Origin of the sequence: Enterobacter cloacae complex sp. 2022EL-00788, from assembly GCF_026627565.1 — a bacterium.
Taxonomy (GTDB): Bacteria; Pseudomonadota; Gammaproteobacteria; order Enterobacterales; family Enterobacteriaceae; genus Enterobacter; species Enterobacter pasteurii.
The window spans coordinates 1-56431 of the sequence record NZ_JAPNMC010000008.1; the positions used below are offsets into that span (position 1 = coordinate 1).

At 59.5% G+C, this 56431-nt stretch carries 54 protein-coding genes and 5 tRNA genes (1 of these 59 cut by a window edge); 28 read left to right on the forward strand and 31 right to left on the reverse strand.

Annotated features, from left to right (window positions below):
- Window positions 1-256 precede the first annotated feature (256 nt).
- From OWK27_RS13805 to leuA, 5 genes are all read left to right on the forward strand, one after another.
- Complete coding sequence (locus OWK27_RS13805; RefSeq protein WP_267590606.1) at window positions 257-1441, forward strand: MFS transporter; 1185 nt, start codon at window positions 257-259, stop codon at window positions 1439-1441.
- Window positions 1442-1755: 314 nt separating this feature from the next.
- Complete coding sequence (emrR, locus tag OWK27_RS13810; RefSeq protein WP_176609651.1) at window positions 1756-2286, forward strand: multidrug efflux transporter EmrAB transcriptional repressor EmrR; 531 nt, start codon at window positions 1756-1758, stop codon at window positions 2284-2286.
- 129 nt (window positions 2287-2415) lie between these two features.
- The gene (gene emrA / locus OWK27_RS13815) at window positions 2416-3588 is read left to right on the forward strand and encodes a multidrug efflux MFS transporter periplasmic adaptor subunit EmrA (protein WP_176609650.1); all 1173 of its coding nucleotides are present in this window, start codon (window positions 2416-2418) and stop codon (window positions 3586-3588) included.
- A gap of 16 nt (window positions 3589-3604) precedes the next feature.
- Complete coding sequence (gene emrB / locus OWK27_RS13820; protein WP_006811709.1) at window positions 3605-5152, forward strand: multidrug efflux MFS transporter permease subunit EmrB; 1548 nt, start codon at window positions 3605-3607, stop codon at window positions 5150-5152.
- Window positions 5153-5248: 96 nt separating this feature from the next.
- The gene (leuA, locus tag OWK27_RS13825) at window positions 5249-6904 is read left to right on the forward strand and encodes a 2-isopropylmalate synthase (protein WP_252004302.1); all 1656 of its coding nucleotides are present in this window, start codon (window positions 5249-5251) and stop codon (window positions 6902-6904) included.
- Here leuA and OWK27_RS13830 read toward each other — a convergent pair.
- From OWK27_RS13830 to mltB, 16 genes are all read right to left on the reverse strand, one after another.
- The gene (locus OWK27_RS13830; RefSeq protein ID WP_148421357.1) at window positions 6891-7655 is read right to left on the reverse strand and encodes an AraC family transcriptional regulator; all 765 of its coding nucleotides are present in this window, start codon (window positions 7653-7655) and stop codon (window positions 6891-6893) included. The genes leuA and OWK27_RS13830 overlap by 14 nt on opposite strands.
- A gap of 53 nt (window positions 7656-7708) precedes the next feature.
- On the reverse strand, window positions 7709-8224 hold the full coding sequence (gene luxS / locus OWK27_RS13835; RefSeq protein WP_003862180.1) for an S-ribosylhomocysteine lyase: 516 nt from the start codon (window positions 8222-8224) through the stop codon (window positions 7709-7711).
- A gap of 152 nt (window positions 8225-8376) precedes the next feature.
- On the reverse strand, window positions 8377-9921 hold the full coding sequence (gene gshA / locus OWK27_RS13840; RefSeq protein WP_193356688.1) for a glutamate--cysteine ligase: 1545 nt from the start codon (window positions 9919-9921) through the stop codon (window positions 8377-8379).
- 83 nt (window positions 9922-10004) lie between these two features.
- Window positions 10005-10433: a YqaA family protein gene (locus tag OWK27_RS13845; RefSeq protein ID WP_017692791.1), complete on the reverse strand. Its 429-nt coding sequence runs from the start codon at window positions 10431-10433 to the stop codon at window positions 10005-10007.
- Window positions 10430-10996, reverse strand: a complete 567-nt coding sequence (gene yqaB, locus OWK27_RS13850; RefSeq protein ID WP_193356689.1) for a fructose-1-phosphate/6-phosphogluconate phosphatase — start codon at window positions 10994-10996, stop codon at window positions 10430-10432. The genes OWK27_RS13845 and yqaB overlap by 4 nt, the downstream gene beginning before the upstream one ends.
- Before the next feature lie 250 nt (window positions 10997-11246).
- Window positions 11247-11323 (reverse strand) — tRNA-Arg (locus tag OWK27_RS13855).
- Between the two features lie 161 nt (window positions 11324-11484).
- Window positions 11485-11561: transfer RNA gene (locus OWK27_RS13860), tRNA-Arg, on the reverse strand.
- A 29-nt stretch (window positions 11562-11590) separates the two neighbouring features.
- Window positions 11591-11667, reverse strand: a tRNA-Arg gene (locus OWK27_RS13865).
- 64 nt (window positions 11668-11731) lie between these two features.
- Window positions 11732-11808 (reverse strand) — tRNA-Arg (locus OWK27_RS13870).
- 4 nt (window positions 11809-11812) lie between these two features.
- Window positions 11813-11905: transfer RNA gene (locus OWK27_RS13875), tRNA-Ser, on the reverse strand.
- Between the two features lie 342 nt (window positions 11906-12247).
- The gene (gene csrA, locus OWK27_RS13880) at window positions 12248-12433 is read right to left on the reverse strand and encodes a carbon storage regulator CsrA (RefSeq protein WP_000906486.1); all 186 of its coding nucleotides are present in this window, start codon (window positions 12431-12433) and stop codon (window positions 12248-12250) included.
- A gap of 241 nt (window positions 12434-12674) precedes the next feature.
- Window positions 12675-15302 (reverse strand): alanine--tRNA ligase, encoded by a 2628-nt coding sequence (alaS, locus tag OWK27_RS13885; RefSeq protein WP_193356058.1) that lies wholly within the window; start codon window positions 15300-15302, stop codon window positions 12675-12677.
- A gap of 131 nt (window positions 15303-15433) precedes the next feature.
- Window positions 15434-15934 carry a recombination regulator RecX gene (gene recX / locus OWK27_RS13890; protein WP_148421349.1) on the reverse strand — a complete coding sequence of 167 codons (501 nt, stop codon included), beginning with the start codon at window positions 15932-15934 and terminating at the stop codon, window positions 15434-15436.
- 68 nt (window positions 15935-16002) lie between these two features.
- Window positions 16003-17061: a recombinase RecA gene (gene recA, locus OWK27_RS13895; protein ID WP_176609645.1), complete on the reverse strand. Its 1059-nt coding sequence runs from the start codon at window positions 17059-17061 to the stop codon at window positions 16003-16005.
- An 89-nt stretch (window positions 17062-17150) separates the two neighbouring features.
- Window positions 17151-17648, reverse strand: coding sequence for a nicotinamide-nucleotide amidase (gene pncC, locus OWK27_RS13900; protein ID WP_148421345.1), 498 nt, complete (start codon window positions 17646-17648; stop codon window positions 17151-17153).
- Window positions 17649-17780: 132 nt separating this feature from the next.
- Window positions 17781-18881, reverse strand: coding sequence for a lytic murein transglycosylase B (mltB, locus tag OWK27_RS13905; RefSeq protein ID WP_176609643.1), 1101 nt, complete (start codon window positions 18879-18881; stop codon window positions 17781-17783).
- Between the two features lie 252 nt (window positions 18882-19133).
- On the opposite strand from mltB, the gene srlA reads away from it, so the two are divergent.
- The 7 genes from srlA to gutQ all read left to right on the forward strand — a co-directional run bounded on the left by srlA (window position 19134) and on the right by gutQ (window position 24098).
- Window positions 19134-19697 carry a PTS glucitol/sorbitol transporter subunit IIC gene (gene srlA / locus OWK27_RS13910; protein WP_148421340.1) on the forward strand — a complete coding sequence of 188 codons (564 nt, stop codon included), beginning with the start codon at window positions 19134-19136 and terminating at the stop codon, window positions 19695-19697.
- Window positions 19694-20653, forward strand: a complete 960-nt coding sequence (gene srlE / locus OWK27_RS13915) for a PTS glucitol/sorbitol transporter subunit IIB (RefSeq protein ID WP_252004299.1) — start codon at window positions 19694-19696, stop codon at window positions 20651-20653. Before srlA ends, srlE begins: the two co-directional genes overlap by 4 nt.
- A gap of 12 nt (window positions 20654-20665) precedes the next feature.
- Window positions 20666-21028: a PTS glucitol/sorbitol transporter subunit IIA gene (gene srlB, locus OWK27_RS13920; protein WP_148421336.1), complete on the forward strand. Its 363-nt coding sequence runs from the start codon at window positions 20666-20668 to the stop codon at window positions 21026-21028.
- Window positions 21029-21042: 14 nt separating this feature from the next.
- Window positions 21043-21822 (forward strand): sorbitol-6-phosphate dehydrogenase, encoded by a 780-nt coding sequence (gene srlD, locus OWK27_RS13925; RefSeq protein ID WP_148421334.1) that lies wholly within the window; start codon window positions 21043-21045, stop codon window positions 21820-21822.
- 121 nt (window positions 21823-21943) lie between these two features.
- Window positions 21944-22303, forward strand: coding sequence for a transcriptional regulator GutM (gene gutM, locus OWK27_RS13930; RefSeq protein WP_148421322.1), 360 nt, complete (start codon window positions 21944-21946; stop codon window positions 22301-22303).
- A 63-nt stretch (window positions 22304-22366) separates the two neighbouring features.
- Entirely contained in the window at window positions 22367-23140 is a 774-nt protein-coding gene (gene srlR, locus OWK27_RS13935; protein WP_148421320.1) for a glucitol operon DNA-binding transcriptional repressor SrlR, read from the forward strand.
- A complete protein-coding gene (gutQ, locus tag OWK27_RS13940) occupies window positions 23133-24098 on the forward strand; it encodes an arabinose-5-phosphate isomerase GutQ (protein ID WP_267590607.1) in 966 nt (321 codons plus the stop codon). Before srlR ends, gutQ begins: the two co-directional genes overlap by 8 nt.
- Here the strand turns inward: gutQ and norR are convergent.
- Window positions 24095-25609 carry a nitric oxide reductase transcriptional regulator NorR gene (norR, locus tag OWK27_RS13945; protein ID WP_267590608.1) on the reverse strand — a complete coding sequence of 505 codons (1515 nt, stop codon included), beginning with the start codon at window positions 25607-25609 and terminating at the stop codon, window positions 24095-24097. The genes gutQ and norR overlap by 4 nt on opposite strands.
- A gap of 187 nt (window positions 25610-25796) precedes the next feature.
- Here norR and norV point away from each other — a divergent pair, with 187 nt between their 5' ends.
- Together norV and norW are read left to right on the forward strand one after the other, a co-directional pair.
- Complete coding sequence (gene norV / locus OWK27_RS13950) at window positions 25797-27239, forward strand: anaerobic nitric oxide reductase flavorubredoxin (protein WP_267590609.1); 1443 nt, start codon at window positions 25797-25799, stop codon at window positions 27237-27239.
- Window positions 27236-28369, forward strand: coding sequence for an NADH:flavorubredoxin reductase NorW (norW, locus tag OWK27_RS13955; RefSeq protein ID WP_148421312.1), 1134 nt, complete (start codon window positions 27236-27238; stop codon window positions 28367-28369). Before norV ends, norW begins: the two co-directional genes overlap by 4 nt.
- 86 nt (window positions 28370-28455) lie before the next feature.
- Here the strand turns inward: norW and OWK27_RS13960 are convergent, their stop codons facing one another.
- The 4 genes from OWK27_RS13960 to OWK27_RS13975 form a co-directional block, all read right to left on the reverse strand.
- Window positions 28456-29478: a HoxN/HupN/NixA family nickel/cobalt transporter gene (locus tag OWK27_RS13960; protein WP_267590610.1), complete on the reverse strand. Its 1023-nt coding sequence runs from the start codon at window positions 29476-29478 to the stop codon at window positions 28456-28458.
- Window position 29479: 1 nt separating this feature from the next.
- Complete coding sequence (gene hypF / locus OWK27_RS13965) at window positions 29480-31696, reverse strand: carbamoyltransferase HypF (RefSeq protein WP_267590611.1); 2217 nt, start codon at window positions 31694-31696, stop codon at window positions 29480-29482.
- A gap of 6 nt (window positions 31697-31702) precedes the next feature.
- Window positions 31703-32248 carry an electron transport protein HydN gene (gene hydN, locus OWK27_RS13970; RefSeq protein ID WP_063869411.1) on the reverse strand — a complete coding sequence of 182 codons (546 nt, stop codon included), beginning with the start codon at window positions 32246-32248 and terminating at the stop codon, window positions 31703-31705.
- 132 nt (window positions 32249-32380) lie between these two features.
- Window positions 32381-33394, reverse strand: coding sequence for a LacI family DNA-binding transcriptional regulator (locus OWK27_RS13975; protein ID WP_193356066.1), 1014 nt, complete (start codon window positions 33392-33394; stop codon window positions 32381-32383).
- Window positions 33395-33608: 214 nt separating this feature from the next.
- On the opposite strand from OWK27_RS13975, the gene ascF reads away from it, so the two are divergent.
- Window positions 33609-35060, forward strand: a complete 1452-nt coding sequence (gene ascF / locus OWK27_RS13980) for a PTS cellobiose/arbutin/salicin transporter subunit IIBC (protein ID WP_193356067.1) — start codon at window positions 33609-33611, stop codon at window positions 35058-35060.
- A gap of 18 nt (window positions 35061-35078) precedes the next feature.
- Window positions 35079-36503, forward strand: a complete 1425-nt coding sequence (locus OWK27_RS13985) for a 6-phospho-beta-glucosidase (protein WP_267590612.1) — start codon at window positions 35079-35081, stop codon at window positions 36501-36503.
- Window positions 36504-36568: 65 nt separating this feature from the next.
- On the opposite strand, the gene hycI is transcribed toward OWK27_RS13985, so the two are convergent.
- The 9 genes from hycI to hycA all read right to left on the reverse strand — a co-directional run bounded on the left by hycI (window position 36569) and on the right by hycA (window position 44490).
- Window positions 36569-37042: a hydrogenase maturation peptidase HycI gene (hycI, locus tag OWK27_RS13990; RefSeq protein ID WP_252004290.1), complete on the reverse strand. Its 474-nt coding sequence runs from the start codon at window positions 37040-37042 to the stop codon at window positions 36569-36571.
- Window positions 37035-37445: a formate hydrogenlyase maturation HycH family protein gene (locus tag OWK27_RS13995; RefSeq protein WP_267590613.1), complete on the reverse strand. Its 411-nt coding sequence runs from the start codon at window positions 37443-37445 to the stop codon at window positions 37035-37037. Before OWK27_RS13995 ends, hycI begins: the two co-directional genes overlap by 8 nt.
- Window positions 37442-38209 (reverse strand): NADH-quinone oxidoreductase subunit B family protein, encoded by a 768-nt coding sequence (locus OWK27_RS14000; RefSeq protein ID WP_148421297.1) that lies wholly within the window; start codon window positions 38207-38209, stop codon window positions 37442-37444. Before OWK27_RS14000 ends, OWK27_RS13995 begins: the two co-directional genes overlap by 4 nt.
- Entirely contained in the window at window positions 38209-38751 is a 543-nt protein-coding gene (locus OWK27_RS14005) for a formate hydrogenlyase complex iron-sulfur subunit (RefSeq protein WP_267590614.1), read from the reverse strand. The genes OWK27_RS14000 and OWK27_RS14005 overlap by 1 nt, the downstream gene beginning before the upstream one ends.
- Window positions 38752-38884: 133 nt before the next feature.
- Window positions 38885-40594, reverse strand: coding sequence for a formate hydrogenlyase subunit HycE (gene hycE, locus OWK27_RS14010; protein WP_176609630.1), 1710 nt, complete (start codon window positions 40592-40594; stop codon window positions 38885-38887).
- A 15-nt stretch (window positions 40595-40609) separates the two neighbouring features.
- Window positions 40610-41533 (reverse strand): respiratory chain complex I subunit 1 family protein, encoded by a 924-nt coding sequence (locus tag OWK27_RS14015; protein WP_176609629.1) that lies wholly within the window; start codon window positions 41531-41533, stop codon window positions 40610-40612.
- Between the two features lies 1 nt (window position 41534).
- Window positions 41535-43349, reverse strand: a complete 1815-nt coding sequence (hycC, locus tag OWK27_RS14020; protein ID WP_267590615.1) for a formate hydrogenlyase subunit 3 — start codon at window positions 43347-43349, stop codon at window positions 41535-41537.
- A complete protein-coding gene (locus OWK27_RS14025; protein ID WP_267590616.1) occupies window positions 43346-43954 on the reverse strand; it encodes a 4Fe-4S dicluster domain-containing protein in 609 nt (202 codons plus the stop codon). The genes hycC and OWK27_RS14025 overlap by 4 nt, the downstream gene beginning before the upstream one ends.
- Window positions 43955-44025: 71 nt before the next feature.
- Window positions 44026-44490 (reverse strand): formate hydrogenlyase regulator HycA, encoded by a 465-nt coding sequence (hycA, locus tag OWK27_RS14030; RefSeq protein WP_148421286.1) that lies wholly within the window; start codon window positions 44488-44490, stop codon window positions 44026-44028.
- A gap of 210 nt (window positions 44491-44700) precedes the next feature.
- Here hycA and hypA point away from each other — a divergent pair, with 210 nt between their 5' ends.
- From hypA to OWK27_RS14080, 10 genes are all read left to right on the forward strand, one after another.
- Window positions 44701-45051, forward strand: a complete 351-nt coding sequence (gene hypA / locus OWK27_RS14035) for a hydrogenase maturation nickel metallochaperone HypA (RefSeq protein WP_148421284.1) — start codon at window positions 44701-44703, stop codon at window positions 45049-45051.
- Window positions 45052-45054: 3 nt separating this feature from the next.
- On the forward strand, window positions 45055-45918 hold the full coding sequence (gene hypB, locus OWK27_RS14040) for a hydrogenase nickel incorporation protein HypB (RefSeq protein ID WP_267590617.1): 864 nt from the start codon (window positions 45055-45057) through the stop codon (window positions 45916-45918).
- On the forward strand, window positions 45909-46181 hold the full coding sequence (locus OWK27_RS14045) for a HypC/HybG/HupF family hydrogenase formation chaperone (protein ID WP_148421280.1): 273 nt from the start codon (window positions 45909-45911) through the stop codon (window positions 46179-46181). The genes hypB and OWK27_RS14045 overlap by 10 nt, the downstream gene beginning before the upstream one ends.
- 3 nt (window positions 46182-46184) lie before the next feature.
- Window positions 46185-47306, forward strand: a complete 1122-nt coding sequence (gene hypD, locus OWK27_RS14050; RefSeq protein ID WP_267590618.1) for a hydrogenase formation protein HypD — start codon at window positions 46185-46187, stop codon at window positions 47304-47306.
- A complete protein-coding gene (gene hypE, locus OWK27_RS14055) occupies window positions 47303-48313 on the forward strand; it encodes a hydrogenase expression/formation protein HypE (protein WP_242171156.1) in 1011 nt (336 codons plus the stop codon). The genes hypD and hypE overlap by 4 nt, the downstream gene beginning before the upstream one ends.
- A 62-nt stretch (window positions 48314-48375) precedes the next feature.
- Window positions 48376-50448: a formate hydrogenlyase transcriptional activator FlhA gene (gene flhA, locus OWK27_RS14060; protein WP_176609624.1), complete on the forward strand. Its 2073-nt coding sequence runs from the start codon at window positions 48376-48378 to the stop codon at window positions 50446-50448.
- Between the two features lie 149 nt (window positions 50449-50597).
- Window positions 50598-51596, forward strand: coding sequence for an ABC transporter substrate-binding protein (locus OWK27_RS14065; protein WP_242171152.1), 999 nt, complete (start codon window positions 50598-50600; stop codon window positions 51594-51596).
- Entirely contained in the window at window positions 51596-52633 is a 1038-nt protein-coding gene (locus OWK27_RS14070; RefSeq protein ID WP_148421270.1) for a FecCD family ABC transporter permease, read from the forward strand. The genes OWK27_RS14065 and OWK27_RS14070 overlap by 1 nt, the downstream gene beginning before the upstream one ends.
- Window positions 52633-53394 carry an ABC transporter ATP-binding protein gene (locus OWK27_RS14075; RefSeq protein WP_267590619.1) on the forward strand — a complete coding sequence of 254 codons (762 nt, stop codon included), beginning with the start codon at window positions 52633-52635 and terminating at the stop codon, window positions 53392-53394. Before OWK27_RS14070 ends, OWK27_RS14075 begins: the two co-directional genes overlap by 1 nt.
- Window positions 53395-53408: 14 nt before the next feature.
- The gene (locus OWK27_RS14080) at window positions 53409-54629 is read left to right on the forward strand and encodes an MDR family MFS transporter (protein WP_420712970.1); all 1221 of its coding nucleotides are present in this window, start codon (window positions 53409-53411) and stop codon (window positions 54627-54629) included.
- 5 nt (window positions 54630-54634) lie between these two features.
- Here OWK27_RS14080 and OWK27_RS14085 read toward each other — a convergent pair whose 3' ends face one another.
- Window positions 54635-54979: a nitrous oxide-stimulated promoter family protein gene (locus tag OWK27_RS14085; protein WP_023314731.1), complete on the reverse strand. Its 345-nt coding sequence runs from the start codon at window positions 54977-54979 to the stop codon at window positions 54635-54637.
- A 175-nt stretch (window positions 54980-55154) separates the two neighbouring features.
- Between OWK27_RS14085 and OWK27_RS14090 the strand changes: the two genes are divergently transcribed.
- Complete coding sequence (locus OWK27_RS14090; RefSeq protein WP_242171143.1) at window positions 55155-55385, forward strand: SymE family type I addiction module toxin; 231 nt, start codon at window positions 55155-55157, stop codon at window positions 55383-55385.
- Between the two features lie 112 nt (window positions 55386-55497).
- Window positions 55498-56431, forward strand: partial view of a DNA mismatch repair protein MutS gene (gene mutS, locus OWK27_RS14095; protein ID WP_267590620.1) — the beginning only. It continues 1628 nt past the right edge of the window; only the first 934 of its 2562 coding nucleotides appear in the window; the start codon lies at window positions 55498-55500; its stop codon lies off the right edge, out of view.

The following is a 56431-nucleotide window of genomic DNA, read 5'->3' on the forward strand; positions in this document are numbered from 1 at the left end:
TAAAGACGCGGAGAAAAATTTCTGGCAGACTGTCTGTAAAGGCACGATGAGGTCTCTTCTGATTTGTTAGCGCAACCAGTAGATCACACTTCATCGTGCTTTTCATTTTTCTGGGGAACCCTCAGCCTTTGGGGAGAGGGTTAGGGTGAGGGGCATAAACCGCACAATCCATCACGTAACAATCCCCCAACATTCACAATCATTAGTTATTATGTTTCCGGAAAAATAATCACCTAACTAACGATTCCTGAAACTAATGACAAAAACAACTCAGGGGCTTAGCCCCGCGCTTATCCTTTTAATGTCCGTGGCAACGGGCCTGGCTGTCGCCAGCAACTATTACGCGCAGCCTCTGCTTGATACCATCGCGCGCGCTTTCGATCTTTCTGCCAGCTCCGCCGGCTTTATCGTCACCGCCGCGCAGCTCGGCTATGCGGCAGGGCTGCTGTTCCTGGTGCCGCTTGGCGATATGTTTGAGCGCCGGATGCTTATTGTCTCCATGACGCTTCTGGCGGCAGGCGGCATGCTGATCACCGCAAGCAGCCAGTCGTTAACGATGATGATTATCGGCACCGCGCTGACGGGGCTGTTCTCCGTGGTGGCGCAAATTCTGGTTCCCCTCGCCGCAACGCTGGCCTCGCCGGAAAAACGCGGCAAAGTGGTCGGCACCATCATGAGCGGCCTGCTGCTGGGCATCCTGCTGGCGCGAACCGTTGCGGGTCTGCTGGCGAGCCTCGGCGGCTGGCGCACCGTTTACTGGGTGGCGAGCGTGCTGATGGTTGTCATGGCGCTGGCGCTGTGGCGCGGCCTGCCGAAAGTGAAGCAGGATAATCACCTGAACTATGCGCAGCTCCTCGCTTCCGTTTTCAGCCTCTTCACCAGAGATAAGCTCCTGCGCACGCGCGCTATTCTGGGGTGCCTGACCTTCGCCAACTTCAGCATTTTGTGGACGTCGATGGCGTTTCTGCTCGCGGCCCCGCCGTTTAACTATTCGGAAGGGGTCATTGGCCTGTTCGGGCTGGCGGGCGCGGCGGGCGCACTGGGCGCGCGTCCGGCTGGGGGGCTGGCCGACAAGGGCAAATCTCACATGACCACCTCCGCAGGGCTGGTGCTGCTCCTGCTCTCCTGGGCTGCGATCTGGTACGGGCATACCTCGGTGCTGGCGCTGATTGTCGGTATTCTGGTCCTCGACCTCACCGTGCAGGGCGTGCATATCACCAATCAGACCGTGATTTATCGCGTGAAGCCGGACGCGCGTAACCGCCTCACCGCCGGGTACATGACCAGCTACTTTATCGGCGGCGCGGCGGGCTCGCTGATTTCAGCCTCCGCGTGGCAGCATGCGGGCTGGACGGGCGTATGCGCTATCGGCGCTATCGTGGCGGCAGTGAACCTGCTGGTATGGTGGCGCGGGTATCACCGTCAGGACGCAATTCACTAAGATTTACATTGCTTTGGGCCTCCTGGGGTGTAAAGGGGGCCTGCATCTGTTAATGTAACGGTAATCATTTATCCCAGAAATTTTACTGTGGGTGACATATTTACTACCGGCATGAATAGCTCAGACCCCTGTCCTCACGTCCTCTCTTTCGCGGGTACCCACCCCACCCTTTCTGTGCTCACCGGGTCACGGATTTACCCGGCGCTTTCTGACGGTGACATACTTTTGGCGGATATAACCGCACAAATAATTCATTTACATTATTTGTCACCGTCGTTACTATATCGGCTGTAATTAATGAGGTTATGCCCAAAATGGATAGTTCGTTTACGCCCATTGAACAAATGCTTAAGTTCCGCGCCAGTCGTCATGAGGACTTCCCGTATCAGGAAATCCTGCTGACGCGCCTGTGCATGCACATGCAGGGTAAGCTGCTGGAAAACCGTAATAAAATGCTGAAAGCTCAAGGGATTAACGAGACGTTGTTTATGGCGTTGATTACGCTGGAGTCTCAGGAAAATCATAGCATTCAGCCGTCGGAACTGAGCTGCGCGCTGGGTTCATCCCGTACTAACGCAACCCGTATTGCTGACGAGCTGGAAAAGCGCGGCTGGATCGAACGCCGTGAAAGCGATAACGATCGCCGCTGCCTGCATCTGCAGCTGACCGAAAAAGGTCACGAATTCCTGCGCGAAGTGCTGCCGCCGCAGCACAACTGCCTGCACCAGCTCTGGTCTGCCCTCAGCACCGCCGAGCGCGACCAGCTTGAGCACATTACTCGCAAGCTGCTCACCCGTCTGGACCAGATGGATGAAGATGGCACCATTCTCGAGGCGCTGCGCTAACGCGACAATCCGCTCAACATTCCAGATTTCGAAAAGAAAAACTGACAGGCCAGCACGTCAAACTGCTGGCCTTTCTGACAACAGGTCGGCTCAGCCGATGTGAAAATAAAAAGATCGTGGAGAACAACAATGAGCGCAAATGCGGAGAACACTCCCCCGCAGCAACCGGTCAACAAGAAGGGCAAACGTAAGAGCGCCCTTCTTCTGCTGACCTTGCTCTTTATTATTATTGCCGTGGCATATGGGATCTATTGGTTTTTAGTATTGCGTCATGTTGAAGAGACAGACGATGCATACGTGGCAGGGAACCAGGTTCAAATCATGGCGCAGGTGTCGGGCAGCGTGACGAAAGTCTGGGCCGACAACACCGACTTTGTGAAAAAAGGCGATGTGCTGGTCACGCTCGATCCGACCGACGCCCAGCAGGCGTTTGAAAAAGCACAGACGCAGCTGGCCTCCAGCGTTCGTCAGACCCGACAGCTGATGATCAACAGCAAGCAGCTTCAGGCCAACATCGACGTGCAGAAAACCGCACTGGCGCAGGCGCAGAGCGACCTTAAGCGTCGCGTTCCTCTCGGCACCGCCAACCTGATTGGCCGCGAAGAGCTGCAGCACGCCCGCGATGCGGTTGCCAGCGCTCAGGCGCAGCTGGACGTGGCGATTCAGCAGTACAACGCCAACCAGGCGATGGTGCTGGGCACCTCTCTGGAAAACCAGCCAGCGGTGCAACAGGCAGCGACCGAGGTGCGCAACGCATGGCTTGCCCTGCAGCGTACGAAAATCGTCAGCCCGATGACCGGCTACGTCTCTCGCCGCTCGGTGCAGCCTGGCGCGCAAATTGGCACCACCACCCCGCTGATGGCCGTCGTTCCGGCGAACAATCTGTGGGTGGACGCGAACTTCAAAGAGACCCAGCTTGCGCATATGCGTATCGGCCAGACCGCGACCGTGGTCAGCGACATCTACGGTGATGACGTGAAGTACACCGGGAAAGTGGTCGGTCTGGACATGGGCACCGGCAGCGCATTCAGCCTGCTGCCCGCGCAGAACGCCACCGGGAACTGGATAAAAGTGGTACAGCGCTTGCCGGTGCGTATCGAGCTGGATCCTAAACAGCTGGCAGACCATCCGCTGCGAATTGGCCTTTCCACGCTGGTGACGGTGGATACCGCCAACCGCGACGGCCAGATCCTCGCAAGCCAGGTGCGCAGCACGCCGGCTTATGAAAGTAACGCCCGTGAAATTAGCCTCGATCCGGTCAATAAGCTGATCGATGACATCGTGAAGGCAAACGCCGGTTAATCCGAAGGTGAGCGTTATGCAACAGCAAAAGCCGCAAAAACCGCTGGAGGGGGCGCAGCTGGTCATTATGACCATTGCGCTGTCGCTGGCGACATTCATGCAGGTGCTGGACTCCACCATCGCAAACGTGGCGATCCCAACCATCGCCGGTAACCTTGGCTCATCCCTGAGCCAGGGGACCTGGGTTATTACCTCGTTCGGGGTGGCGAACGCCATCTCCATTCCGATTACCGGCTGGCTGGCGAAGCGCGTCGGCGAAGTGAAGCTGTTCCTCTGGTCGACGATCCTGTTCGTGCTTGCCTCCTGGGCGTGCGGCATGTCCAGCAGCCTGACGATGCTGATCTTCTTCCGCGTTATTCAGGGGATTGTCGCCGGTCCGTTGATTCCGCTATCGCAAAGCTTACTGCTGAATAACTATCCGCCCGCCAAACGCTCCATCGCGCTCGCGCTGTGGTCGATGACGGTGATTGTCGCGCCAATTTGCGGGCCAATCCTCGGCGGCTATATCAGCGATAACTACCACTGGGGCTGGATCTTCTTCATCAACGTGCCTATCGGTGCGCTGGTGGTGCTGATGACGCTTCAGTCTCTGCGCGGCCGCGAAACGCGGACCGAACAGCGGCGGATCGACGGCATCGGGCTGGCGCTGCTGGTTGTCGGCATCGGCAGCCTGCAAATCATGCTCGACCGCGGTAAGGAGCTGGACTGGTTTGCCTCGACGGAAATCATCGTGCTGACGGTGGTCGCCGTGGTTGCCATCAGCTTCCTGATTGTCTGGGAGCTGACGGACGATAACCCGATTGTCGATCTCTCGCTGTTTAAGTCGCGAAACTTCACCATCGGCTGCCTCTGTATCAGCCTCGCCTATATGCTCTACTTCGGCGCGATCGTTCTGCTGCCGCAGCTGCTGCAGGAGGTTTACGGCTATACCGCAACCTGGGCGGGGCTGGCGTCCGCGCCGGTAGGGCTAATACCGGTGCTGCTGTCGCCGATTATTGGCCGCTTCGCCCATAAGCTCGATATGCGCAGGCTGGTGACCTTCAGCTTCATCATGTACGCCGTGTGCTTCTACTGGCGCGCGTACACGTTCGAGCCGGGAATGGACTTTGGCGCTTCCGCGTGGCCGCAGTTTATTCAGGGCTTTGCCGTGGCGTGCTTCTTTATGCCGCTGACCACCATTACGCTTTCCGGGCTGCCGCCCGAGCGCATGGCGGCGGCATCGAGCCTGTCGAACTTTACCCGCACGCTGGCGGGCTCCATCGGGACCTCGATCACCACTACCCTGTGGACCAACCGGGAATCGATGCACCATGCCCAGCTGACCGAAGCGGTAAACCCGTTCAACCCGAACGCGCAGCAGATGTATAGCCAGCTTGAGGGGATGGGCATGACGGAGCAGCAGGCGTCCGGCTGGCTTGCCCAGCAGATCACCAACCAGGGGTTAATTATCTCGGCGAACGAAATTTTCTGGATTTCGGCCGGGATCTTTATCGTCCTGCTGGGGCTGGTGTGGTTTGCCAAACCGCCGTTTGGAGCCGGTAGCGGCGGCGGCGGCGCGCATTAATTCGCGTTGTCCAAAACGCGACAGCGATTGTCAGTTCCGATAAAGCAGCGCTCCTGAAATCGATTCACGATAGTGAAAAGACAACAGGAGCGCATCATGCTGAACACCCCCGCCGACAAATACCGGCCTTATCCCCCGCTTTCCCTGCCCGACCGCCGCTGGCCGGAGCAACGCATTACGCGCGCGCCGCGCTGGCTCTCCACCGACCTGCGCGACGGTAACCAGGCTCTGGCCGAGCCGATGGACGGCGCGCGCAAGCTGCTGTTCTGGGAGCTGCTGCTGGACTGCGGCTTTAAGGAGATCGAGGTTGCTTTTCCGTCCGCCTCGCAGACGGACTTCAATTTTGTGCGCCAGCTGATTGAAGAAAACCGCATTCCGGATGACGTCACCATTCAGGCGTTAACCCAGGCGCGGGAAGATCTCATCATCCGCACCTTTGCGTCCCTGCGCGGCGCTAAGCAGGCCACCGTACACCTCTATAATGCGACAGCCCCGCTGTTCCGCCGTCTGGTGTTCGGCATGGAGAAGACGCAGGTAGTCGAACTGGCGACGCGCTCCACGCGCCTTATCCGGCAATTATGCGAAGAAAACCCCGACACCCGCTGGCAGTATGAGTATTCGCCGGAAACCTTCTGCTTTACCGAGCCGGAGTTTGCGCTGGAGATTTGTGAAGCCGTGGCGGATATCTGGCAGCCGTGCGGGGCGCGTCCGATGATCGTCAACTTACCGGCCACCGTGGAAGTGAGTACGCCGAACGTCTATGCCGACCAGATCGAGTATTTCTGCCGCCACTTCAGCCGCCGCAGCGACGTCTGCATCAGCGTGCATCCGCATAACGATCGCGGGACAGGCGTCGCCAGCGCGGAGCTGGCGGTGATGGCCGGAGCCGATCGCGTGGAGGGATGCCTGTTTGGCAACGGCGAGCGCACGGGCAACGTCTGCCTGGTGACGCTGGCGATGAATCTCTACAGCCAGGGCGTTAGCCCGAATCTTGACTTCAGCGATATGCACCGGGTGGTAGAAACGGTTGAAACCTGCAACCAGCTTCCCGTCCATCCGCGTCATCCGTGGGCGGGTCGGCTGGCCTATACCGCCTTCTCCGGCTCGCATCAGGATGCCATCAAGAAAGGCTTCGATGCCCGCCGGCCTGGCGAGCGCTGGGAGATGCCGTACCTGCCCGTCGATCCGCAGGATATCGGCTGTACCTATGAAGCGGTCATCCGCGTGAACAGCCAGTCAGGAAAAAGCGGCAGCGCATGGCTTATCGAGCAAAACCACGGCCTGAAGTTGCCCCGCGCGCTGCAGCAGGATTTTAGCCAGCACGTGCAGCAGGAAACGGATCGCCACGGAAAAGAGATGACGCAGAATGCGCTGTGGCAGCTGTTTCGTACCCGCTACGGGCTGGTAGCGGCCCCGCAGTTTGCCCTGCAGTCCTACAGCAGCGACGGCCAGAAGGACGGCCTGCTGCGGCTGACGGCGATCGTTGCAACGCAGGGAGGAACGCGCCAGCTGGAGGGCCAGGGGAACGGGCTGCTCTCCGCCGCCGCTCACGGCTTAAGCCGCTGGGTCGACGCGCCGTTTGTGATTAAGGATTATCACGAACATACCCTGGGTGAACGCAGCGACAGCCGCTCGGTGGCCTATATCCGCTGCCTGTTCCAGGACGGTACCAGCAGCTGGGGCGTGGGCATTGACGGCGACGTGGCGCGCGCATCGCTTCAGGCGCTGCTTAACGCGGTCAGTCGTTCTTAAAGTAATCGCTGGGTGAGATACCCATCACCCGGCGAAACATTGCCGTGAACGCGCTGTGGCTGCCGTACCCCAGATCCAGCGCCACGCGCAACACCGGCTGGCCCTGCGCCAGCCGCACTAGTGCTTCCAGCAGCCGCGCCCGTCTCACCCATTCGCTGTAGCTTAACCCGGTCTGCTGCTGAAAATGGCGGTTCAGCGTGCGTTCGCTCATGCTCAACAGCTTCGCCGCCTGTGCGCTGCTCCAGCTCTCGCCTGAGGCCTGTCGAATCTGCTGGCAAAGGTGACGTAGCGCCTCGCTTTGCGGTTCAGGCAGGTGAAACGGCAGTATCGGCATGATGCGAATTTCGTCGAGGATCAGCTCATAGACGCGTTCATCGCGGCTTCCGGGGGCGTAAGATTCAGGAAGCGTAAGTGAGGTAAGGATCAGCTCGCGCAACAGCGGGGAGATCTGCACGATCTGACAGGTCGCCGGGAGATCGGCGCGCGCCAGCGGATCGATAAACAGCGTGCGGGCCGCAACGTTGCCGGTGATGCGCAGGGCGTGCTGCGTACCCGCAGGTAGCCACACGCCGCGGCCAGGCGGCACCACCCAGCAGCCGGAGACGGTATCGACGCGCACGACGCCCGTCAGGCTATGCAGGAGCTGCGCGCAGTCGTGCCGATGCCACGGCTCGCTGGCACCGTGAGCATAATCATGTGCGAACGGAACAAGCGGGCGGTGGGTAAAGGAGAAGGTTGTGGTTGTGGTCATGGGCTAAACAACCCTCACCCTACCCTCTCCCTGAAGGAGAGGGAAAAGGTGCACTAGATGTGCAGTTCCTGGAGCTTCTCTTTTGGCAGGGCCAGCTCATCGTTGCTGTTTACGCGAACGTCGCGTTCGATGATATGGCGGGCAATCTCCTGCGCTTCTTCCAGAGAGTGCATCTGGTAGGTGCCGCACTGATACACGTTCAGCTCGGGGATCTGGTTCTGCTCTTTTACCTTCAGCACGTCTTCCATCGCCGCTTTCCACGCATCCGCAACGCGCTTCTCTTCTGGCTGACCAATCAGGCTCATGTAAAAACCGGTGCGGCAGCCCATCGGAGAGATATCGATGATCTCAACGCCGTTGCCGTTCAGGTGGTCGCGCATAAAGCCGGCGAACAGGTGCTCCAGGGTGTGAATGCCTTTCTCCGGCATCACTTCCTTATTTGGCACGCAGAAGCGCAGATCGAAAACGGTGATCGTGTCGCCGTGCGGGGTGTTCATGGTCTTCGCCACGCGGACTGCAGGTGCTTCCATACGGGTATGGTCGACAGTAAAGCTATCTAATAACGGCATACGTCACCTCCGATAGTGATTTTTTTTAAAATAAACTGAACTCTTCTACACAATGCGCGTCTGAGTATATGAAAGACGCGCATTTGTTATCATCATCCCTGAATTCAGAGATGGATATTTTGGCCACAGCGATGTGGCCTTTTTCTTTTGGTTCAGGCCTGTTTCGCCAGAAACGCCTCAAACGACTCCGTATCCGCCGCTTCGACCTCTTTCTGACGCACAATAGATGCATCGCGCTCCGCCGCAAAATCTGCTTCGCTCAGGATCTCTAACGGTTCCTGCATCAGCATCTCGCGGTACTCCGCTGAGAGTGAACGCCCCGTGCCACCAATCCCCTGTTCAATCATAGAACGCAGAATACGCGCCGAGAACGTCAGCTCCGGGTTATCAAAGCTTTCGACCAGTTCGTCGCAGACCTTCTGGTAAGCTTCACCGCCGTACACGCTGTCCAGCGTCTGGGCCACGCGCTTCAGGTCCTGGAACAGATCTTTGCCCACCTTCGCGAGCGGGAACTGCGCCGTTTCACAGCCAATGCCTAACGTCAGGCCCGGCTTGCGCCCTTCCAGAATCACGCGATTCCAGTTGGTACGGGTACACAGCAGCTCGTCGGCGCTCATTTCCGGCGCATCCGCCAGCACGCACCAGACCATAAACAGGTCGAGGAAGCGAACCTGCTGCTCGTCAACGCCAATCGGTGAGAACGGGTTGATATCCAGCGAGCGCACTTCAATGTATTCAATACCGCCACGCTGCAGCGCATCCGACGGGGTTTCCCCGCTGCGCGTTACGCGCTTCGGACGAATTGGCGCATACAGCTCGTTTTCAATCTGCAATACGTTGCTGTTGATTTGCAGGCGCTTGCCGTCTTTTTCGAGGCCGATTTTTTCGTACTCTTCCGAGGGAGTTTTAATCGCCCGCTTCAAGCCTGCCACATAGTCGTGCAAATCGTTAAACGTAATTCCGAGATTGCTTTGCGATTTATTGGTATAGCCAAGATCGCTCAGGCGCAGGGAAGTCGCGTACGGCAGGTAATACATTCCGCACTCGGTTTTCTCGAACGGCAGCGTGGTTGGTTTACCCTGCAGGAACGAGGAGCAGATCGCCGGAGACGCGCCAAACAGATACGGAATAACCCAGCCGAAACGGTAATAGTTGCGGATCAGGCGGAAATAACCCGCAGAGATCGCTTCTTTGTCCGTTTCACCGCATTTCGCCTGCCAGAACGCCATTGGCAGAGAGAAGTTATAATGCACGCCAGAGATGGTCTGCATCAGTGCGCCGTAGCGATTTTTCAGGCCCTCACGGTACAGCGTTTTCAGCCGACCAATATTCGAGGTGCCGTACTGCGCCAGCTCGATATCCTGGCCCTGTTCGATATAGCACGGCATGCTGAGCGGCCACATGCGCTCGTCGCCGAGGTTGCGGGCGGTGAAGCGATGCACATCGCGCATGATCGTCAGCATATGATCGATATCGCCGTCTACCGGCGTAATGAACTCCAGCAGCGCTTCGGCGAAATCGGTTGTGATCCATTTATGTGTCAGCGCCGAGCCTAACGCCTTCGGGTGTCCCGTTGTCGCTAAGCTACCATCCGCATTTACGCGCAGCGTTTCGCGCTCAAGCCCACGCTGAATCCCCTTCAGTGCCTGAGGGTGATTTTCCAGCCAGGCCAGCGCCTGTGATACGTCCGGGATCAATTTGACCTCCCGCCTGTCAAAAAATTGTCACTCAGCATAATTGTAATGGTTGACGATTGAAGGTCGCGAATTCATTCCACCAATTAGTGCCACCACGTCATACCCTGTAGTGTTACCCATGCCAGTAAAACATAGCGTAACGCCTTGCCAAGGCACAAAAAAAAGAGCACCGGTCCCCAGGAGATGCGCATCCATCCCGCCAGCAGACACAGTAAATCGCCTATTACAGGCATCCAGCTTAATAACAGCGTGGCAGCGCCATAGCGTTTTAGCCAGCCCACCGCCTTTTCCTGCCAGCGAGATTTTTCGCGTAGCGGAAAGAAACGTCCAAGAATAACGTTAGTCAGCCCTCCAAGGCTATTACCCATTGTTGCTATTAAGACCAGCAACCAGGGCTGACTCACGCCGGACAACAGCATCGCCACCAGTACCACTTCCGAATTCCCCGGCAAGAGGGTGGAGCTTAAAAAACTGCTGGCGAATAATGAAGCAAGTGACAGCGCGTCACTCACAGTAAGCGAACGTCCACCGCCGCCATGCCTGCATCACGCGCGGCCTGAATACCAAAGTCGGCATCTTCAAACACAACGCATTTTGCAGGCGGGACGCCCATTAATTCTGCGCAGAGCAGAAAGGTGTCCGGTGCGGGTTTGTGATTTTTAACATGATCGGCAGCAACGACGGCAGAAAAATAGTGGCGCAGGCCAAGGTGATTGAGCAGCGCTTCAGCAATGGCGCTCTCGCTGCCCGTGCCGACGGACATAGGACGACGTCCGTGCCACGCTTTAACGACGTCAATAAGCGGTAAAGGCTGCACCGTGTCTAACAGTATGGCTTTTACCGCATCGGTTTTTTCACGCGCGAGCTGGTGCGGGTCGAGATCGGCCTGGTTTAGCTCAATCACGGCCTGTGCGATACGCCAGGTGGGAGATCCGTTGAGGGCAATCATCGCCTGTAAATCGAAGCGCATTCCGTAACGGCCAAGAACGTCAGTCCAGGCCTGGCGATGCGTGGGTTCGGTATCCAGGAGAGTGCCATCCATGTCGAAGATCAAACCGTCATACTGTGCGTACATCGTGCTCTCGCTAAACGATTAACAAAGCATTACTTTATCGTAAAAGGTGGTTTTTGTCGCTGACAGAGAGTGTGATTGCTGACGGAACGTCGAAGGAATAAACAAAAGGGGAGAAGATGGTGCATCCGGGAGGATTACTCGGCTTACGCCTCGCCCTGCGGGCCGTTGCTAAAGCAACGTTATCCTCCCTGGTGCTTGCGATTAACTCGCAGACCTTGAAACAACAGCATCGCTGTTATCTCGGAGAATATGGTGCATCCGGGAGGATTCGAACCTCCGACCGCTCGGTTCGTAGCCGAGTACTCTATCCAGCTGAGCTACGGATGCATCAGGGAAATGCTTTTAGAAACAGTAGATGGTGCATCCGGGAGGATTACTCGGCTGCGCCTCGCCCTTCGGGCCGTTGCTAAAGCAACGTTATCCTCCCTGGTGCTTGCGATTAACTCGCAGACCTTGACACAACAGCATCGCTGTTATCTTGGAGAATATGGTGCATCCGGGAGGATTCGAACCTCCGACCGCTCGGTTCGTAGCCGAGTACTCTATCCAGCTGAGCTACGGATGCATCAGGGAACTGCTTTCAGAAATAGTAAATGGTGCATCCGGGAGGATTCGAACCTCCGACCGCTCGGTTCGTAGCCGAGTACTCTATCCAGCTGAGCTACGGATGCATCGGGATTTACTACTGTACTACTCGATATTCATATCACTTCGAAAGCAATATGAAGTAATAGATGGTGCATCCGGGAGGATTCGAACCTCCGACCGCTCGGTTCGTAGCCGAGTACTCTATCCAGCTGAGCTACGGATGCAAAATGGCGGTGAGGCGGGGATTCGAACCCCGGATGCAGCTTTTGACCGCATACTCCCTTAGCAGGGGAGCGCCTTCAGCCTCTCGGCCACCTCACCACACAACGCCTCTTTCGAGTGCTTCGAGTAACTCGTTAAGAGCTTCTCGTCGCTGCGTGGCGCATATATTACTTTCTGGGACTTATAAGTCAAACAATTTTCCACATGCTTTTTTCGTTTGCACAATTCGCACGCAATTCGCATGTAAAAGCCGCAAAGAGAGTGTTTTATAAGCGGATTTTGCAGGCATCTTCACAGAAATCTCCAGAGAGAAGCGGGTGATTTAGATGAGATAAAGGTATGGGAGTGGTTAAAAACGAAGCGTTTGAAATAGAACGGTAACTTTATGCAGGAAAAATAGCAGGAGGGTTGCGTCTCGCCCGACAGCGAGACGCGACAATATCAGTAACTGGACTGCTGGGATTTTTCAGCCTGGATACGCTGGTAGATCTCTTCACGGTGGACAGATACTTCTTTAGGAGCGTTAACACCAATACGTACCTGGTTACCCTTTACCCCTAAAACTGTCACGGTGACCTCATCCCCAATCATGAGGGTCTCACCAACTCGACGAGTCAGAATCAGCATTCTTTGCTCCTTGAAAGATTAAAAGAGTCGGGTCTCTTGTATCCCGGCATTATCCATCATATAACGCCAAAAAGTAAGCGATGACAAACACGTAAAGTGTAAGCAGTCACGGCATCACATTCTGTTAAACGTAAGTTTAGCCGATATACACAAACTCAACCTGACTTTATCGTTATCGATAGCGCAGTGAGCAAGACGCCATAACGTTACCGCTATGGCGTCTGCTTGTGCTTTGTAGTTATTACAGTTTCGCGCTTACCCAGCTTTCAACGCTGGCTAATGCCGCGGGAAGTGCCGCCGCATCCGTACCACCGGCTTGTGCCATGTCCGGACGACCGCCACCTTTACCACCCACTTGCTGGGCGACCATGCCAATCAGTTCCCCTGCTTTAACGCGGTCAGTTACGTCTTTAGAGACCCCCGCAATCAGAGAAACCTTACCCTCTGCGACCGTCGCCAGCACGATAACCGTTGAACCAAGCTGGTTCTTCAGATCGTCGACCATCGTGCGCAGCATCTTAGGCTCAACGCCCGCCAGATCGCTGACCAGCAGTTTAACGCCCTTAATGTCTACCGCTTTGCTGGAGAGGTTCGCACTCTCCTGCGCCGCAGCCTGCTCTTTAAGCTGCTGAAGCTCTTTTTCCAGCTGACGGGTACGATCCAGCGCAACGCGCACTTTTTCGCTCAGGTTCTGGCTATCGCCCTTCAGCAACTGCGCGATGTCGTGCAGCTGGTCGCTCTGCGCGTGCAGGCTGGCGATTGCGCCTTCGCCGGTGACCGCTTCGATACGACGAACGCCCGCAGCAGTACCCGATTCAGAAACGATGCGGAACAGGCCGATATCGCCGGTGCGAGAAGCGTGAGTACCGCCGCACAGCTCGGTAGAGAAGTCGCCCATGCTCAGTACGCGCACGCGATCGTCATATTTCTCGCCGAACAGCGCCATCGCACCCGCTTTCTTCGCCGCCTCGAGATCCATCACATGGGTTTCGATCGGCAGGTTACGGCGGATCTGCGCGTTCACCAGGTCTTCCACCGCGCGGATTTCAGACGGCTTCATCGCTTCAAAATGCGAGAAGTCGAAGCGCAGCATTTTGTCATTAACCAGAGAACCTTTCTGTGCAACGTGGGTACCCAGCACTTCGCGCAGGGCTGCGTGCATCAGGTGGGTTGCAGAGTGGTTCAGACGAATGCGCGCGCGACGGGCTTCATCAACGTTAGCCTGAACGCCCTCACCCACCTTCAGAGAGCCGGAAACCAGTTTGCCCTGGTGACCGATCGCCTGACCGTATTTCTGAGTGTCGCTCACGCTGAAGCTGAAGCCATTGCCTTTCAGTTCACCTTTATCGCCAACCTGACCACCGGATTCCGCATAGAATGGCGTTTTATCCAGAATGACCACGGCTTCCTGGCCCGCGCTGATGCTGTCTACGGCCTTGCCGTCAACAAACAGTGCGGTCACGTTGCTGGTCAGCGCCAGCTCTTCGTAACCTTTGAATTCAGACGCGCTGTCCACGCGGATCATCGCGTTGTAGTCCGCGCCAAAACCGCTGGATTCACGCGCGCGGCGACGCTGCTCTTCCATTGCGGCTTCAAAGCCGGCTTCGTCAACCTTGATGTTACGCTCGCGGCAAACGTCAGCCGTCAGGTCAACCGGGAAGCCGTAGGTGTCGTACAGGCGGAAAGCGGTTTCGCCGTCCAGCGTGTCGCCCTTCAGTTTTGCCAGCTCGTCGTCCAGCAGCGCAAGCCCGCGCTCCAGCGTACGGGCAAACTGCTCTTCTTCGGTTTTCAGAACCTGCTCTACCTGCGCCTGCTGGCGCTTCAGCTCGTCGCCGGCAGAACCCATTACGCCAATCAGTGGCCCAACGAGCTTATAGAAGAAGGTGTCCTTAGCGCCCAGCATGTTGCCGTGACGGATCGCGCGGCGAATGATACGACGCAGCACGTAGCCGCGGTTTTCATTCGACGGGATAACGCCGTCGGCAATCAGGAACGCGCAGGAACGAATATGGTCCGCAATCACGCGCAGAGATTTGTTGTTCAGATCGGTTGCGCCCGTCACGTCGGCAACGGCTTTGATCAGGGTGCTGAACAGGTCAATCTCATAGTTGGAGTTGACGTGTTGCAGAACGGCCGCGATACGCTCCAGGCCCATGCCGGTATCAACGGACGGTTTTGGCAGCGGCTCCATGGTGCCGTCAGCCTGACGGTTGAACTGCATGAAGACGATGTTCCAGATCTCAATGTAGCGATCGCCGTCTTCTTCCGCGCTGCCCGGAGGGCCGCCCCAGATATGGTCGCCGTGATCGTAGAAGATCTCGGTGCACGGGCCGCAGGGACCGGTGTCACCCATCTGCCAGAAGTTGTCGGACGCGTAAGGCGCGCCCTTGTTGTCACCGATACGAATGATACGTTCGCGTGGGATACCAACTTCTTTTTCCCAGATCTCAAACGCTTCGTCATCGGTCTCGTAAACGGTGACCCACAGACGCTCTTTCGGCAGGTTGAACCAGTTTTCACCGGTCAGCAGTTCCCACGCGTATTGAATGGCGTCGTGTTTGAAGTAGTCGCCGAAGCTGAAGTTACCCAGCATTTCGAAGAAGGTGTGGTGGCGCGCGGTGTAACCGACGTTTTCCAGGTCGTTGTGTTTACCGCCCGCACGCACGCAACGCTGTGAGGTTGTGGCGCGGGAATAATTACGCTTGTCGAGACCAAGGAACACATCCTTGAACTGGTTCATCCCGGCGTTGGTAAACAGCAGAGTCGGGTCATTGTTCGGTACCAGGGAGCTGCTGGCAACAACCTGGTGTCCCTTACTATGGAAAAAATCGAGAAACGCCTGACGGATCTCAGCGGTGCTCTTGCTCATAATTATCCTGAAATCAAGCTAACGAAATGTCGCAGCAGATCTGTATCTGAAAACAGTTGGACGGACCAGCTACTGGAAAAAGTGGGAATAAGATAAGTTTTCTTTAGTGGGAAGTAAAATCCCGCATGCGTTCAATCGGTAAAATTACGCCAGATATCCTGAATATCTTCCATCAGAAAGCCCCGGTAGAGCAAAAAGCGCTGGATTTTAACCTTTTCCGAAAATTCACGCGGCAGCGGCTCACCGTACTTTCGTACCGCCTGCTCCCGCGCCAGTTCGCACCAGTCGATGTCACTTTCACGCATGGCTTTTTCAATGGCTTCACGGGCAACGCCTTTCTGGTTCAGCTCCTGGCGGATACGCGCCGGGCCGTAGCCTTTGCGGCCACGGCTGGCGAGAAAGCGTGAGGCAAAACGGCCATCATCAAGATATTGATGCTCGTAGCACCAGGCAATCACGCGGTCGTAATCTTCCGCGGTGGCATCAATCGCTTCCGGCCCGTTTTTGCTCATGACGGGCGCTGACAGTTTCCGCCGCAGCTCCTGCTCGCTATGGTCGCGCACGGCGAGAATACGCACAGCCCGGTCCAGCAGGCGCGAGTAGGCGGGTCGGCGCGATGTTGGTTCACTCATAAAAAACCTGTCGATTCAGAAATGCAAAAAGGGCCGCATCAGCAGCCCTTCATTTTTATCCGAGAGGATTAAAAGTCTTCGTTGGTTTCTTCAGCATCCGCGCCGTCAACCACGAAATCAGGTTTAGAGTCCTGGTTGTTCAGCAGAAGCTCACGCACCTTCTTCTCGATCTCTTTCGCCGCAGCCGGGTTCTCTTTCAGCCAGGAGATAGCATTCGCTTTACCCTGACCAATCTTGTCGCCGTTGTAGCTGTACCATGCGCCCGCTTTTTCAATCAGCTTCTCTTTCACGCCCAGGTCAACCAGCTCGCCGAGGAAGTTGATGCCTTCGCCGTAGAGGATCTGGAACTCAGCCTGTTTGAACGGTGCTGCGATTTTGTTCTTCACAACCTTCACGCGGGTTTCGCTACCCACCACGTTCTCGCCCTCTTTCACCGCACCGATACGGCGGATATCCAGACGGACAGAGGCGTAGAATTTCAGTGCGTTACCACCGGTGGTGGTTTCCGGGTTACCGAACATCACACCAATTTTCATACGGATCTGGTTGATGAAGATCAGCAGCGTATTGGACTGCTTCAGGTTACCCGCCAGCTTACGCATCGCCTGGCTCATCATACGTGCCGCGAGGCCCATGTGAGAGTCACCGATTTCACCTTCGATTTCCGCTTTTGGCGTCAGCGCAGCAACGGAGTCGACGATGATCACGTCAACCGCACCGGAGCGCGCCAGCGCGTCACAAATTTCCAGTGCCTGCTCGCCGGTGTCCGGCTGAGAACACAGCAGGTTGTCAATATCAACGCCCAGTTTACGGGCATAGACTGGGTCCAGCGCGTGCTCGGCATCGATAAACGCACAGGTTTTACCTTCACGCTGTGCCGCCGCAACGACCTGCAGCGTCAGGGTCGTTTTACCTGAGGATTCCGGACCGTAGATTTCTACGATACGGCCCATCGGCAAACCGCCAGCGCCCAGTGCGATATCAAGAGAAAGCGAACCGGTGGAGATGGTTTCCACGTCCATGGAACGGTCTTCACCCAGGCGCATGATGGAGCCTTTACCGAATTGCTTTTCGATCTGGCCCAGTGCTGCCGCCAACGCTTTCTGTTTGTTTTCGTCGATAGCCATTATTACTCCTGTCATGCCGGGAGAAGCAACTGCGCTTCACCATGGACTTCTGTTCTGTTGAGGCAATTATACTGTATAGTCATACAGTATCAAGTCTTTTGTAGAAAATGTTGCCAGAGCGTTTTTAAAGCATAAACGGTGGCCTGACGACGCACGCTTTCGCGGTCGCCGCTGAAGCATTCCCGGCGGGTGATCCCTTCACCTTGAGAGGTGGCAAAGCCAAACCAGACGGTGCCGACAGGCTTCACGTCGCTGCCGCCGTCCGGCCCCGCGATGCCGCTGATGGAAACTGCGTAATCTGCCCGCGCCGCTTTGAGCGCACCGATGGCCATCTCAATCACCACCGGCTCGCTGACCGCGCCATGCTGTTCAAGCGTGGCTTCACGCACGCCGATCATCTGCGCTTTAGCCTCGTTACTGTAGGTTACAAACCCGCGTTCAAACCAGGCGGAACTGCCGGCAATATCGGTAATCGCCTTCGCCACCCAGCCGCCGGTGCAGGATTCTGCGGTGGTGATGGTCGCGCCACGCTGCTTCAGCGCCAGCCCTACCACTTCGCTAAGCTGCATCAATTCATGGTCAGTCATTATCGCTCCAGGCCGTAGAAAACATGCAGCACAAGATAGCACTTTCTCGTCAGATATGGGGACGCGCTTCAGGTTTTACGAGGGGGCTTCAGAAAATAGCCGGTGCGGGCGCACCGGCTGCGGAGAAGGCAATTACTGACTGAACGGTGACGCCGCCGGCACACGCGCCTGCGATACCGCCAGGCCCAGCTGCCACACGGCCATCGCATAGTGCGTGCTGTGGTTGTAGCGGGTGATGGTGTAGAAGTTCGGCAGGCCGAACCAGTACTGATAACCGGTCCCCACGTCCAGACGCAGCAGGCTTACCTGGTCAACGTTACCCAGCGGCTGCGTCGGCGTTAGGCCTGCCGCTGCAAGCTGCGCAACGCTGTATTTGGTTTTGAATCCGTTTGCCAGACCAAACGCCTCGCCGTTCGCCTGCACCGCCACCTGGCCGCCCGGCGTCCAGCCGTGTGCTTTGAAGTAGTTAGCCACGCTGCCGATGGCATCCTCAGGATCCCACAGGTTAATGTGTCCATCGCCGTTAAAATCAACCGCGTACTGCTTATAGGAAGACGGCATAAACTGGCCGTAGCCCATGGCACCGGCGAACGAGCCTTTCAGATCCAGCGGATCGTCCTGTTCGTCTCGCGCCATCAGCAGGAACGTTTCCAGTTCAGACGAGAAATACTCGGCGCGGCGCGGGTAATTGAAGGAGAGCGTCGCCAGCGCATCAAGAATGCGGGTTTTGCCCATCACGCGTCCCCAGCGGGTTTCCACGCCGATGATCCCGACAATGATTTCCGGCGGCACGCCGTAGACCTGCCACGCGCGGTTGAGCGCATCTTCATACTGGTTCCAGAACGCCACGCCATTCTGCACGTTGTCCGGGGTAATAAACTGTTTACGGTAGCGCAGCCACGCGCCGTTTGGCCCGGTCGGCACCTGGGCCGTCGGTGCCTGGCGGTCCATCAGGCGCAGCACGTAGTCCAGACGCTTCGCCTGGGACAAAATGGCATGCAGCTGCTGGCGGTCAAAACCGTGCTTGCTCACCATTTTATCGATGAACTGTTCGGCCGCAGGATTATTCGCGAAGTCGCCGCCCATCTGCATCATATTGTGCTGTGGCTCCAGCAGGAACCCGCCAGAAGGCGCGCCCGCCGTTTGCTGAGCGGCTTCGGTCTTAGGTTTGCTACTACAGGCAGACAGGAGAATAAGCGCAGGCAACAGCGCTGCATAACGACGCTTGAACATGTGGCATCCATTTAACGAGTCCGGTAAGAACCCAGTATGGTAAAGCATCCCCGACTCCTCAAGGAAGCGGTACGCACCTTCCCAACGTAAATCAGCGCTTTTTTCTGCCGAAAACAATTCACCGCATCAATAAACTTTCAAAATAATCTATTTTTCTTTCATTGTGAGATCTAAATAACACTTTAAAACCTTTCAAAATGATTATTATTAGCCCCAGTTATACAAAACAAAAAAGCCTTACAGGAGAGAAGAATGATAGAAACCATCACCCACGGTGCCGAGTGGTTCATCGGGCTGTTCCAGAAAGGGGGCGAGGTGTTCACCGGCATGGTGACCGGGATCCTGCCCCTGCTGATCAGCCTGCTGGTGATCATGAACGCGCTGATTAACTTTATCGGCCAGCAGCGCATTGAACGCTTCGCCCAGCGCTGTGCCGGAAACCCGCTGTCCCGCTACCTGATACTGCCCTTCATCGGCACCTTTGTTTTCTGCAACCCGATGACCTTAAGCCTTGGCCGCTTTATGCCGGAGAAGTACAAGCCGAGCTACTACGCCGCCGCCTCCTACAGCTGCCATTCCATGAACGGCCTGTTTCCGCACATTAACCCCGGCGAGCTGTTTGTTTACCTCGGGATAGCCAGCGGCCTCACCACCCTTGGCCTGCCGCTCGGCCCGCTGGCGGTGAGCTACCTGCTGGTTGGCCTGGTGACTAACTTCTTCCGCGGCTGGGTAACGGACCTGACCACCACCCTTTTCGAGAGAAAAATGGGCATCCAGCTTGAACAAAAAGTTCACCTTTCAGGAGCGACAGCATGAACCGGATCCGCATTGAGAAAGGCACGGGCGGCTGGGGCGGCCCGCTGGAGTTCGACGCCGCCGCAGGCAAAAAGATCGTCTACATCACCGCGGGCACGCGCCCGGCGATCGTCGACAGGCTGCGCGAACTCACCGGCTGGGAAGCGGTCGACGGCTTCAGGGAGGGCGAGCCGCCGGAAGCGGAAATCGGCGTGGCGGTCATCGACTGCGGCGGCACCCTGCGCTGCGGCATCTACCCAAAGCGCCGCATTCCTACGGTGAATATTCACTCCACCGGGAAATCGGGCCCGCTGGCGCAGTACATCCTTGAAGATATTTATGTCTCGGGCGTGAAGGAGGAAAACATCACTCTGGTGAATGGCACTCCCGCGCCGCAAAAAGCGACACCGCGCGAGTACGACACCAGCAAGAAGATCACCGAGCAGAGCGACGGCCTGCTGGCGAAGGTTGGGATGGGGATGGGGTCCGCCGTGGCGGTGCTGTTCCAGTCCGGGCGCGACACCATCGACACGGTGCTGAAAACCATTCTGCCGTTTATGGCCTTCGTCTCGGCGCTGATCGGCATCATCATGGCGTCCGGCCTGGGGGACTGGATTGCCCACGGCCTTGCCCCGCTCGCCAGCCACCCGCTCGGGCTGGTGACGCTGGCGCTGATCTGCTCCTTCCCGCTGCTGTCGCCGTTTCTTGGCCCGGGCGCGGTGATTGCCCAAGTCATCGGCGTGCTGATTGGCGTGCAGATTGGCCTGGGCAACATTCCCCCGCACCTCGCCCTGCCCGCCCTGTTTGCCATTAACGCCCAGGCGGCGTGCGACTTTATCCCCGTCGGGCTGTCGCTGGCCGAAGCGCGTCAGGAGACCGTGCGCGTGGGCGTGCCGTCCGTGCTGGTCAGCCGCTTCCTGACGGGCGCGCCGACGGTGCTGATTGCCTGGTTTGTCTCCGGCTTTATTTATCAATAAGAGGTTCCTGCGATGACCGTTATTTACCAGACCACGATTACCCGCATCGGCCAGAGCGCAGCGGATGCGCTCAGCGACCAGATGCTGATCACCTTCCGCGAAGGGGCACCGGCGGATATCGAAGAGTTTTGTTTTATCCACTGCCACGGCGAGCTGAACGGCGAGCTGAAGGCAGGAAGTCAGCTTGAACTGGGCGAGGCGCGCTATGCCGTGACCGCCGTCGGCGACGTGGCCGAGCAGAACCTGCGCGAGCTGGGCCACATCACCCTGCGCTTCGACGGCCAGCCGCAGGCGGAATATCCCGGCACGGTGCACGTTGATGGCCCGGTTCCGCAGGCTGTTACCCCAGGCTGCACGTTAAAATTTGTTGCGTAATTAAGGAGAGTCACATGAGTCAGGTTGCCGTTGTCATTGGTGGGGGACAAACCTTAGGCGAGTTCCTCTGCCGTGGACTTGCCGCTGAGGGTTACCGCGTGGCGGTAGTGGATATTCAGAGTGAAAAAGCCGCCCGCGTGGCGGACGCCATCAACACCGAGTATGGCGAAGGGATGGCGTACGGGTTTGGCGCAGACGCCACCAGCGAGCAGAGCGTGATGGCCCTCGCCCGCGGCGTGGACGAGATTTTTGGCCGTACCGACCTGCTGGTCTACAGCGCGGGGATAGCGAAAGCGGCGTTCATCAGCGATTTCGAGCTGGGGGACTTTGACCGCTCGCTGCAGGTGAATCTGGTGGGCTATTTCCTCTGCGCCCGCGAGTTTTCCCGCCTGATGATCCGCGACGGCATTCAGGGGCGCATCATTCAGATCAACTCGAAATCCGGGAAAGTGGGCAGCAAGCATAACTCCGGCTACAGCGCGGCGAAGTTTGGCGGCGTGGGGCTGACGCAGTCCCTGGCGCTGGATCTGGCCGAATACGGGATTACCGTTCACTCGCTGATGCTGGGCAACCTGCTGAAGTCGCCGATGTTCCAGTCCCTGCTGCCGCAGTACGCCACCAAGCTCGGAATTAAAGCTGAGGAAGTGGAGCAGTACTACATCGATAAAGTGCCGCTGAAGCGCGGGTGCGACTATCAGGACGTGCTGAACATGCTGCTGTTTTACGCCAGCCCGAAGGCCTCGTACTGCACCGGGCAGTCGATTAACGTCACCGGCGGGCAGGTGATGTTCTGATCGAGCGGTTTGTTTTCCCCTCACCCCGGCCCTCTCCCCACAGGGGAGAGGGTGTGTTTTGTCCCCTCTCCCCTGTGGGGAGAGGGTTAGGGTGAGGGGTGAGGAAAAATAAGGAGCTAATATGGTAACCGCATTAATCACCGTCGCCGCCCTCGCCTGGCTCTGCCAGATGGCGTTTGGCGGCTGGCAAATTCATCAGTTTAACCGCGCGTTTGACGCCCTGTGCCAGAAGGGCCGCGTGGGCGTCGGGCGCTCCGGCGGCCGCTTCAAGCCGCGCGTGGTGGTTGCCGTTGCGCTGGATGAACACGATCGGGTGTGCGACTCCCTCATCATGCGCGGCATGACGGTGTTTGCCCGTCCGGCGAAAATTCAGGCAATCAACGGTATTGCGCTGCATGAATTACAACCTGATGTGATCTTTCCCCATGATTCGCTCTGTCAGAATGCACTATCATTAGCGCTTAATCTGAAACATGGATAATTTCGTTGTGAAAGTTACAGACTTGCGAAATTATCATTTCGCAACGTAAGGAACGAAGCGCCTATGAAACCTCGTCAGCGGCAGGCGGCCATTCTTGAGCATCTGCAAAAGCAGGGAAAGTGCTCGGTAGAAGAGCTGGCCCACTACTTTGACACCACCGGCACGACAATACGCAAGGATCTGGTGTTGCTCGAAAACTCCGGCGCCGTCATTCGTACCTACGGCGGCGTGGTGCTTAACAAGGATGAAGCCGACCCGCCTATCGATCACAAAACGCTGATTAACACCCACCAGAAAGCGCTGATTGCCGAAGCGGCGGTGAAATTCATTCACGACGGTGATTCCATCATCCTCGACGCGGGCAGCACCGTCCTGCAGATGATCCCGCTGCTCAGCCGCTTTAACAACATCACGGTGATGACCAACAGCCTGCACATCGTCAATGCCCTGTCGGAGTTCGACAGCGAGCAGACCATCCTGATGCCCGGCGGTACCTTCCGTAAGAAATCGGCGTCGTTTCACGGCCAGCTGGCGGAGAACGCCTTCGACCACTTCAGCTTCGATAAGCTGTTTATGGGCACCGACGGCATTGACCTGAATGCGGGCGTGACCACCTTCAACGAGGTGTTCAGCGTCAGCAAAGCGATGTGTAACGCCGCGCGGGAGGTCATTTTAATGGCGGACTCGTCGAAGTTTGGCCGTAAAAGCCCCAACATTGTCTGTAGCCTGGAAAGCGTCGACAAGCTGATTACCGACGCGGGTATCGACCCGGCGTTTAAAAAAGCGCTGGAAGAGAAAGGCATCGACGTGATCGTAACCGGAGAGAGAGATGAGTGATTTTCTGTTAGAAACGGGCCGCCAGACGCTGATGCTGGAGCTACAGGAGGCCAGCCGCCTGCCGGAACGTCTGGGCGAGGATTTTGTCCGCGCGGCCAACACCATTATCCACTGCGAAGGCAAAGTGATTGTGGCGGGCATTGGTAAATCCGGCCATATCGGCAAGAAGATTGCGGCGACGCTTGCCAGTACCGGCACCCCGGCATTCTTCGTTCACCCTGCCGAAGCGCTGCACGGCGATCTGGGGATGATCGAAAGCCGCGACGTGATGCTGTTTATCTCCTACTCCGGCTCGGCCAAAGAGCTGGATCTCATTATTCCACGTCTCAAGGAAAAATCGGTTGCGCTGCTGGCGATGACCGGAAAATCCCGCTCGCCGCTGGCGCTGGCCGCCAGGGCCACGCTGGATATCTCCGTTGAGCGCGAGGCCTGCCCGATGCATCTGGCTCCGACCTCCAGCACCGTCAACACGCTGATGATGGGCGACGCGCTGGCGATGGCGGTGATGCAGGCGCGCGGCTTTAATGAAGAAGACTTTGCCCGTTCGCATCCGGCCGGGGCGCTTGGGGCACGCCTGCTCAACAAGGTTCACCACCTGATGCGCACGGACGATGCCATTCCGCAGGTTAAACTCGACACCAGCGTGATGGACGCGATGCTGGAGCTGAGCCGCACCGGGCTGGGGCTGGTTGCGGTGTGCGATAACGACAGCCTGGTGAAGGGGGTATTCACCGACGGCGACCTGCGTCGCTGGCTGGTGGGCGGCGGCGGTCTTGAGGCGCTGGTCTCAGAGGCGATGACCAGAGGCGGGCTGACGCTGAATGCCGACAGCCGCGCCATTGAAGCCAAAGAGGTGCTGATGAAGCGCAAAATCACCGCCGCCCCGGTGGTGGACGAGCACGGCAGGCTGTGCGGCGCCATCAACCTGCAGGATTTCTACCAGGCGGGGATTATTTAACCCTTCAGCCCAAGACGTTTCGCCAGCCGGTGAAGGTTGGCGACGTCCATCTCCAGCGCCCGCGCGCACGCCGCCCAGCTGCGGTTATTCTGCTCCAGCGCGCGGGTAATCATCTGACGCTGAAATGCTTCCGTCGCCTCGCGCAGGTTTTCGCTGGCGCACTCAGGCGCAGCCGGCTTCACGATCGGCGCACTTTCCTCATGCAGCGCAAAATGCCGCGCATGAATAACCACCTCATCCCCCGAACGCGTCGCCCGCGCCAGCACGACCGCACGGTGAATCGCATGTTCCAGCTCGCGCACGTTGCCCGGCCAGCCGTAGCTCAGCAGGTGCGACCTCGCGCCGGGGCTGAGCACCACCCGGGAAAGCCCCATTTTGAGCCGACACTGCTCGCAGAAAAAGCCCGCCAGCAGCACCACGTCGTCCCCCCGCTCGCGCAGCGGCGGCACGGAGAGCGGAAACACGCTCAGGCGGTGGAACAGGTCAGCGCGGAAATTGCCCGCCAGCACCTCCTCGCGCAGATCCCGGTTGGTCGCTGCCAGCACGCGCACGTCCACCCGATGGCTGCGGTCATCGCCCACGCGCTGGATGTCGCCGTACTGCAACACCCGCAGCAGCTTGGCCTGTAGCGAAAGGGAGAGTTCGCCAATTTCGTCCAGGAACAGCGTGCCGTTATCGGCCATTTCAAACTTGCCGCTGCGGTTGCTGATCGCCCCGGTAAACGCCCCTTTGACGTGGCCGAACAGCTCGCTCTCCGCCACGCTTTCAGGCAGGGCCGCGCAGTTGAGGTACACCAGCGGGTTCACTGCCCGCGGCGAAGCCTCATGGATGGCTTTCGCCACCAGCTCTTTACCGGTACCGGTTTCCCCGAAGATCAGCACGTTCAGGTCGGACGCGGCGACTATCTCAATCTCTTTTTTTAGCTGCTCCATGCCCGGCGAAAGGCCGATCATCTCCGTGTGCGCCACCTCGCCGAACGCCGTCGGGCTGCCGGGAAGGATATTCTGGCTCTCCAGCTGCTCTATCAGCAGGGCGTTGTTCAGCGCACCGGCCGCCAGCGCGGCAATGAGGCGCAGCTCTTCGTCGCTGAACGTATCAAACTGGTCCGGCGACATGCCATCGAGGGTGAGCGCGCCAATCAGGTTCTGCCCGGCGAAGAGCGGAAGGCCGATGCAGGCGTGTACCTTCAGGCTCTCCTGTCCGGGAATAAGCCCGTCGTACGGATCGGGCAGATCGCTGTCCGCCGGAAACCGCACGACGTCACCCGCGCGGGCGATAGTCTCCAGACGCGGATGGCCTTCCAGCGTAAAGCGTCGCCCGAGCACGTCCTGCGCCAGCCCGTCGATAGCCAGCGGAATAAACTGCCGCCCCTCATAACGCAGCAGCGCTGACGCATCGCACGCCAGCACGTGGCGCAGCGTAGAGATCAGCCGCTGAAAGCGGTCCTGATGGCCGATACCGGTTTGCAGTTCAATGGCGATCTTCGCCAGCACGTCTACGGAAAAGCTCATGTCTGCCTCACAGTCATTTTGACAATACATAGTGTCATATTGACAGCTTTTTAGATAGTCATAATGACTACCTATTAGGGGTCATAAATTTATATTTTCATTATTATCAATAATTTAAAAAGTTGGCACGCAACTTGATATAGGTACAGCATCTTATTTGAAAACGCTGTATTACGCTGAGGTTGCTATGTCTATTCTGGTTAAAAATAACATTCATTGGGTTGGTCAACGTGACTGGGAAGTACGTGATTTCCACGGTACGGAATATAAAACGCTGCGCGGCAGCAGCTACAACAGCTATCTCATCCGTGAAGGTAAAAACGTCCTCATCGATACCGTCGACCACAAATTCAGCCGCGAGTTCGTGCAGAACCTGCGCAGCGAAATCAACCTGAACGATATCGACTACATCATCATCAACCACGCGGAAGAGGATCACGCCGGGGCGCTGACCGAGCTGATGTCTTACATCCCGGACACCCCGATCTACTGCACCACCAACGCCATTGACTCCATCAACGGCCACCACCACCATCCGGAGTGGAACTTCCACACCGTAAAAACCGGCGACACGCTGGATATCGGCAACGGCAAACAGCTGATCTTCGTGGAAACCCCGATGCTCCACTGGCCGGACAGCATGATGACCTACATGACCGGCGACGCGGTGCTGTTCAGCAACGACGCCTTCGGCCAGCACTACTGCGACGAACGCCTGTTCAACGATGAAGTGGATCAGGCCGAGCTGTTCGAACAGTGCCAGCGCTACTACGCCAACATCCTGACGCCGTTCAGCCGCCTGGTAACGCCAAAAATCACCGAGATCCTCGGCTTCAACCTGCCGGTGGACATGATTGCCACCTCCCACGGGGTGGTGTGGCGTGAAAACCCAACCCAGATCGTTGAGCTGTACCTGAAATGGGCCGCGGATTATCAGGAAGACCGTATCACAATCTTCTACGACACCATGTCCAACAACACCCGCATGATGGCGGACGCGATTGCCCAGGGGATTAACGAAGTCGACCCGAACGTGGCGGTGAAAATCTTCAACGTGGCGCGCAGCGATAAAAACGAAATCCTGACCAACGTCTTCCGCTCTAAAGGCGTGCTGGTGGGGACCTCCACCATGAACAACGTGATGATGCCGAAAATTGCCGGCCTGGTGGAAGAGATGACCGGCCTGCGCTTCCGTAACAAACGCGCCAGCGCCTTTGGTTCACACGGCTGGAGCGGTGGCGCGGTAGACCGTCTCTCCACCCGTTTACAGGACGCCGGTTTTGAGATGTCCATGAGCCTGAAGGCGAAATGGCGCCCGGATCTCGACGCGCTGGAAGTCTGCCGTCAGCATGGCCGCGACATTGCCCGCCAGTGGGCGCTCGCACCGCTTCCTGAGGTTGCAGCCCAGCCCGCCGAACAGCCGCAAGCCTGTGCCGGGGCAGCCAGCGCCGATCTCGGCCCACGCATGCAGTGCAGCGTCTGCCAGTGGATTTACGATCCTGAACTGGGCGAGCCGTTGCAGGATGTCGCGCCGGGCACGCCGTGGAGCGAGGTTCCGGACAACTTCCTCTGCCCTGAATGTTCCCTCGGAAAAGACGTCTTTGACGAACTGGCAACGGAGGCAAAATGAGCAACGGTATCGTCATCATCGGCTCGGGCTTTGCCGCCCGCCAGCTGGTGAAAAATATCCGCAAACAGGACGCTAGCGTGCCGCTGACGGTGATCGCCGCCGACAGCATGGACGAATACAACAAGCCCGATCTGAGCCACGTCATCAGCCAGAACCAGCGCGCCGAAGATCTCACCCGCCAGACGGCGGGGGAGTTCGCGGAACAGTATAACCTGCGTCTGTTTCCGTACACCTGGGTGACCGATATCGACGCTGACGCCCGCGTGGTGAAGGCGAAGGATAAAACCTGGCAGTACGACAGGCTGGTGCTGGCGACGGGGGCATCTGCGTTTGTGCCGCCGGTTGAGGGCCGCGAGCTGATGGTCACGCTCAACAGCCAGCAGGAGTATCAGGCCAGCGAAACCCTGCTGCGCGATGCCGCCAGGGTGATGATTGTCGGCGGCGGGCTGATTGGCACCGAGCTTGCGATGGACTTCTGTCGGGCGGGTAAATCCGTCACCCTGGTTGACCACGCGGCCAGCATTCTGTCGGCGCTGATGCCGGCAGAAGTAAGCAGTCGCTTACAGCATCGTCTGACCGACATGGGCGTCCATCTGCTGCTGAAATCGCAGCTGCAGGGCCTGAGCAAAACCGAAGGCGGTATTCGCGCGACGCTTGACCGCAACCGCAGCGTTGAGGTGGATGTGGTTATTGCGGCGACGGGTCTGCGCCCGGAAACCGCGCTGGCGCATCGCGCCGGGGCCGAAGTAAACCGCGGCGTGAAGGTAGACAGCTACCTGCAAACCACGCAGCCGGACATTTATGCCCTGGGCGACTGCGCGGAAATTAACGGCCAGGTGCTGCCTTTCCTGCAGCCGATTCAGCTAAGCGCCATGTTCCTGGCGAAAAACCTGCTCGGGGGCAGTGCGCCGGTGAAATTACCCGCCATGCTGGTGAAGGTAAAAACGCCGGAGCTACCGCTGCATCTCGCGGGCGAAACGCAGCGTCAGGATCTGAACTGGCAGATCGCCATTGAGCCTCAGGGCATGGTGGCGCGCGGTACGGATGCTGACGGCCAGATGCGCGCCTTTGTCGTCAGCGAAGACAGAATGAAGGAGGCCTTCGCGCTGCTGAAATCGTTACCTGCCTGACCCTCTCTGCCACGCTTACTTAACCTTTGGATTATATTGTCCGCAGCCCCGATGTCCTGGGGCTTTTTTTATGGCACCAGCCTGAGTCAGGAACGCACCACCAGCGCGTCATAGCCGCGCCAGCGGTAGTTGGCCATAGAGATCAGCCAGCAGGCGACAAACAGCTCGACCACCACAAATCCGGCATCGCCAAGATTGTCGTTTACCGCGCCAATCAGATCCCACGCGCCGCCGCTGAGGCCAAATTTGTCCATCAGCAGACCCAGCGCTTCCAGCCCGCCGATAAACAGCGCCACCACTACCGAGGTGCCGGTGATAGTCATGTTGTAGTACAGCTTGCGCTGCGGCTTGTTGAACGCCCAGCCGTACGCGCCAACCATCAGCAGGTTATCGAGCGTATCCACCAGCGCCATGCCGCTGGCGAAGAGCGCCGGGAAAATCATGATTGACCATACCGACATACCGCTGGAGGCGCTGGCGGCGGAGATCCCCAGCACGCCAATCTCGGTGGCGGTGTCAAATCCGAGGCCAAACAGGAAGCCGACCAGATACATCTGCCAGCTTTTGTTGACGAGGCGGAAGGTTTTGCCAAACAGCCAGTTCATCACGCCACCCTGCGCAGGAAGCGTGACGTCCCCCCGCACCGGCCTGCCGTTTTTCAGCGCCCGGAAACTGCGCCACACGCCGCGCAGGATCACCATATTCACCAGCGCCATCGCCAGCAGGAAGGTGGCGGATACCGCGGTGCCAATCAGGCTGCCGGTTTCGTGAAGCCAGGCCATATTCTTCTGAAACGCCGTGGCGGTGGCGGCAATAGCGATGGACGCCAGCACCACGATGGTGGAATGTCCGAGGGAAAACCACGCGCCCACCCCGGACGGGCGTTTGCCCTGCTGCATCATCTTACGCGTCACGGTATCAATGGCCGCGATGTGGTCAGCATCCACCGCATGGCGCAGCCCGTAACACCAGGCCAGCAGGCTGGCGGCCATCAGCGCCGTACTGCCGCTAAAGGTGCGCCACGCCAGCCCCCATGCCAGCAGATTAGCCATTACCAGAGCCAGCAGCAGGCACGCTGCGCGCGGTTCATTGCGTAGAAGTCGTAACATTTTAAGTCCTTTGTGAACATGACCGGGCGGCAGCAACCACCGCCTGCCCGAAGGCAATCGCGCCGTCACCTGCGGGCAGGCGCGAAGGAAACAGAAGCGTGAAATCAGAAAGGTAATAGCGAAAGCGCGCGCGAAGCAGACGGTTGTGCAGGACGCCCCCGCTGAAGCACACCGCAGAGAGGGAGAGACGGCGGGCATGCGTTGCCGCCAGCTTGCTCAGCCCTTTTGCCAGCGCGTCGTGAAAGGCCCACGCGCGCTCGCAGGGTTCCGCCCGCCAGGCCAGCCACTGCTGCCAGAAACCGGCAAGGTTATCCGCTTCCAGCGTCACCGGATGGTCGACGCCCGCGCACCGGGCGGCCAGCGCCTCCAGCCTGCATGCCGCTTCGCCTTCATAGCGCTGTGCGTTTATGTCCAGCGCGCAGGCGACCGCGTCAAACAGGCGACCGCAGGACGACGCCAGCGGCGCGTTGATACCGCGCGTCACGGCCGCTGCCAGCAGCGGCCAGTTCTCACGCTGTACGGCACCGGTTTCCGGGTACTGCTGCCAGTCGGGCACGAACGCCAGGCAGTGGGCGAGTAAATTGCGCCACGGCTGTTTCGCTGCCAGATCGCCGCCCGGCAGCGCGACGGCGGGCAGGCCGCCGAGCCGTTCGCAGTCGAGATAGTTGACCCGCAGGCACTCGCCGCCCCACAGCGCGCCGCTCTCGCCCATGCCGATCCCGTCCAGCGTCAGGGCGATAACGTCCCCGCCGTCGAGCGGCCAGTTATTTTCCGCCATGCACGCCGCGGCGTGGGCGTGATGATGCAGCACGGTTTCAACGGGCAGCGCCTGCTCCTGCGCCCACCGGCGGGCGCGATACCCCGGGTGCGCATCGCACACCACGCGCTCCGGCTGAAAAGCGTAGATTTTCTGCATCAGCGACAGCGCCGTGCGCCACTGGGCGTCTACGCCGTCGTCGCTGAGGTTGCCAAAATGCTGGCTCAGCACCGCGCGATCTCCGCGTACCAGGCAGAAGGTATTTTTCATGTCCGCACCGGTGCATAGCATGGCAGGGCTCTCGCTGAACCCGGCGGGAAGCGTGATGGCATCCGGCACAAACCCGCGCGCGCGGCGCAGGACTGCGCCCTCCCGATCCATCACCGAATCATCCATCCGCTGCAGAATGTCGCGGTTGTGCAGCAGAACGCCGTCGGCAATGTCGCCGAGCGCCTCCAGCGCCTGGCGGTTGGTGATGGCGGGCGGACGGCCGCTGAGGTTAGCGGAGGTCATCACCAGCGGGCGCCCGCAGTCCATCATCAGCAAATGCTGAAGCGGGTTAGCGGGCAGCATCACGCCGATCGTATCCAGCCCCGGCGCAATCTCCTCCGGAAACGCGGGAAGGCAGGCTTTTGGCGTCAACACGATCGGCGCAGCGGCCGAGCGTAACAGCGTCCGTATCGCCTCCGGCAGGCCATCCGCATCGGGGATCATCACCGCCAGCGGCTTCGCCGGGCGCTGCTTGCGTGCCCGCAAGGTCATTATCGCCGTGGGGTTAAGCGCGTCGCAGGCCAGGTGAAACCCACCCAGCCCTTTAACCGCCACGATGCCGCCGTTTTTCAGCCTCTCCACCGCCGCGCTTAACGCCGGTTCGCGGGTGGCAATAGCGTCACCGGCTCGCCACTCCAGCTGCGGCCCACAGTCCGGGCAGGCCACCGGCTGGGCGTGAAAGCGGCGATCGGCCGGGCTGCGGTACTCCGCTTCACACGGCGCGCACAGCGGAAAGCCCGCCATCGCGGTCGCCGGACGGTCATAGGGCATCGCGCGAATGATGGTGTAACGCGGGCCGCAGTGGGTGCAGTTGATAAACGGGTAGCGATAGCGTCGCTCGCGGCGGTCGCGCATCTCCGCCAGGCAGGCGGGACAGGTAGCGGCATCCGGGACGATTTGCGTGTCCATCGTCCCGCCCTCGCTGTGGCGAATGACGAACGAAACCGGCTCCGCTGCCCAGATGAACGGCTGCACGTCGATGCAATCGATGCGGGCCAGCGGTGGACAGTCCTGGCGCAGCCTTGCGGTAAAGTCACCCCCACTACCCGCGAGACGCACCAGGACACCCTCTCCGTCGTTGCACACGTCGCCTGCCAGCTTCAGCCGGTGCGCAAGCTGCCAGACGAAGGGGCGAAACCCCACGCCCTGCACTTTGCCGCGCACCCGAAGCTGAACGCCGTTAACGCTCATTGCGGCTTAAAACAGCAGCGATGACGAAGTGTCGAAGGCCGCGCGGCGGCGTTTTTCGGCACTCATCTGTTCGAGCTTGTCGCGATCCACGCACACCAGCGCGTGCGTCGGGCAGGCTTCCATACATGCCGGACCGGCGTCGCGGTGATAGCACAGGTCACATTTATTGGCTTCGGCTTTCTCCGCGCGCACGCTCAGCCCGATACCGCTGTTGCGCACCACCGGGCGGACCACCACCTCCATCGCGCCATACGGACACGCCACCACGCAGGTTTTGCACCCGATGCAGCGCTCCTGCATCACGTGCACAAAGCCTTTTTCACGCTTAATTGCCCCGTTTGGACAGACGTTGGCGCAGGGCGCATCTTCACACTGACGGCAAATGGCGGCGGTTGAAATATTCACGCCCTTAATAACGTGAATACGCGGCAGGAACGTGTCGGGGGTCAGAGCGGCGCAGTCCTGCTCTGCCTGATGGGACACCACGCACGCAACCTCACAGGTGCGGCAACCAATGCATTTACTGGCATCGGCCATAATAAAACGGTTCATCTGCTTCTCCGGCATAACGGTTATGCGCGGAGTTATTCATAAAGCGTGCCAGTTTTTAATGCATTGATTTTAAAGCAGAAGAAAAGCAAGGCGTGCTGTCATCGTCATTAGTGACGATGACAGATGTCGACGTCAGCGGTGCGGGCCGGCAATAACGGAGTCGCGCAGGATAAGCTCGCCGGAGAAGGTTTGCTGGTATTTAAACTCACCGCCGTCGAGCATGAAAATCAGGCGGCTGATGGTCTCCTGAATCATCTCCGTCACCGGAATACGCACGCTGGAGAGGGACGGCACGATATAGGGCGCGATGGCCACGTCGTCAAAGCCGATGACGGACACCGCGCCCGGCGTGGCGACGCCGCTCTTGTGCAGCTGGCTGATGGCGCCAATCGCCATATCGTCGTTGCTCGCCACCAGCGCGGTAAACGGTTCGCCGCGGGTAAGCAACGCCGTGACCGCCGCCGCGCCGCTGGCCGGATTCCACTTTCCTTCGGCGATCAGCTCGTCACGCAGGGCAATGCCGTGCTGCGCCAGCGCATCCTTATAGCCGGAAAGACGCTCAACCCCGGTGGGGGAATCCAGTGAACCGGTGATAAACGCAATCTCCCGGTGCCCTTGCGCAATCAGCTTCGATACCGCTTCCTGACAGGAGGCTTTATGATCGGACCAGACGCTGTGGCTGCTGTTTTTACGTAAACGGCGGTTGAGCACCACGATCGGCTGCTCGCATTTGTCGACGATTTCGTCCAGCTCATCCACGCTCAGAAAACGCGGGTAGATAATCACCGCATCACAGCGCATATCCAGCAGATACTGGATCGCCTCGCGCTCCTCTTCGGCGCTGTGTTTGCCATCGGCCAGTATCAGCTGGCGGCCCTTTTCCTCCGTCATGCGCGCGGCGTGGAACAGCAGCTCGCTAAAGTAAACGCCGTGATAAAGGGTGTTCGTCACCACCAGCCCCAGGGTCCGGGTACGTTTGGTCGCCAGGTTTCGCGCCAGCAAATTAGGGCGATAGCCGCTCTCTTCGATTGCCTGAAATACCCGGTCTTTGGTCTCCTGGCTAACGTAGCCGTTACCCGACAACACCCGGGAGACCGTCGCTTTCGAAACGCCTGCCCGCTTCGCCACTTCCAGCATCGTGGTCATATTGTTATTCCATGTAAAACTGATGAGCCGCAGTGTACTGCACCGCGGAAAAATTGTCGCAGCGGCGTTGTCACGCTTCCGACTCCCCATTGCGATCTGCATCACGAAACAAAAAAATGTACAAAAAGCGATCTTGTTTCATTCATAGAAACTAATGATGATTATGTGAAACCGGTTTCCTACATTTCTCACAACGATAACAGGATCACATCCGATGGCAAAAAATTACGCTGCGCTGGCGAACGAGGTGGTTAGCGCGCTTGGCGGCAAAGACAACATCGTCGCCGTCACCCACTGCATGACGCGCCTGCGCTTCGTTCTGAAGGACGAAAGCCTCACCGACGCCCCGCGCCTGAAAAGCATCAGCGGCGTGCTCGGCGTGGTGCGCAACGACAACCAGTGCCAGGTGATTATTGGCAACACCGTCTCCCAGGCGTACCGCGAAGTGGTCAACCTGCTGCCGGCTAACCTGCAGCCAGCCGTACCGGAAGGTCCACAGAAGCTGACCCTGCGGCGGATTGGCGCCGGGATCCTCGATGCGCTGATCGGCACCATGTCCCCGCTGATCCCGGCGATCATCGGCGGGTCGATGGTCAAGCTGCTGGCGATGATCCTCGAGATGACCGGCGTGCTGGGCAAAGGCGACCCGACGCTGACGATCCTGACCGTTATCGGCGACGGCGCGTTCTTCTTCCTGCCGCTGATGGTGGCGGCGTCCGCGGCGGTGAAGTTCAAAACCAACATGTCGCTGGCCATTGCCATCGCGGGCGTGCTGGTTCACCCGAGCTTTATCGAGCTGATGGCGAAGGCCGCGCAGGGCGAGCACGTTGAGTTCGCGCTGATTCCGGTGACGGCGGTGAAGTACACCTACACGGTGATCCCGGCGCTGGTCATGACCTGGTGCCTGTCGTATATCGAGCGCTGGGTGGATCGTATTACCCCGGCGGTAACCAAAAACTTCCTGAAGCCGATGCTGATCGTGCTGATTGCCGCCCCGCTCGCCATCGTGCTGATTGGCCCGCTGGGGATCTGGATCGGCAGCGCCATCTCCGCGCTGGTCTATACCATTCACGGCTATCTGGGCTGGCTCTCCGTTGCCATTATGGGCGCGCTCTGGCCGCTGCTGGTGATGACCGGGATGCACCGCGTCTTTACCCCAACCATCATCCAGACCATTGCCGAAACGGGTAAAGAAGGGATGGTGATGCCGTCGGAAATCGGCGCTAACCTGTCCCTCGGCGGCTCGTCGCTGGCGGTGGCGTGGAAAACCAAAAACCCGGAGCTGCGCCAGACGGCGCTGGCGGCGGCGGCCTCCGCCATCATGGCGGGGATCTCTGAACCGGCCCTCTACGGCGTGGCGGTACGCCTGAAGCGTCCGCTGATTGCGAGCCTGATTAGCGGCTTTATCTGCGGCGCGGTGGCCGGCATGGCCGGTCTTGCCAGCCACTCGATGGCGGCACCGGGGCTGTTCACCAGCGTGCAGTTCTTCGACCCGGCTAACCCGATGACCATCGTCTGGGTGTTCGGCGTGATGGGGCTGGCGGTAGTGCTGTCGTTTGTTCTGACCCTGCTCTTAGGGTTTGAGGATATTCCGGTAGAAGACGAAGCCGAAAAAGCGCGCGCCCTGCAAACCGCACCGGTTCAGAACAAAGCAGCAGAAGCATAAATTGAAAGCGAGGTAAGAATGTCTGTTTTTCCACAAGGATTTTTATGGGGCGGCGCGCTTGCCGCCAACCAGAGTGAAGGAGCTTACCGTGAAGGCGGTAAAGGGCTGACAACGGTCGATATGATCCCCCACGGCGCACACCGTCTGGCGGTAAAGGTCGGCAAGGAAAAACGGTTTTCGTTGCGTGACGACGAATTTTACCCGAGCCACGAGGCGATTGATTTTTACCATCGCTACAAGGAAGACATCGCCCTGATGGCGGAGATGGGCTTTACGGTGTTCCGCACCTCGATTGCCTGGAGCCGCCTCTATCCGAACGGGGACGAGCCGCTGCCGAATAAAGAGGGCATCGCCTTCTACCGCGCGGTGTTCGAGGAGTGCAAAAAGTACAACATCGAGCCGCTGGTCACGCTCTGCCACTTCGACGTGCCGATGCACCTGGTGACGGAATACGGCTCGTGGCGCAACCGTAAGATGGTGGATTTCTTCGCCCGCTACGCCCGCACCTGCTTTGAAGAATTTAACGGGCTGGTGAAATACTGGCTGACCTTTAACGAAATCAACATCATGCTGCACAGCCCGTTCTCCGGCGCGGGGCTGGTGTTTGAGGACGCTGAAAACGAGGACCAGGTGAAATACCAGGCCGCGCACCACGAGCTGGTGGCGAGCGCGCTGGCGACCAAAATCGCCCACGAGGTGAACCCGGAAAACCAGGTCGGCTGCATGCTGGCGGGCGGGAATTTTTACCCCTACTCCTGCAAGCCGGAAGACGTGTGGATGGCGCTGGAGAAGGACCGCGAGAACCTGTTCTTTATCGACGTGCAGGCGCGCGGCAGCTATCCGGCTTATTCCGCACGCGTGTTCCGCGAAAAAGGGGTAGTGATTGTAAAAGCCCCTGGCGACGACGAACTGCTGAAAAACACCGTCGACTTTGTCTCGTTCAGCTATTACGCCTCGCGCTGCGCGTCGGCGGACATGAACGCGGGCAACACCAGCGCGGCGAACATCGTGAAGTCTTTACGCAACCCGCACATTCAGGTGAGCGAGTGGGGCTGGGGCATTGACCCGCTCGGCCTGCGCATCACCATGAACATGATGTACGACCGCTACCAGAAGCCGCTGTTCCTGGTGGAAAACGGCCTCGGCGCAAAGGACGTCATTGATGAAAACGGCGAAATTAACGATGACTACCGCATCAGCTACCTGCGCGAGCACATCCGCGCGATGGGCGACGCCATCGAGGACGGCGTGCCGCTGATGGGTTACACCACCTGGGGCTGCATTGACCTGGTCTCGGCCTCAACCGGGGAGATGAGCAAGCGCTACGGGTTTGTCTACGTTGACCGCGACGACGCCGGTAACGGCACGCTTGACAGAAAGCGCAAGAAATCGTTCTGGTGGTACAAGAAGGTGATTGCGAGTAACGGGGGGGATCTGGCGTAGCCTGCGCTCCCCCTCACCCCGGCCCTCTCCCCACAGGGGAGAGGGTGTGTTTTGTCCCCTCTCCCCTATGGGGAGAGAGTTAGGGTGAGGGGCTGGAACCCACCCTTTCCAACCCATCCCGCAAGCCGTGAATAGACCACCTCCACCGCCGCTTTCACCGGCGGCGTCATCGGGTAATAAAACCCGACGATGTCCGGCTGGATGCCCAAAAACAGCACCTCGCCAACATCCTCTTTAATCTGATCCACCAGATAGTTAAGCGGCATGTTGTGGGTGGTCATCATGAACATCTCCGCGATATCGTCCGGATCGATCAGGCGGATTTCCCCCGGGTTCAGCCCCATATCGGTGGCGTCGACGATTAACAGCCTGTCCGGGCGAAGCTCGCGAATGGCAACCACGTCGTTTTCCGGCGCGCTGCCGCCGTCGATCACGACCCAGCTCCCCTGCGGGCTGGCCGCGCACATCTCCGCCAGCAGCGGGCCCGCGCCGTCGTCGCCCATCATGCTGTTGCCGACACACAGTAAAACGTCAGTCACGTAATCTCCTCACCATCAGGTAGATGGCGCTCTCCTGATGAATATCGTGCAGCATGCCGAGCAGCGTTTTGCTCCACGCCTGCTGCGCCGGGGTTTGCACGCTCAGCGCCGCGTCAAAAGCGTTGGCGAGCATCGTAATGTGGTTGGCGTCGATAACGATCTCGCCATATTTCGGCACGCCCTCCATTTTACGCCGCGCCGCACTGCCCTCCTCCAGCGTGGCGATCCACGCCAGGTACTCGGGCCACGGGCAGCTTAACGCCGTTTCAAGGCAGTCGATCACCCCGAGGTGGTGCCCAATCGCCAGGCTGTAATAGACCACCTGCTGCGCCGCAACCGGCGTGGCGTCGTTCTCATCAATAAATTTACGGCTCAGCTGGCTGAACACCACCGTTTCACTCATCGGATACGCGCCTCATCCACTACGCTGTTCAGGTTCGCCACAATCTCATTGAGGCGCGGATCGTTCTCCGCCTCCAGCCAGCGCGCCACCTGATGCTCGCCCTGGCTCAGCAGGCGCAGATAATCGTCGGCAATCTGGCGGCCATAGCGATAGCCCGCCAGCTTCCGCGCCGTGCGGTCGACCTTGACCCGCAGCGGCTGCACCATGTCCGGGTGCAGGAGCATCGCAGGCTGGTTGTCGAGCTCACCCGGTTCGCGGGCGTGGATTTTCTGCTCCAGCAGGCCAAGCGCCATCGCAAAGCCGTACAGCGTGGCGGCAGGCGTCGGCGGGCAGCCCGGAATGTAGACGTCCACCGGCACGATTTTGTCGGTACCGCCCCAGACGCAGTAGAGGTCGTGGAAGATACCGCCGCTGTTGCCGCAGGCTCCGTAGGAGATGCAAATTTTCGGATCCGGCGCGGACTGCCAGGCGCGCAGCGCGGGCGATCGCATAGCGCGGGTAACGGCGCCGGTAAACAGCAGGATGTCCGCATGGCGCGGGGACGGCACCACCTTGATGCCGAAGCGTTCGGCGTCAAACAGCGGCGACAGCGTGGCGAAGATCTCGATCTCGCAGCCGTTGCAGCCGCCGCAGTCCACGCGGTAAACGTAGGCCGAGCGTTTGATTTTTTTCAGCAGCGACGCCTTCATGCTGGCGATGGACTCCTCCACCGTCATCGGCACCGGGATGCCGTTATCGTCGCGCGGGCCGAGTAAGTTTTCCATCAGCTGGCCTCTCTCATATGGCGGGTTAAATCGATGCGGTCAGACGGCAGCAGGCATTTCTGCCGCTTGCACTCCGGGCAGGTTTCAAAGCTTTCACGATGGTGCTCCGCGCGGGCGTCGCCGTTGTGCTGCAGCAGGGCAATGGCGTAGTCGATCTCCTTTTGAACGGCGAACGGGCGGTTGCAGACGCGGCAGCTGCACAGGTCAAAGCGCGACTGCTGTAAAAAGTCCTCTTTCCTCCACACCGCCAGCTCGTACTCCTGAGAAAGACGAATGGCGACCGTCGGGCAGACCTCTTCGCAGCGGCCGCAGAAGATGCAGCGCCCGAGGTTAAACTGCCAGGCCAGCTCGCCGGTTTTCAGATCCGTTTCCACCGTTAAGGCATTCGACGGGCAGGCGTTGACGCAGGCCGCGCAGCCGATGCACTGCTGCGGGTTGTGCTCCGGCTTGCCGCGAAAGTTTTTATCCACCGGCATCGGCTCCAGCGGAAAGCGGCTGGTGGGCGTGCCGGTTTTGATAGCTTTTTTGATAAAGGTAAACATTTTTACTCCTGCTTTCGTGCGGTTTTCTCACCCTCACCCTAGCCCTCTCCCTGAAAGGGAGAGGGAACCGTTCGCCCCCTCGCCCCTCTGGGGAGAGGGCCGGGGTGAGGGGTTACAGACCGCACAACATCAACTATTTCAGCGGCGAGTTCTTACGCTCAATGCTGTAGCGCTCAAGCTCTTTGTACGGCACCACCTGGCTTTTCTTCTTGCGCACGTCCACCACGGTCATGCGGTCGGTGCAGGAGTAGCACGGGTCGAGGCTGCCGATAATCAGCGGCGCGTCAGAGACGGTGTTGCCGCGCAGCATGTAGCGCAGGGTTGGCCAGTTGGCGTAGGTGGCCGCGCGGCAGCGCCAGCGGTAGAGCTTCTGGTTGTCGCCGGTCATGCTCCAGTGGATGTCGTCCCCGCGCGGCGCTTCGGCAAAGCCCAACGCAAAGCGGTTAGGAATGTAGGTGAAGCCCTCCACCATCAGCGGGCCGCCCGGCAGGTTGTCCAGGCCAAAGTCGATCATGTTAAGCGCGGTGAACACCTCGTTGATGCGCACCTTCAGGCGGGAGATAACGTCGCAGCCCTGCTCGCTGTGCACTTCCATCGGCAGCAGGCCGTAGCCGACGAACGGGTGATCGGCACGGGTGTCGCGGGCGTGACCGCTGGCGCGCACCATCGGGCCAACGTTGCTGAAGTCGCGGGCAATTTCCGGGTCAAGACGGCCGATGCCGACGGTGCGCTGCTCGATGTTTGGCGTGCTGAGCAGCATATCCACCAGCTCCTGCACGTCGCGGCGCATCTGCTGGGCAAGCTGGCGGGTCTGGACCATGTCATCCTTCAGCAGGTCGCGGCGGATCCCGCCGATCAGGTTCAGGCCGTAGGTTTTACGCGCCCCGGTGAGGATCTCCGCCATCTTCATTGACGCTTCGCGCACGCGGAAGAACTGCATAAACCCGGAGTCAAAGCCAACGAAGTGGCAGGCCAGGCCGAGGTTCAGCAGGTGCGAGTGCAGGCGCTCTACCTCCAGCAGAATGGCGCGGATCATCTGCGCGCGTTCCGGCACCACGATCCCCATGCCGTTCTCCACCGAGGTGGTGTAGGCGGTGCTGTGGGCAAAGCCGCAGATGCCGCACACCCGGTCAGAGAGGAACGTGACCTCGTTGTAGCCCATGCGGGTTTCCGCCAGCTTTTCCATGCCGCGATGGACGTAGAACAGGCGGTAGTCGGCGTCGATGATGTTCTCGCCGTCAACGAACAGGCGAAAGTGGCCCGGTTCGTCAGAGGTGACGTGCAGCGGGCCGATCGGCACCACGTTGTTCTTCTTGCTGCCCAGCTCGTTGATGAACTCGTAGGTTTCGCTGTCGGTGGTCGGCGCCGGGCGCTGGCGATAGTCCATGCTGTCCTTGCGCAGCGGGTAGAGCTCGTCCGGCCAGTCGTCCGGCAGCACCAGGCGGCGCTCGTCCGGCAGGCCGACCGGCACCAGGCCGTACATGTCGCGCACTTCGCGCTCGCCCCAGACGGCGGCAGGCACGCGCGGCGTTACGGACGGGTATTCCGGCTTGTTCGGGTCGACCTCGACGCGCACGGTGAGCCAGCACTTCTCGCCCTGCTCCATCGACATCACGTAGTACACCGCATAGCTGCCGCACAGCTGGCGCTCGTCATTGCCGAACAGCACCGACAGCCAGCCGCCCTGCCGGTAGTAAAGAAACTCCACCACTTCCGGCAGATAGTTCACCTTCACGGTGACGGTTACCTGGTCTTTGGTCTGCCAGGACTCCTCCAGCACCACGCCGGGGAAAGCCTGATGCAGCGCGGCGAGATACTGCTGACCTTTCTTTTCTTCAGACATAAATACTCTCTTTAATCACGCCACCAGCAAGGAGACGAACGCTAAAAATGCAAAACCAAAACCGGCCCAGGTGATGCGCGAGGTCGCGACAAAGCGCAGGCGCGCCATGCTGTTTTCAAACAGGGCAATCACCAGCACGCCGATAAGCAGCTTGAGTGCGGCAACCACCACGGCCAGGATCAGGCCACCTGCGGAGAAATGCGTCATCTGCCCCCACGGGAAAAAGACGCCGAGGAACATCTGCAATACCACCAGCTGCTTGAGGCTGATGCCCCACTTGAGCACCGCAAAGCCGTAGCCGCTGTACTCGGTGAGCGGCCCTTCCTGTAGCTCCTGCTCCGCCTCCGCGAGATCGAACGGCAGCTTGCCCATCTCGATAAAGGTGGCGAACGCGCAGGCGCACAGTGCCAGCACCAGCGGAACGGATCGGTCCACCGGCCAGTGGTAAACGGTATGGGTGATAAAGCTGATGTGGGTTGAGCCAGCAACCTGCGCGGCGACCCACAGCCCCAATAGCAGGATCGGCTCAACCAGCACGCCGAGCATTGCCTCGCGGCTGGCGCCGATGCCCGTAAACGGGCTCCCGGTGTCCAGGCCCGCAATCGCAAAGAAGAAGCGGGCGATGGCGAAGAGGTAAATCAGCGTAATCAGATCCCCGAGCGCCGGCAGCGGCGAGCCTACCGTGACCACCGGCAGCGCGGTGGCGATGGTCAGCATCACGCCCACCATCACGAACGGCGTCAGGCGGAAGACCCAGCCTGCGGCGTCCGGCGCCACGCTCTGGCGGGAGAGCAGCTTAAAGAGATCGCGGTACTCCTGGAGCACGCCAGGCCCGCGACGGTTGTGCATCCGGGCTCGCGCCACGCGGCTCACCCCGGAAAGCAGCGGCGCAGCGGCGAACAGCACCAGCGCCTGAAGTAATGCCAGTAACAGACTCATGTCAGGCTCCTCGGGAAATCACAATCACCACCAGCACCGCCAGCTCGATCAGCGCCAGACGGCGGAACAGCACGGGCACGGCGGCATTCTGCCAGCCCGGCACCCGGCCCTGCGGGTTAAGCCAGTGGCGCAGCTTCAGAACGGCGGCAAAGTTCTCCTTCACCGGCATGGCGAAACCGTGAGCGGTGATGACCATCGACTGCTCGTGTTCGTAACCGCAGGCCCACGCCGCGCCGCGCGAGCGGGAGGCGAGACGGTCGCGTTTGAAGAACAGCATCAGGACAAATGGCAGCAGCGGTGCGGCAACCAGCAGCAGCGCCATCATCGGCTGGGAGACGCTGGTATGCGCCGTCGCCAGCGGCAGCGGAATGGCGTGGCCCAGCAGCGGCAGCAGCCACGGCGCGGCAACCCCGCCCGCAATGCAGCACAGCGCCAGCGCCACCACGCTGGTGGCCATCAGCACCGGCGCGCAGCAGGCGTTTTCCGCTTCGCGGGTGCGCGGCGCGCCGAGGAAGGTGACGCCGTAGACCTTCGCCACGCACATCACCGCCAGCGCGCCGGTAATCGCCAGGCCAACCGCCAGCAGCGGCCCCAGCAGGCGGCCGATAAACGCGTCGCTCTGGCCAAGCGCGAAGAACGACTGGTAAATCACCCACTCCCCGGCAAAGCCGTTCAGCGGCGGCAGCGCGGCCATCGACATCAGCCCGACCAGCATCGCAAGCGAAATGACGGGCATTTTTTTGCCGATGCCGCCGAGCTTTTCGATATCGCGATGGCCGGTGCGGAACCAGACGCTGCCCGCCCCGAGGAACAGGGTGCTTTTAAACAGGCTGTGGTTGATGAGGTGATACAGACCGCCAATAAATCCGGCGGCAATCAGCGCCGGCTGGCCGAGCGCCAGCCCGGTGACGCCCGCGCCCAGCCCCAGCAGGATGATGCCGATATTCTCCAGGGTGTGGTACGCCAGCAGGCGCTGAATGTTGTGCTCCATCAGCGCGTACAGCCCGCCGACAAACGCGGTAACCATGCCCGCAATCAGCAGCACCACGCCCCACCACAGCGGCGGCAGGCCGCCGGTGAGCGTGATGGTCAGCATGCCGAACAGGCCGACCTTCATCACCACGGTGGAGAACAGCGCCGCGGCCGGCGCAGAGGCGCTGGCGTGCGCCTGCGGCACCCAGCCGTGCAGGGGGATGATCCCGGCGAGCAGGCCGAAGCCCGCCACGCCGAGCAGCCAGACGTCGTTCCCCAGCGGCTGGCCGTTAAGCGCGGCAAAATCCAGGGTGCCGAAACGCTGCCACACCAGCCAGCAGGCCACGGCCAGCAGCAGCGTGCCGAGGCGGCCGAGCGCAAACCACAGCTTGCCGGAGGCGCTGCATCCGGTCAGGAACACGCCGCACAGCGCCATGATCTCCGCCATCACCACCAGCGCGCCGAGGTTGCTGGCGATAACGGTGCAGACCGCCGCCGCCATCAGCAGGTTTACCAGCAGGCCGTTCACTCTGGTGTGCTGATGACGGTGCCAGTCAATATTAAACAGGCTGATAAACAGCCCGCACAGGCCAAAGGTCACCAGCCAGACGGCGTTCAGCGGCGTAAGCTGAACGGCATGGCGAACGAGCGGAATCACGGCTTCGGCGGTCTGACCGCCGAGTAACACCACCGCGCCCGCCGCCAGCGTCATCAGGCTGCCCGCCGCCCCGCCGATACCGGCGATCCAGCCGCTCAGGGTTTTATGGAAAGAGAACAGTAACGCCAGCACCGCAGCAGCGGTGAAGTACGCCACGGCGCTGTTAATCATGAATATCGCGTTCATTTCGCCCCCTCGTTAAGCGCCCGCAGCAGCGACAGATCGCCGACGTCGGTATTAATGGTCAGCTCGCGCTTGCGCCTGCTGGTGCGGGCAATATCGCGAATGTTGACCAGAATGAGCGCCTTCGTCGGGCAGGTCTGCACGCAGGCCGGACCCTGCTCATCGAAGCTGCACAGGTCGCACTTCACCGCAACGGCCCGCACGCCCGGGACCCAGTCGAGCAGCGTGCTCACCCGTGCCGGAGCCGGTGGCGCAGGCGGCGCTTTCGGGGTATTGGCGTTCGCCGGAATGTGGAGCGGACGGCTGCCGGAAAATTCAATGGCGCCGAACGGGCAGGCGATGGCGCACAGCTTGCAGCTTACGCACAGGCTTTCGTTCAGCTGCACCGCGCCATCGACGCGGGTGATGGCGTTTACCGGACAGACGCCCGCGCACGGGGCATCTTCACAGTGGTGACAGAGCTGCGGGGCAGACTCTTTCTCATTACGCATGACGCGCAGGCGCGGCATGGACTGCAGCCCGTGCTGGCGGTGCGTTTCCGAACACGCCGCCTCACAGGTTCGACAGCCAATACAGACCGTCGAGTCAGCAATTACAAAACGGTTCACCGGGTCATCCTCTGGTGATGGTCATTTTTGACGAAAAAGCTGTCTTATCGACACTTCTCGACACTCGCTTTTCAGGCCACGTTCGCCGCGGATTTTCCGTCGATCAGCTGTTTCAGGTTGATCGGCAAATCATGCTCAACGGCGTGATAGAGGCCGTTGTAAACCGGCGCGATCTTCTCCAGATAGTGCTCCAGCACCTGCTGGCGATCGCGGTTGCTGACGTGACCGTCCACCATGCCGTCCGCCATCAGCTGCGCCCGGGCGATGCAGTGCCTGTCGCCCTCTTTCGTCTCAACGTAGTACTCAATCGTGTGGCTGTTGAAGATGTCAGCCAGGGTGACGTAAATCGTAAAGTGACCGAATAACACGAAGCGCATGTCTCCCTGTGCCGCGCAGCTCATGGCGTGGTGCAGATGGGCCTTCGACAGCGTGATCCCCTGGACCAGTGAATTGCAGTACAGGTGCCACTGCTCCTGAAGCTGCTGATGACGTTGCGCGATGTAATCCGCTTTTTCGCTAATTTCCCAAATAGTCATAAAAGGTATCCGGTTAATGGAGATAGCGGCTGTAAAGCAGATTCCGTGCCAGTTTTTATTTTATTGATTTATATAAGTTTTATTTACAAGGACGCTGTCACTGCCGCCGTGTCGACGTGTCATTTCGACAGCGTTGACATCGTCACGCCGTAACGGAAATCAAGCTGGCACCGTTATTGCATTGAACGGGCAATTCATTAAGGAGGCGTCATGCACGAAATCACCCTCTGCCAGCGGGCACTCGAACTTATCGAACAGCAGGCGGTACTGAACCACGCGAAGCGCGTGACCGGCGTCTGGCTGAAGGTCGGCGCGTTTTCCTGCGTTGAGACCAGCGCCCTGACCTTCTGTTTTGAACTGGTGTGCCGCGGCACGCTGGCAGAAGGCTGCGAGCTGCATATCGACGAGCAGCAGGCGGAGTGCTGGTGCGAGAAGTGCCAACAGTACGTCACGCTGCTGTCTTCGAAGGTGCAGCGCTGCCCGCAGTGCCAGAGCGCCGGGCTACGCATCGTGGCGGATGACGGGATGCAGATCCAACGCCTCGAAATCGAGAAGGAGTAATGTATGTGTAGTACCTGCGGTTGCGCCGAAGGCAACCTGTATATAGAAGGGGATGAACATCGTCCTCACTCCGCGTTTCGCTCCGCCCCCTTTTCCCCTGCCCCGCGCCCTGCGGCGCCCCTGACCGGTATTACCTTTGCGCCGCAGCGTTCCGCCGCGGGCGACCTGCACTACGGCCGCGGCGAAGCGGGCACTCACGCACCGGGCATGAGCCAGCGCCAGATGCTGGAGGTAGAGATCGACGTGCTGGACAAAAATAACCGGCTCGCCGCCCGCAACCGCGCGCGCTTTGCCGCGCGCAAACAGCTGGTGCTGAACCTGGTCTCCAGCCCCGGCTCCGGTAAAACGACCCTGCTGACCGAAACCCTCAGGCGCCTGAACGAACGTGTCTCCTGCGCGGTGATTGAAGGCGATCAGCAAACCGTTAATGACGCGGCGCGCATCCGCGAAACCGGCACCCCGGCGATTCAGGTTAACACCGGCAAAGGCTGCCATCTGGACGCGCAGATGATTGCCGACGCCGCCCCGCGCCTGCCGCTGGCGGATAGCGGCATCCTGTTTATTGAAAACGTCGGTAACCTGGTGTGCCCGGCAAGCTTCGATCTCGGCGAACGGCACAAAGTGGCGGTACTCTCCGTTACCGAAGGGGAGGACAAGCCGCTGAAGTACCCGCACATGTTCGCCGCCGCCTCCGTCATGCTGCTGAACAAGGTCGACCTGCTGCCGTACCTGAATTTTGACGTGGATACCTGTCTGGCCTACGCGCGGGAGGTAAATCCGGACATTCATATCCTGCTGGTCTCCGCCACGCGCGGCGACGGGATGGACGCCTGGCTGGACTGGCTGGAGAGTGAACGATGTGCATAGGCGTACCCGGACAAATCCATTCCATTGACGGGAATCAGGCCAAAGTGGAGGTCTGCGGCATCCTGCGCGACGTGGATCTGACGCTGGTGGGCAGCCACGATGAAGCGGGGGCCTCGCGCCTCGGCCAGTGGGTGCTGGTGCACGTGGGGTTTGCCATGAGCGTAATTAATGAAGCAGAAGCCCGCGACACGCTGGATGCCCTGCAGAATATGTTCGACGTCGAGCCGGACGTGGGCGCCCTGCTGTACGGCGAGGAGCGCTAGCATATGCGTTACGTTGATGAATACCGTTCGCCGGAGCAGGTGCTACAGCTAATCGAGCGCCTGAAAGCGCGCGCGGCGCTGCTGGACTACACCCAGGAGAGGCCGCTGCGGATCATGGAGGTGTGCGGCGGACACACGCACGCCATCTTTAAATTTGGCCTCGACCAGCTGCTGCCGGAGAATATCGAGTTTATCCACGGCCCCGGCTGCCCGGTGTGCGTTCTGCCGATGGGCCGCATCGACAGCTGTATCGACATCGCCAGCCGGCCAGGCGTGATTTTTTGCACCTTTGGCGACGCCATGCGGGTACCGGGGAAAAATGGCTCGCTGCTCCAGGCGAAGGCGCGCGGCGCGGACGTGCGGATCGTCTACTCACCGATGGATGCCCTGACGCTTGCCATGAATAACCCCGACCGCAAGGTCGTCTTCTTCGGGCTGGGTTTTGAAACCACCATGCCCGCCACCGCCATCACCCTTCAGCAGGCGAAGGCCCGCCGCGTCGCTAACTTTTTCTTTTTCTGTCAGCACATCACCCTCATCCCCACGCTGCGCAGCCTGCTGGAGGCGCCGGATAACGGCATTGACGCGTTTCTGGCCCCGGGCCACGTCAGCATGGTGATTGGCACAGAAGCCTACGGTTTTATCGCCGAACGGTACAATCGTCCGTTAGTGGTGGCTGGTTTCGAACCGCTTGATCTACTGCAAGGCGTGACCATGCTGGTTGAGCAGAAAATAGCAGCCCTGAGCGCGGTAGAAAATCAGTATCGCCGCGTGGTGCCCGATGCGGGAAATATACGGGCGCAGCGGGCAATAGCCGACGCGTTTAGCGTTGAGGGCGACAGCGAGTGGCGCGGGCTGGGGCTGATTGCCAACTCCGGCGTGCGCCTGACGCCCGCGTATCACGCCTTTGATGCCGAAACGCACTTCCGCCCGCGGCCGCAGCAGGTGTGTGACGATCCCCGCGCCCGCTGCGGCGACGTGCTCACCGGCAGGTGCAAACCTCATCACTGCCCGTTATTCGGCAACGCCTGTAACCCGCAAACCGCGTTTGGCGCGCTGATGGTCTCCTCCGAAGGGGCATGCGCCGCGTGGTATCAATATCGCAACCAGGAGTGTGAAGCATGAACACGGTGGAAATGGCGCACGGAAGCGGTGGACAGGCGATGCAGCAGCTGATTAACCGGCTGTTCATGGAAGCCTTTAATAACCCCTGGCTCGCCGAGCAGGAGGATCAGGCGCGCATCGCGCTCTCAACGCTCACCGCCCAGGGCGACCGGCTGGCGTTCTCCACCGACAGCTACGTGATTGATCCGCTCTTCTTCCCGGGCGGCGATATCGGCAAGCTCGCCGTCTGCGGCACGGCCAACGACGTGGCCGTCAGCGGGGCGATCCCCCGCTACCTCTCCTGCGGGTTTATCCTCGAAGAAGGTCTGGCGATGGAGACGCTCGCGGCGGTGGTGAACAGCATGGCGCACACCGCCCGCGAGGCGGGTATCGCCATCGTCACCGGGGATACCAAGGTAGTGCAGCGCGGCGCGGCTGATAAGCTGTTCATCAACACCGCCGGAATGGGGGCGATCCCCGCCGACGTTCACTGGGGCGCGCAACGGCTCAGCGCGGGCGACGTGCTGCTGGTGACCGGCACGCTGGGCTGTCACGGCGCGACGATCCTTAACCTGCGCGAAGGCCTGGGGCTGGACGGCGAGCTGTGCAGCGACTGCGCGGTACTCACGCAGCTGATCCAGACGCTGCGTACCGTTCCCGGCGTGAAAGCGCTGCGCGATGCCACCCGCGGCGGCGTGAATGCCGTGGTGCATGAGTTTGCCGCCAGCAGTGGCTGTGGTATTGAGCTTAACGAGCGCAGCCTGCCCGTCAGGCCTGCCGTTCGCGGCCTGTGCGAACTGCTGGGGCTCGACCCGCTGAACTTTGCCAACGAGGGCAAGCTGCTGATCGGCGTGGAGCGCCAGGCTGCCGAAGCCGTGCTGGAGAAGCTGCGTGCGCATCCTTCAGGGAAAGAGGCCGCCATCATAGGTGAAGTGGTTGAGCGCAAAGGGGTGCGCCTGACCGGGCTTTACGGCGTGAAGCGCACGCTGGATCTGCCGCACGCTGAACCGTTACCCCGTATTTGCTAGACCGCATCAATAGCGGTCAGCGCCGAACGTCTCTTTTTGCCAGTTTCTATTGGAAAGCAACAATGCCGTATACACCGATGAGCGATCTTGGACAGCAGGGCCTGTTTGACATCACGCGCACTCTTTTACAACAGCCCGATCTCGGCGCGCTGAGCGATGCCCTGACGCGGCTGGTCAGGCAATCCGCGCTGGCGGACAGCGCCGCCATTGTGCTCTGGCATAGCGCAACCCAGCGCGCGAGCTATTTCTCAACGCGTGATAACGGCAAGGTCTTCGAGTATGAAGATGAAACGTTCCTGGCGCACGGCCCGGTGCGCCGCATCCTCTCCCGCCCGGAAGCCCTGCACTGCAACTTTGACCAGTTCCGCCAGGCCTGGCCTAAGCTTGCAGAGAGCAACCTTTACCACCCGTTCGGCCACTACAGCATGCTGCCGCTGGCGGTGGAGGGGCATATTTTTGGCGGCTGCGAGTTTATCCGCAATACCGACCAGCCCTGGAGCGAGGCGGAGTACGAGCGCCTGCATACCTTTACCCAGATTGTGGCCGTCGTCGCCGAGCAGATCCAAAGCCGCGTTACCAATAACGTGGATTACGACCTGCTGAGCCGCGAGCGCGATAACTTCCGCATTCTGGTGGCGATCACCAATGCCGTTCTGTCGCGGCTCGATATGGATGAGCTGGTCAGCGAGGTCGCCAAAGAGATCCACCACTACTTCAAGATCGACGCCATCAGCATTGCGCTGCGCGGGAACCGTAAAGGCAAGCTCAACATCTACTCCACCCACTACCTCGATGAGGCTAATCCGGCGCACGAGCAGAGCGAGGTGGACGAAGCGGGCACCCTTTCTGAGCGGGTATTCAAAAGCAAAGAGATCCTGCTGCTGAATCTCAGCGAGCAGGATCCGCTGGCGCCGTACGAGCGCATGCTGTTCAACACCTGGGGCAATAAGATCCAGACCCTGTGCCTGCTGCCGCTGATGTCCGGCAACACCATGCTCGGCGTGCTCAAACTGGCGCAGTGCGACGAGGCGGTATTTACCACCGCCAACCTCAAGCTGCTGCGCCAGATTGCCGAGCGTATCTCCATCGCCCTGGATAATGCCCTCGCCTATCAGGAGATCCACCGCCTGAAGGAGCGGCTGGTGGACGAGAACCTGGCGCTGACCGAGCAGCTCAACAACGTGGACAGCGAGTTTGGCGAAATCATCGGGCGCAGCGATGCCATGTACAGCGTGCTCAAGCAGGTGGAGATGGTGGCGCAAAGCGACAGCACGGTGCTGATCCTCGGTGAAACCGGCACCGGGAAAGAGCTGATTGCCCGGGCGATCCACAATCTGAGCAACCGCAACAGCCGCCGGATGGTGAAGATGAACTGCGCGGCGATGCCTGCTGGCTTACTGGAAAGCGACCTGTTCGGCCACGAGCGCGGTGCCTTTACCGGCGCCAGCAGCCAGCGGCTGGGCCGTTTTGAGCTGGCGGATAAAAGCTCTTTGTTCCTCGACGAAGTGGGCGATATGCCGCTGGAGCTCCAGCCCAAGCTGCTGCGCGTCCTGCAGGAGCAGGAGTTTGAGCGTCTGGGCAGCAACAAGCTGATCCAGACCGACGTGCGCCTGATTGCCGCCACCAACCGCGATCTGAAAAAAATGGTCGCAGACCGTGAGTTCAGAAGCGATCTCTACTATCGCCTGAACGTGTTCCCGATCTGCCTGCCGCCGCTGCGCGAGCGCCCCGAAGATATTCCGCTGCTGGTGAAAGCCTTTACCGCGAAGATTGCCCGCCGGATGGGGCGGAATATCGACAGTATCCCTGCCGAAACGCTACGCACCCTCTCGGCGATGGAGTGGCCGGGCAACGTGCGCGAGCTGGAAAACGTCATCGAGCGCGCGGTGCTGCTGACGCGCGGGAACGTGCTTCAGCTGTCCCTGCCGGAGGTTTCTCTTGCGGAAACGACCGTGGCCGCAACCGAGGTTGCGAAGGAGGGAGAGGATGAATATCAGCTCATTTTGCGCGTGCTCAGGGAGACCAACGGCGTGGTGGCCGGGCCGAAAGGCGCGGCGCAACGGCTCGGGCTGAAGCGCACCACCCTGCTCTCGCGCATGAAGCGGCTGGGAATTGATAAAGAGAGCCTCACTTAACCCCTGTCCCGGCGGTGCCTTCCGGCATCGCCTTTTATCACCCTGCGTAATTGTCCCACATTGACACAATATATTTTCCTCTGTATAAAATTCCGCCTTAATAATGCGTTTCATTTGCATCAAACAATTCTTGTGAAGGGTAGCGTTTAATGAAAAAGGTTCTCTGCGCGTTAGGCCTAGCGGTTGCGTCGGTCAGCTCGGCTCTGGCAACGACGTATCCACTGACCATTGAAAACTGCGGCTATAAAGAGACGTTTACCCGCGCGCCCGAGCGCGTCGTGGCCCTGGGGCAGAACACCGTTGAGATTTTGCTGCTGCTGGGTCTGGAAGATAAGGTGAAAGCCAGCGCCTTCTGGCCGACCAAAGTGCTGCCGCAGCTGGCCGGGCAGAACGCCAAAATCAAAACGCTCACCGTTGAAATTCCTACGTTGGAATCCATCCTTGCGCAAAACCCTGACTTTGTACCTGCACAACTACCGCTGCTGCTCGGGCCTGAAAGTAAGGTCGCAAAGCGTGAGGATCTGGCAACCGTTGGGGTAAACAGCTACTTGTCCCCGGGCATGTGCGCCACTAAAAAAGCCGCAGGCGACATGTACGGCAGCCGCCAGAAGCTGTGGGACATGACCTACCTTTATAAAGAGATTGAAGATTTCGCTAAGATTTTCAACGTGGAAGCTCGCGGCCAGGCCGTGATCGCCGACTTTAAAAAGCGTGAGGCGGACCTGCGCCAGGAATTTGGCAAAAACAAAAAAGACCTCTCCTTTGTTTTCTGGTTCTCAAGCTCCTCGCCTTCGGCTGACGCCTATGTAGGCGGTAAAAACAGCGCCTCCGGCTTTATTGCTAACGTGCTGGGCGGCCACAACGCCATTACCTCCGAGACCGAATGGCCGACCGTGGGCTGGGAAAGCATTATTGCCGCTAACCCGGACGTGATTGTGGTTTCAAGCCTCGATCGTAACCGCTGGGCGCTGGACAACGCCGAAGAAAAAATTAAATTCCTGAAAAGCGATCCTGCCGTCAGCCAGCTGGACGCGGTGAAGAAGGGCCACATTGTGGTGATGGACGGCCAGGCCATGAACCCGACGATCCGCACGCTTTACGGCGCCGAGCAGGTCGGTGAACAGCTCAGAAAGCTGGGACTGAACTGATGTCCTCAGCCGTTCTCCAGATGCGGCAGGGCGTGCTCCTGACCACATCATGCCTGCTTGCCGTGGCGCTGCTGTTTCTTGTCATCGCCCTTGGCGTCAGCGTCGGTGAGCTCGCTATCCCGCTGAATAACGTGTTTTACGCCATCGGCAATAAGCTGGGGCTGACCGACGTTCCCCTCAACCGCATCTATGAGAGCGTCATCTGGGACTTTCGCCTCAGCCGCGCGCTGGTGGCCGCGTGCTGCGGGGCCGGGTTAGCCATTTGCGGGGCCGTGCTGCAAAGCCTGCTGAAGAACGCGCTGGCGGAACCTTACGTGCTCGGCGTGTCGGCGGGGGCCTCAACCGGAGCGGTGTCGGTCGTGGTACTGGGTCTTGGCACCGGAGCGGTATCGCTCTCTGCGGGCGCGTTTGCCGGCGCGTTTGCGGCCTTTGCCTTCGTCGCCTTCCTGACCAATGGCGCGCGCGGCGGCAATGAGCGCACCATACTGGCGGGCGTGGCCGCTTCCCAGCTGTTTAACGCCATTACCGCCTATACCATCAGCACCTCTGCCAGCGCGCAGCAGGCGCGCGACGTCATGTTCTGGCTGCTGGGCAGCTTTAGCGGCGTCCGCTGGCCGGAATTCCAGCTGGCGCTGGTGGTCGTGCTGGCGGGTCTTGCCGTCTGCCTTTACTATTCCCGCGCGCTGGACGCCTTTACCTTTGGTGATGATGCCGCCGCCTCGCTGGGCATTGCGGTGCCCTGGGTGCGCCTGGCCTTATTTACCACCACCGCCCTCATCACCGCGACCATCGTCAGCATGGCGGGCTCGATTGGTTTTGTGGGGCTGGTCGTGCCGCACGTCATGCGTTTTCTCTTCGGGCCGCTGCACCGCACGCTGCTGATTGCCAGCGCGCTGGCGGGGGCGATCCTGATGGTGCTGGCCGACATAGCCTCGCGGATGCTGATTGCACCGCAAAGCCTGCCGGTTGGGGTCGTTACCGCGCTGGTTGGCGTACCGTTCTTCGCCGTTATTATCTACCGCTCAAGGAATAAGTAATGAGCATCTGCGCCGACAACATCACCTGGAAGGTAGGTAAAAAGATCATTGTGAATAATGTTTCGCTGACGGTTTCCCGGGGCGAAACGGTGGGTCTGCTTGGTCCTAACGGCTGCGGCAAATCCTCTCTGCTGCGCATTCTGGCGGGCCTGCGTCGCCCGGATGCCGGACGCATCACGCTGGACGGGCAGGACATTGCCCGTATTGCCAAAAAGCAGCTGGCGCGCCGCGTGGCGTTTGTTGAACAGCACGGGATGACCGATGCCAACATGCGCGTGCGTGACGTGGTCAGGCTGGGGCGCATTCCGCACCACTCGCCCTTCTCAAACTGGAGCGCACAGGATGACGAAACCGTCACTGCCGCCCTGCAACGCGTGGATATGCTGGACCGCAGCGAACAGGGCTGGCTAAGCTTATCCGGCGGCGAGCGTCAGCGGGTGCATATCGCCCGCGCGCTGGCGCAAGCGCCAACCGAAATCCTGCTGGATGAACCGACCAACCACCTGGACATTCATCATCAGATACAGCTTATGCATCTCATCAGCGAGCTGCCGGTAACCAGCATCGTGGCCATTCACGATCTCAACCACGCGTCTATGTTTTGCGATTCGCTGATCGTGATGCAGAAAGGGCAAATCGTGGCGACAGGCACCCCGCAAGAGATCTTATCCGAGGAGCTGCTCTGGGACGTCTTCAGAGTCAAAACCAAAATCGAGATCTCCCCTTTCCACGGGAAAAAACACATACATTTCATCGTGTAGGGTGAATTAAAATGATGCCCCTTCGCACTGCCACCACGCTCTGGCCGCCCGTTCTGCTGGGCAGCCAGTTCGTGTTTAACATTGGCTTTTACGCGGTCGTCCCCTTCCTCGCGATCTTCTTGCGTGACGATATGCTGCTCTCCGGCGGGCTGATTGGGCTGGTGCTTGGGCTGCGCACCTTTTCCCAGCAGGGGATGTTTATTGTTGGCGGCGCGCTTTCAGACCGCTTTGGCGCGAAGAGCGTGATCCTCAGCGGCTGCATCGTCCGCGTGGTGGGGTATTTACTGCTGGCCTTTGGGCAATCCCTGTGGCCCATCATTTTGGGGGCCTGTCTGACGGGCGTTGGCGGCGCGCTGTTCTCACCGTCGATAGAGGCCCTGCTGGCAAAAGCGGGAACGCAAAGTGAGGCAAAGGGTAAACGCAGCCGCGCGGAGTGGTTTGCGCTGTTTGCGGTATGTGGGGAACTCGGCGCCGTGCTTGGCCCGGTGATGGGTGCGCTGCTGACGGGGCTGGGTTTCCGCCAGGTTGCGCTCGCGGGGGCGGGAATATTTATCGTTGCGCTCGTGGTGCTCTTTTTCTGCCTGCCCGCGGCGCACCGCAGCACGAAGCCGCTGAAAATTCTGCCCTGGTGGACGACGTTCCGCCAGCCGCGTTTCGTCGCCTTTATCATCGCCTACAGTTCGTGGCTGTTAAGCTATAACCAGCTCTATCTGGCGCTGCCGGTGGAGATCCAGCGCGCCGGCGGGAACGAAAAAGATCTGGGGCCGCTGTTTATGCTGGCCTCGGTGCTGATTATTGTTCTGCAGTTGCCCCTTGCCCGTTTCGCCCGAAAAGTCGGCGCGGTCCGGATCTTACCGGTGGGCTTTTTGCTGCTTTCCGCCTCGTTTGCAAGCGTGGCGCTCTTTGCCGCGACGGAGCCGCCGGAGGGCTGGCTGCGCCTGCTGCCCTCTGCAAGCCTTGTCACGCTGCTGACGCTCGGACAAATGCTGCTGGTGCCGTCGGCTAAAGATTTGATCCCGCGCTTTGCCGAGGAGTCAACGCTTGGAGCGCACTATGGCGCACTCTCAACAGCCGGCGGCATCGCGGTGCTGGTGGGGAATTTAGGTTTAGGCAGCCTGCTGGACAAGGCGCTGGTGCCCTCGACGGAGGCCATTTACCCGTGGCTGCTGCTGGCGGTGTTTCCACTGTGCAGCGCGGTCGCGCTGAGCATGATTTGCCGCCCGCTGCGGCGCTGAAGCGCCTATTTTTTAGGTCGATACTTTTCTGGCAGTTCCGGAACCGGACGGCGATCGTCAATAAGGTGGCGAAGAGTCAGAATCGGATGACGCCATAGCATTCGTGGCCCCGCCCAGCGCATCACCTGCTTCATCTCCTCACGCCTGGCGGGCTGATAGCAGTGCACCGGGCACTGTTTGCAGGCGGGTTTTTCCTCACCAAAGACGCATTTATCCAGGCGCTTATCCGCGTAGGCATTCAGCGCCTGATAATGACCTTCATCCTTTACCGCCTGCGGACAGTTTTTTTCATACAGGGCGATCATTTTCGCGATCGTCTCTTTTTCGCGCGCAATGCGTTTCCCCGCCATTTTCATCCCCCCCTCAATAACACGCATTCAGAATACCATTTTAAGAATGGGATTTCAGTCGTTGCATTCTGTTTTCTGAAGGCGCCTTCCAGTCTTCGCTCTTTCCTGACGCGTTTTTACTGTTATTTTATACAGGCAGTCTGAACACACGTTGCCAACAGTTACCGGAGGATCTATGCAAGGAATGGCTATCACCAAACCGTATCGTCACTTAAAAGTTGGCTACTTCAGAAAAAGACATGAAGACCGCAAAACCAAAATCCCCAGGCGCTACAGCGTGCATGCCGCGCTGAGCTTAAAAGGTGACTGGCTTGAAGAAGCCGGGTTTTGCACAAACTCCCAGGTTCGGGTAGGGGTCGAGCACGGCAAGATCGTTATTGAACTCATACCGGAAGGTGCCTCGTAAAGTCGTGACATTTTTCTGCGCTGCGCTATTTTTTCATGCGACAATAGGGGTAATTAACGGCCTTAAGCCGCTCAAAACGTAATACTTTCAAAGAAATGGATATCAGAATTCCATGAGCACAATCGATAATTTTGACGCCCACACGCCAATGATGCAGCAGTACCTGAAGCTGAAAGCGCAGCATCCGGAAATCCTGCTCTTTTACCGCATGGGCGATTTTTACGAGCTGTTTTACGACGATGCGAAACGCGCGTCCCAGCTGCTCGACATTTCCCTGACGAAACGCGGTGCGTCGGCAGGCGAGCCGATTCCCATGGCGGGCATTCCGCATCACGCGGTTGAAAACTACCTGGCGAAGCTGGTGAACCAGGGTGAGTCCGTCGCTATCTGCGAACAAATTGGCGACCCGGCGACCTCGAAAGGGCCGGTCGAGCGCAAAGTGGTGCGTATCGTCACGCCGGGTACCATCAGCGATGAAGCCCTGTTACAGGAGCGCCAGGATAACCTGCTGGCGGCGCTCTGGCAGGATGGTAAAGGCTTTGGCTACGCCACGCTGGACATCAGCTCCGGTCGTTTTCGCCTGAGTGAACCTGCCGACCGTGAGACCATGGCGGCCGAACTTCAGCGCACCAACCCGGCAGAGTTGCTATACGCCGAGGATTTCGCGGAGATGGCTCTGATTGAAGGCCGCCGCGGCCTGCGCCGCCGTCCGCTGTGGGAGTTCGAAATTGATACCGCGCGCCAGCAGCTGAACCTGCAATTCGGCACGCGGGACCTGATTGGCTTCGGCGTGGAAAACGCACCGCGCGGGCTGTGTGCGGCGGGCTGCCTGTTGCAGTATGTCAAAGATACGCAGCGTACCGCCCTGCCCCATATCCGTTCGATTACCATGGAGCGCCAGCAGGACAGCATCATCATGGATGCCGCCACGCGCCGTAACCTTGAGATCACGCAAAACCTCGCTGGCGGCGTTGAAAACACGCTGGCGTCGGTTCTCGACAGCACGGTTACCCCGATGGGCAGCCGTATGCTCAAGCGCTGGCTGC

What these genes read in the sequence shown, in the direction of transcription:
- norR (WP_267590608.1), bottom strand. Translation starts at nt 25,609, where the DNA reads ATGAGCTTTTCCGTAGACGTGCTGGCGAAGATCGCCATTGAACTGCAA.
- OWK27_RS14000 (WP_148421297.1), bottom strand. Translation starts at nt 38,209, where the DNA reads ATGGAAAACTTACTCGGCCCGCGCGACGATAACGGCATCCCGGTGCCG.
- gutQ (WP_267590607.1), top strand. Translation starts at nt 23,133, where the DNA reads ATGAGTGATTTTCTGTTAGAAACGGGCCGCCAGACGCTGATGCTGGAG.
- hypE (WP_242171156.1), top strand. Translation starts at nt 47,303, where the DNA reads ATGAACACGGTGGAAATGGCGCACGGAAGCGGTGGACAGGCGATGCAG.
- OWK27_RS13805 (WP_267590606.1), top strand. Translation starts at nt 257, where the DNA reads ATGACAAAAACAACTCAGGGGCTTAGCCCCGCGCTTATCCTTTTAATG.
- OWK27_RS14090 (WP_242171143.1), top strand. Translation starts at nt 55,155, where the DNA reads ATGCAAGGAATGGCTATCACCAAACCGTATCGTCACTTAAAAGTTGGC.
- OWK27_RS14080 (WP_420712970.1), top strand. Translation starts at nt 53,409, where the DNA reads ATGCCCCTTCGCACTGCCACCACGCTCTGGCCGCCCGTTCTGCTGGGC.
- emrA (WP_176609650.1), top strand. Translation starts at nt 2,416, where the DNA reads ATGAGCGCAAATGCGGAGAACACTCCCCCGCAGCAACCGGTCAACAAG.
- srlA (WP_148421340.1), top strand. Translation starts at nt 19,134, where the DNA reads ATGATAGAAACCATCACCCACGGTGCCGAGTGGTTCATCGGGCTGTTC.
- alaS (WP_193356058.1), bottom strand. Translation starts at nt 15,302, where the DNA reads ATGAGCAAGAGCACCGCTGAGATCCGTCAGGCGTTTCTCGATTTTTTC.
- emrB (WP_006811709.1), top strand. Translation starts at nt 3,605, where the DNA reads ATGCAACAGCAAAAGCCGCAAAAACCGCTGGAGGGGGCGCAGCTGGTC.
- luxS (WP_003862180.1), bottom strand. Translation starts at nt 8,224, where the DNA reads ATGCCGTTATTAGATAGCTTTACTGTCGACCATACCCGTATGGAAGCA.
- srlE (WP_252004299.1), top strand. Translation starts at nt 19,694, where the DNA reads ATGAACCGGATCCGCATTGAGAAAGGCACGGGCGGCTGGGGCGGCCCG.
- OWK27_RS14070 (WP_148421270.1), top strand. Translation starts at nt 51,596, where the DNA reads ATGTCCTCAGCCGTTCTCCAGATGCGGCAGGGCGTGCTCCTGACCACA.
- OWK27_RS13995 (WP_267590613.1), bottom strand. Translation starts at nt 37,445, where the DNA reads ATGAGTGAAACGGTGGTGTTCAGCCAGCTGAGCCGTAAATTTATTGAT.
- recA (WP_176609645.1), bottom strand. Translation starts at nt 17,061, where the DNA reads ATGGCTATCGACGAAAACAAACAGAAAGCGTTGGCGGCAGCACTGGGC.
- OWK27_RS13960 (WP_267590610.1), bottom strand. Translation starts at nt 29,478, where the DNA reads ATGTTACGACTTCTACGCAATGAACCGCGCGCAGCGTGCCTGCTGCTG.
- gutM (WP_148421322.1), top strand. Translation starts at nt 21,944, where the DNA reads ATGGTAACCGCATTAATCACCGTCGCCGCCCTCGCCTGGCTCTGCCAG.
- pncC (WP_148421345.1), bottom strand. Translation starts at nt 17,648, where the DNA reads ATGACTGACCATGAATTGATGCAGCTTAGCGAAGTGGTAGGGCTGGCG.
- srlR (WP_148421320.1), top strand. Translation starts at nt 22,367, where the DNA reads ATGAAACCTCGTCAGCGGCAGGCGGCCATTCTTGAGCATCTGCAAAAG.
- emrR (WP_176609651.1), top strand. Translation starts at nt 1,756, where the DNA reads ATGGATAGTTCGTTTACGCCCATTGAACAAATGCTTAAGTTCCGCGCC.
- srlD (WP_148421334.1), top strand. Translation starts at nt 21,043, where the DNA reads ATGAGTCAGGTTGCCGTTGTCATTGGTGGGGGACAAACCTTAGGCGAG.
- yqaB (WP_193356689.1), bottom strand. Translation starts at nt 10,996, where the DNA reads ATGTACGCACAGTATGACGGTTTGATCTTCGACATGGATGGCACTCTC.
- OWK27_RS14045 (WP_148421280.1), top strand. Translation starts at nt 45,909, where the DNA reads ATGTGCATAGGCGTACCCGGACAAATCCATTCCATTGACGGGAATCAG.
- OWK27_RS13830 (WP_148421357.1), bottom strand. Translation starts at nt 7,655, where the DNA reads ATGACCACAACCACAACCTTCTCCTTTACCCACCGCCCGCTTGTTCCG.
- hypA (WP_148421284.1), top strand. Translation starts at nt 44,701, where the DNA reads ATGCACGAAATCACCCTCTGCCAGCGGGCACTCGAACTTATCGAACAG.
- flhA (WP_176609624.1), top strand. Translation starts at nt 48,376, where the DNA reads ATGCCGTATACACCGATGAGCGATCTTGGACAGCAGGGCCTGTTTGAC.
- norW (WP_148421312.1), top strand. Translation starts at nt 27,236, where the DNA reads ATGAGCAACGGTATCGTCATCATCGGCTCGGGCTTTGCCGCCCGCCAG.
- ascF (WP_193356067.1), top strand. Translation starts at nt 33,609, where the DNA reads ATGGCAAAAAATTACGCTGCGCTGGCGAACGAGGTGGTTAGCGCGCTT.
- csrA (WP_000906486.1), bottom strand. Translation starts at nt 12,433, where the DNA reads ATGCTGATTCTGACTCGTCGAGTTGGTGAGACCCTCATGATTGGGGAT.
- hycA (WP_148421286.1), bottom strand. Translation starts at nt 44,490, where the DNA reads ATGACTATTTGGGAAATTAGCGAAAAAGCGGATTACATCGCGCAACGT.
- OWK27_RS14005 (WP_267590614.1), bottom strand. Translation starts at nt 38,751, where the DNA reads ATGTTTACCTTTATCAAAAAAGCTATCAAAACCGGCACGCCCACCAGC.
- srlB (WP_148421336.1), top strand. Translation starts at nt 20,666, where the DNA reads ATGACCGTTATTTACCAGACCACGATTACCCGCATCGGCCAGAGCGCA.
- OWK27_RS13975 (WP_193356066.1), bottom strand. Translation starts at nt 33,394, where the DNA reads ATGACCACGATGCTGGAAGTGGCGAAGCGGGCAGGCGTTTCGAAAGCG.
- OWK27_RS14015 (WP_176609629.1), bottom strand. Translation starts at nt 41,533, where the DNA reads ATGAGTCTGTTACTGGCATTACTTCAGGCGCTGGTGCTGTTCGCCGCT.
- OWK27_RS14075 (WP_267590619.1), top strand. Translation starts at nt 52,633, where the DNA reads ATGAGCATCTGCGCCGACAACATCACCTGGAAGGTAGGTAAAAAGATC.
- hypB (WP_267590617.1), top strand. Translation starts at nt 45,055, where the DNA reads ATGTGTAGTACCTGCGGTTGCGCCGAAGGCAACCTGTATATAGAAGGG.
- OWK27_RS14065 (WP_242171152.1), top strand. Translation starts at nt 50,598, where the DNA reads ATGAAAAAGGTTCTCTGCGCGTTAGGCCTAGCGGTTGCGTCGGTCAGC.
- hycE (WP_176609630.1), bottom strand. Translation starts at nt 40,594, where the DNA reads ATGTCTGAAGAAAAGAAAGGTCAGCAGTATCTCGCCGCGCTGCATCAG.
- hydN (WP_063869411.1), bottom strand. Translation starts at nt 32,248, where the DNA reads ATGAACCGTTTTATTATGGCCGATGCCAGTAAATGCATTGGTTGCCGC.
- OWK27_RS14085 (WP_023314731.1), bottom strand. Translation starts at nt 54,979, where the DNA reads ATGGCGGGGAAACGCATTGCGCGCGAAAAAGAGACGATCGCGAAAATG.
- hycC (WP_267590615.1), bottom strand. Translation starts at nt 43,349, where the DNA reads ATGAACGCGATATTCATGATTAACAGCGCCGTGGCGTACTTCACCGCT.
- leuA (WP_252004302.1), top strand. Translation starts at nt 5,249, where the DNA reads ATGCTGAACACCCCCGCCGACAAATACCGGCCTTATCCCCCGCTTTCC.
- OWK27_RS13985 (WP_267590612.1), top strand. Translation starts at nt 35,079, where the DNA reads ATGTCTGTTTTTCCACAAGGATTTTTATGGGGCGGCGCGCTTGCCGCC.
- hypF (WP_267590611.1), bottom strand. Translation starts at nt 31,696, where the DNA reads ATGAGCGTTAACGGCGTTCAGCTTCGGGTGCGCGGCAAAGTGCAGGGC.
- norV (WP_267590609.1), top strand. Translation starts at nt 25,797, where the DNA reads ATGTCTATTCTGGTTAAAAATAACATTCATTGGGTTGGTCAACGTGAC.
- mltB (WP_176609643.1), bottom strand. Translation starts at nt 18,881, where the DNA reads ATGTTCAAGCGTCGTTATGCAGCGCTGTTGCCTGCGCTTATTCTCCTG.
- recX (WP_148421349.1), bottom strand. Translation starts at nt 15,934, where the DNA reads ATGAGTGAACCAACATCGCGCCGACCCGCCTACTCGCGCCTGCTGGAC.
- hypD (WP_267590618.1), top strand. Translation starts at nt 46,185, where the DNA reads ATGCGTTACGTTGATGAATACCGTTCGCCGGAGCAGGTGCTACAGCTA.